This is a genomic window from Mitsuaria sp. WAJ17, assembly GCF_014174515.1.
Lineage (GTDB): Bacteria > Pseudomonadota > Gammaproteobacteria > Burkholderiales > Burkholderiaceae_C > Roseateles_B.
The window spans coordinates 55538-103916 of record NZ_JACJUG010000019.1 but is presented as its reverse complement, the minus strand read 5'-3'; the positions used below and the strand labels follow the sequence as shown (position 1 = coordinate 103916).

Annotated in this window: 43 protein-coding genes, 1 tRNA gene, 1 pseudogene and 1 riboswitch (1 of these 46 only partly in view); of the genes and pseudogenes, 26 read left to right on the top strand and 19 right to left on the bottom strand. The window is 70.0% G+C overall.

Annotation, left to right across the window (positions count from 1 at the left end; genetic code table 11):
* The 4 genes and pseudogenes from H5407_RS16120 to H5407_RS16105 form a co-directional block, all read left to right on the top strand.
* Positions 1-426: pseudogene (locus H5407_RS16120) on the top strand (apolipoprotein N-acyltransferase); the annotation flags it as partial.
* Between the two features lie 75 nt (positions 427-501).
* Entirely contained in the window at positions 502-3579 is a 3078-nt protein-coding gene (locus H5407_RS24695; RefSeq protein WP_183105486.1) for a ligand-binding sensor domain-containing diguanylate cyclase, read from the top strand.
* 68 nt (positions 3580-3647) lie between these two features.
* Positions 3648-4370, top strand: coding sequence for a GNAT family N-acetyltransferase (locus H5407_RS16110; RefSeq protein WP_183105485.1), 723 nt, complete (start codon positions 3648-3650; stop codon positions 4368-4370).
* 153 nt (positions 4371-4523) lie between these two features.
* The gene (locus tag H5407_RS16105) at positions 4524-5864 is read left to right on the top strand and encodes an NAD(P)/FAD-dependent oxidoreductase (RefSeq protein ID WP_183105484.1); all 1341 of its coding nucleotides are present in this window, start codon (positions 4524-4526) and stop codon (positions 5862-5864) included.
* Here H5407_RS16105 and H5407_RS16100 read toward each other — a convergent pair whose 3' ends face one another.
* Entirely contained in the window at positions 5865-6341 is a 477-nt protein-coding gene (locus H5407_RS16100) for an Lrp/AsnC family transcriptional regulator (RefSeq protein WP_183105483.1), read from the bottom strand.
* 305 nt (positions 6342-6646) lie between these two features.
* Between H5407_RS16100 and H5407_RS24025 the strand changes: the two genes are divergently transcribed.
* On the top strand, positions 6647-7135 hold the full coding sequence (locus tag H5407_RS24025; RefSeq protein WP_220800640.1) for a GNAT family N-acetyltransferase: 489 nt from the start codon (positions 6647-6649) through the stop codon (positions 7133-7135).
* 19 nt (positions 7136-7154) lie between these two features.
* Here the strand turns inward: H5407_RS24025 and H5407_RS16090 are convergent, their stop codons facing one another.
* The gene (locus tag H5407_RS16090) at positions 7155-8285 is read right to left on the bottom strand and encodes an ABC transporter substrate-binding protein (RefSeq protein WP_183105481.1); all 1131 of its coding nucleotides are present in this window, start codon (positions 8283-8285) and stop codon (positions 7155-7157) included.
* Positions 8286-8534: 249 nt separating this feature from the next.
* On the opposite strand from H5407_RS16090, the gene H5407_RS16085 reads away from it, so the two are divergent.
* Entirely contained in the window at positions 8535-9134 is a 600-nt protein-coding gene (locus H5407_RS16085) for a DUF2242 domain-containing protein (protein WP_183105480.1), read from the top strand.
* Positions 9135-9143: 9 nt separating this feature from the next.
* Complete coding sequence (locus H5407_RS16080; RefSeq protein ID WP_183105479.1) at positions 9144-9494, top strand: translation initiation factor Sui1; 351 nt, start codon at positions 9144-9146, stop codon at positions 9492-9494.
* 21 nt (positions 9495-9515) lie between these two features.
* Here H5407_RS16080 and H5407_RS16075 read toward each other — a convergent pair whose 3' ends face one another.
* Entirely contained in the window at positions 9516-10352 is an 837-nt protein-coding gene (locus tag H5407_RS16075) for a class I SAM-dependent methyltransferase (protein WP_255501274.1), read from the bottom strand.
* A gap of 148 nt (positions 10353-10500) precedes the next feature.
* Between H5407_RS16075 and H5407_RS16070 the strand changes: the two genes are divergently transcribed.
* Together H5407_RS16070 and H5407_RS16065 are read left to right on the top strand one after the other, a co-directional pair.
* Complete coding sequence (locus H5407_RS16070; RefSeq protein WP_183105478.1) at positions 10501-12297, top strand: M14 family metallopeptidase; 1797 nt, start codon at positions 10501-10503, stop codon at positions 12295-12297.
* Positions 12298-12425: 128 nt separating this feature from the next.
* Positions 12426-12523: riboswitch (cyclic di-GMP riboswitch) on the top strand.
* Positions 12524-12581: 58 nt separating this feature from the next.
* Complete coding sequence (locus H5407_RS16065) at positions 12582-14411, top strand: S8 family peptidase (protein WP_183105477.1); 1830 nt, start codon at positions 12582-12584, stop codon at positions 14409-14411.
* Here the strand turns inward: H5407_RS16065 and H5407_RS16060 are convergent.
* Together H5407_RS16060 and H5407_RS16055 are read right to left on the bottom strand one after the other, a co-directional pair.
* Positions 14408-14692 carry a hypothetical protein gene (locus H5407_RS16060; protein ID WP_183105476.1) on the bottom strand — a complete coding sequence of 95 codons (285 nt, stop codon included), beginning with the start codon at positions 14690-14692 and terminating at the stop codon, positions 14408-14410. The genes H5407_RS16065 and H5407_RS16060 overlap by 4 nt on opposite strands.
* Positions 14693-14847: 155 nt before the next feature.
* Entirely contained in the window at positions 14848-15084 is a 237-nt protein-coding gene (locus H5407_RS16055) for a hypothetical protein (RefSeq protein WP_183105475.1), read from the bottom strand.
* Between the two features lie 297 nt (positions 15085-15381).
* Here H5407_RS16055 and H5407_RS16050 point away from each other — a divergent pair, with 297 nt between their 5' ends.
* The 4 genes from H5407_RS16050 (at position 15382) to H5407_RS16030 (ending at position 20557) form a co-directional block, all read left to right on the top strand.
* Complete coding sequence (locus H5407_RS16050; RefSeq protein WP_183105474.1) at positions 15382-16476, top strand: S1/P1 nuclease; 1095 nt, start codon at positions 15382-15384, stop codon at positions 16474-16476.
* Between the two features lie 97 nt (positions 16477-16573).
* Entirely contained in the window at positions 16574-19147 is a 2574-nt protein-coding gene (locus tag H5407_RS16040) for a PAS domain S-box protein (RefSeq protein ID WP_183105473.1), read from the top strand.
* A 13-nt stretch (positions 19148-19160) separates the two neighbouring features.
* Positions 19161-19646 carry a hypothetical protein gene (locus H5407_RS16035; protein ID WP_183105472.1) on the top strand — a complete coding sequence of 162 codons (486 nt, stop codon included), beginning with the start codon at positions 19161-19163 and terminating at the stop codon, positions 19644-19646.
* Positions 19647-19684: 38 nt separating this feature from the next.
* On the top strand, positions 19685-20557 hold the full coding sequence (locus H5407_RS16030) for a DUF2145 domain-containing protein (protein ID WP_183105471.1): 873 nt from the start codon (positions 19685-19687) through the stop codon (positions 20555-20557).
* Here the strand turns inward: H5407_RS16030 and H5407_RS16025 are convergent.
* Positions 20554-21009, bottom strand: a complete 456-nt coding sequence (locus tag H5407_RS16025) for a hypothetical protein (RefSeq protein ID WP_183105470.1) — start codon at positions 21007-21009, stop codon at positions 20554-20556. The two genes, H5407_RS16030 and H5407_RS16025, sit on opposite strands and share 4 nt — an antisense overlap.
* A gap of 33 nt (positions 21010-21042) precedes the next feature.
* Here H5407_RS16025 and H5407_RS16020 point away from each other — a divergent pair, with 33 nt between their 5' ends.
* Positions 21043-21195: a DUF3149 domain-containing protein gene (locus tag H5407_RS16020; RefSeq protein WP_183105469.1), complete on the top strand. Its 153-nt coding sequence runs from the start codon at positions 21043-21045 to the stop codon at positions 21193-21195.
* A gap of 67 nt (positions 21196-21262) precedes the next feature.
* Here H5407_RS16020 and H5407_RS16015 read toward each other — a convergent pair whose 3' ends face one another.
* The 5 genes from H5407_RS16015 to H5407_RS15995 form a co-directional block, all read right to left on the bottom strand.
* Positions 21263-21697: a group 1 truncated hemoglobin gene (locus H5407_RS16015; RefSeq protein WP_183105468.1), complete on the bottom strand. Its 435-nt coding sequence runs from the start codon at positions 21695-21697 to the stop codon at positions 21263-21265.
* A 37-nt stretch (positions 21698-21734) separates the two neighbouring features.
* Positions 21735-22649 (bottom strand): DUF3034 family protein, encoded by a 915-nt coding sequence (locus H5407_RS16010; RefSeq protein WP_183105467.1) that lies wholly within the window; start codon positions 22647-22649, stop codon positions 21735-21737.
* 37 nt (positions 22650-22686) lie between these two features.
* On the bottom strand, positions 22687-23133 hold the full coding sequence (locus H5407_RS16005; protein ID WP_183105466.1) for a VOC family protein: 447 nt from the start codon (positions 23131-23133) through the stop codon (positions 22687-22689).
* Entirely contained in the window at positions 23130-24350 is a 1221-nt protein-coding gene (locus tag H5407_RS16000; RefSeq protein ID WP_183105465.1) for an acyltransferase, read from the bottom strand. Before H5407_RS16000 ends, H5407_RS16005 begins: the two co-directional genes overlap by 4 nt.
* A gap of 124 nt (positions 24351-24474) precedes the next feature.
* Complete coding sequence (locus tag H5407_RS15995; RefSeq protein ID WP_183105464.1) at positions 24475-27066, bottom strand: FG-GAP-like repeat-containing protein; 2592 nt, start codon at positions 27064-27066, stop codon at positions 24475-24477.
* Between the two features lie 221 nt (positions 27067-27287).
* On the opposite strand from H5407_RS15995, the gene H5407_RS15990 reads away from it, so the two are divergent.
* Positions 27288-29249: an SPFH domain-containing protein gene (locus H5407_RS15990; protein WP_183105463.1), complete on the top strand. Its 1962-nt coding sequence runs from the start codon at positions 27288-27290 to the stop codon at positions 29247-29249.
* Here the strand turns inward: H5407_RS15990 and H5407_RS15985 are convergent.
* Entirely contained in the window at positions 29234-29974 is a 741-nt protein-coding gene (locus H5407_RS15985; protein WP_183105462.1) for a LytTR family DNA-binding domain-containing protein, read from the bottom strand. The two genes, H5407_RS15990 and H5407_RS15985, sit on opposite strands and share 16 nt — an antisense overlap.
* Positions 29971-31050 (bottom strand): sensor histidine kinase, encoded by a 1080-nt coding sequence (locus H5407_RS15980; RefSeq protein WP_183105461.1) that lies wholly within the window; start codon positions 31048-31050, stop codon positions 29971-29973. The genes H5407_RS15985 and H5407_RS15980 overlap by 4 nt, the downstream gene beginning before the upstream one ends.
* 120 nt (positions 31051-31170) lie before the next feature.
* On the opposite strand from H5407_RS15980, the gene H5407_RS15975 reads away from it, so the two are divergent.
* A complete protein-coding gene (locus H5407_RS15975; protein ID WP_183105460.1) occupies positions 31171-32169 on the top strand; it encodes a 2-dehydropantoate 2-reductase in 999 nt (332 codons plus the stop codon).
* Between the two features lie 22 nt (positions 32170-32191).
* On the opposite strand, the gene H5407_RS15970 is transcribed toward H5407_RS15975, so the two are convergent.
* Positions 32192-33052: an OmpA family protein gene (locus tag H5407_RS15970; protein WP_183105459.1), complete on the bottom strand. Its 861-nt coding sequence runs from the start codon at positions 33050-33052 to the stop codon at positions 32192-32194.
* Between the two features lie 163 nt (positions 33053-33215).
* Here H5407_RS15970 and H5407_RS15965 point away from each other — a divergent pair, with 163 nt between their 5' ends.
* Positions 33216-34433 (top strand): Xaa-Pro peptidase family protein, encoded by a 1218-nt coding sequence (locus H5407_RS15965; protein WP_183105458.1) that lies wholly within the window; start codon positions 33216-33218, stop codon positions 34431-34433.
* 7 nt (positions 34434-34440) lie between these two features.
* Here H5407_RS15965 and H5407_RS15960 read toward each other — a convergent pair whose 3' ends face one another.
* From H5407_RS15960 to H5407_RS15950, 3 genes are all read right to left on the bottom strand, one after another.
* On the bottom strand, positions 34441-34611 hold the full coding sequence (locus H5407_RS15960; RefSeq protein ID WP_183105457.1) for a hypothetical protein: 171 nt from the start codon (positions 34609-34611) through the stop codon (positions 34441-34443).
* Between the two features lie 39 nt (positions 34612-34650).
* Positions 34651-34788: a hypothetical protein gene (locus H5407_RS15955; protein ID WP_183105456.1), complete on the bottom strand. Its 138-nt coding sequence runs from the start codon at positions 34786-34788 to the stop codon at positions 34651-34653.
* 81 nt (positions 34789-34869) lie between these two features.
* Positions 34870-35361 (bottom strand): Lrp/AsnC family transcriptional regulator, encoded by a 492-nt coding sequence (locus H5407_RS15950; protein WP_183105455.1) that lies wholly within the window; start codon positions 35359-35361, stop codon positions 34870-34872.
* A gap of 157 nt (positions 35362-35518) precedes the next feature.
* On the opposite strand from H5407_RS15950, the gene H5407_RS15945 reads away from it, so the two are divergent.
* The 5 genes from H5407_RS15945 to H5407_RS15925 all read left to right on the top strand — a co-directional run bounded on the left by H5407_RS15945 (position 35519) and on the right by H5407_RS15925 (position 41118).
* Positions 35519-36610 (top strand): saccharopine dehydrogenase family protein, encoded by a 1092-nt coding sequence (locus H5407_RS15945; RefSeq protein WP_183105454.1) that lies wholly within the window; start codon positions 35519-35521, stop codon positions 36608-36610.
* Positions 36611-36785: 175 nt separating this feature from the next.
* Positions 36786-38297 carry an aldehyde dehydrogenase family protein gene (locus H5407_RS15940; protein WP_183105453.1) on the top strand — a complete coding sequence of 504 codons (1512 nt, stop codon included), beginning with the start codon at positions 36786-36788 and terminating at the stop codon, positions 38295-38297.
* 187 nt (positions 38298-38484) lie between these two features.
* The gene (locus H5407_RS15935) at positions 38485-39504 is read left to right on the top strand and encodes a DUF1338 domain-containing protein (protein ID WP_183105494.1); all 1020 of its coding nucleotides are present in this window, start codon (positions 38485-38487) and stop codon (positions 39502-39504) included.
* Complete coding sequence (locus H5407_RS15930) at positions 39498-40904, top strand: FAD-binding oxidoreductase (RefSeq protein ID WP_183105452.1); 1407 nt, start codon at positions 39498-39500, stop codon at positions 40902-40904. Before H5407_RS15935 ends, H5407_RS15930 begins: the two co-directional genes overlap by 7 nt.
* A 129-nt stretch (positions 40905-41033) precedes the next feature.
* Positions 41034-41118, top strand: a tRNA-Leu gene (locus tag H5407_RS15925).
* Positions 41119-41228: 110 nt separating this feature from the next.
* Here H5407_RS15925 and H5407_RS15920 read toward each other — a convergent pair.
* The gene (locus H5407_RS15920; protein WP_255501277.1) at positions 41229-43355 is read right to left on the bottom strand and encodes a bifunctional diguanylate cyclase/phosphodiesterase; all 2127 of its coding nucleotides are present in this window, start codon (positions 43353-43355) and stop codon (positions 41229-41231) included.
* A gap of 268 nt (positions 43356-43623) precedes the next feature.
* Here H5407_RS15920 and H5407_RS15915 point away from each other — a divergent pair, with 268 nt between their 5' ends.
* The 3 genes from H5407_RS15915 to H5407_RS15905 are packed head-to-tail and all read left to right on the top strand — an operon-like array spanning position 43624 to position 46743.
* Entirely contained in the window at positions 43624-44823 is a 1200-nt protein-coding gene (locus H5407_RS15915) for an efflux RND transporter periplasmic adaptor subunit (RefSeq protein ID WP_183105450.1), read from the top strand.
* 2 nt (positions 44824-44825) lie between these two features.
* Complete coding sequence (locus tag H5407_RS15910) at positions 44826-46058, top strand: ABC transporter permease (protein WP_220800637.1); 1233 nt, start codon at positions 44826-44828, stop codon at positions 46056-46058.
* 4 nt (positions 46059-46062) lie between these two features.
* Positions 46063-46743 carry an ABC transporter ATP-binding protein gene (locus tag H5407_RS15905; protein WP_183105449.1) on the top strand — a complete coding sequence of 227 codons (681 nt, stop codon included), beginning with the start codon at positions 46063-46065 and terminating at the stop codon, positions 46741-46743.
* On the opposite strand, the gene H5407_RS15900 is transcribed toward H5407_RS15905, so the two are convergent.
* On the bottom strand, positions 46744-46944 hold the full coding sequence (locus tag H5407_RS15900) for a hypothetical protein (protein ID WP_183105448.1): 201 nt from the start codon (positions 46942-46944) through the stop codon (positions 46744-46746).
* 286 nt (positions 46945-47230) lie between these two features.
* On the opposite strand from H5407_RS15900, the gene H5407_RS15895 reads away from it, so the two are divergent.
* On the top strand, positions 47231-48379 hold the 5' portion of the coding sequence (locus tag H5407_RS15895) for a M13 family metallopeptidase (protein ID WP_183105447.1). Its footprint extends 873 nt past the window's final position; the window shows 1149 of its 2022 coding nt (coding positions 1-1149); its start codon is at positions 47231-47233; its stop codon lies beyond the right edge, outside the window.

Below are 48379 nucleotides of genomic sequence, written 5' to 3'. Positions count from 1 at the left end.
GGCGCGCCGCTGGCCGAGGCCGGCGAGGAAGGCCCGGCCGCACGCTACGCGATGGCCCGCCAGCGCCTGCGCCGCCACCGCCTGGCCCGGCCGGCCTGGAAGTATCTGGGCCTGCCCCTGCTGCTGGCCCTGCCGGCCTTTGCCCTGCACCAGCACATCGCCTACGGTGGCCTGCTGGGCGAGTACCGCAGCTACGGCCTGGCGGCCTATCTGTCCGCCTTCGGCCTGTGGTGGGCAGCCTGGGCCGTCGGCGTGCTGATGGCCTCGGCGGCCGTGCGCGCCGGCATCGAGGCCCTGGCCTGGCTGGGGCTTTTGTGGCGTCCCGCGCTGGCTCTGCCCATGCGAGAGGGCCTGGAGTCCGCCGGCCTCGCCCTGCTGTACCTCGGCTTGCCCGCCTGGCTGGCCCTGCGCCTGCTGGGAGGCTGAGCCGCGCGCATTTCTGCGCATTGCGCGTCACTCGCCTCACGGGGCTTGCACGGAGCCTGCTTATCATCCGCCTCCATGCACCGAGCTGTTCTGCGCCTGTCCGCATTGCTGTTCCTGTGGGCGGGCCTTCAGTGGGCCGGTCTGCTGGCTGCATCCGCCTTCGCGGGCGAGGTCCTCGATGCCCAGTTCCGCAGCATCGAGGTGCCGCAGAACACGGTGCCCGCGCTGGCCCAGGACCGCAGCGGCTTCATCTGGGTCGCCACCATCAAGGGCCTCACCCGCTATGACGGCTACCGGCTGCGCTCTATCGAGCAGGAGGGCCCTACCGCGGCCCGGCGCAACCTCGGCTGGGTGCGGGCCCTGGCTCCGGCCCGCGACGGGCGCATGTGGATCGGGACCGAGTTCCAGGGACTCATGGTCTACGACCCTCAGCAGGACCGCGTCCAGGCCCAGGGCAACGCCGCAGTGCATGATGCTGCGCAGATGCCCATCCGCGCCCTGGCCGAGGATGGCGACGGCAGCGTCTGGATAGGCAGCCTGGGGCAGGGCCTGCAGCGCTACCTGCCGGCCGAGCGGCGCTTCGAGCGCCACGAGTTGAGCATCAAGGGCGAGCCGGAGCAGCGGGTCACCGCCCTGCTCGTCGCCCATGACGGCGCGGTCTGGGCCGGCCACTGGCGGGGCCTTGCGCGCCGACAGGGCGGGGGCTGGACCCACGTCGCCCTGCCGGGGCCGCAGGACGAGGCCACCGTGCTGGCCATGACGGAAGACCGCGCCGGCCGCCTCTGGTTCGGCACGCAGGACGGGCGTCTGGGCGTGGTGGAGCAGGGCCAGGTGCGCTGGGTGCAGGACCTCAAGGCGCCCATCCAGGCTCTGGCCGAGGCCGAGGACGGCCGCATCTGGGTCGGGGGCAAGAAGGGCCTGCTCTGGCTGGATCCCAACCGCGGCAGCATCGAGGCCTGGTTGCGGCACGACCCGCAGCACTTGCGCGGCCTGGCGGGCAATGACATCAGCGGCCTGCTGCGCGACCGCTGGGGCGTGATGTGGGTGAGCGGCTACGGCCTGGGCCTGCAGCGTCACCAGGACCATCCCGCCCTGGCCGTGCGCGGGCCCGACAGCGATCCGCAAAGCGCCCTGCACGAGGCGGACGTGCGCTCGGTGCTGTGCCTGCGCAGCGGCGAGGTGCTGGCGCCCACGCAGGCGGGCCCGGTGGCGCGCCTGGACGGACGACCCGGCCAGGCCCTGGCGACCCTGGGCAGGTGGCCGCGCGAGCGTCGCAGCGTGGTCGATGCCCTCAACCAGGCCCCGGACGGCAGCCTCTGGTTGGCCTCGGCCGGCCGCCTGGAACACCGCAGTCTGGACGGGCGCCTGCTGCGCGACTGGCCGCTGGAGGGCGCGCGGGCCCAGCAGTTGCTGATCCGCCGCACGGGCGAGGTCCTGCTGGGCATGCAGGAGGGGCTGTACCGCCTGGCGTCGTCCGAGGCGCCGACGCTGCAACGCGTCAACCTGGCGGGCGGCGAGGCGCTGAAGGGCGGCATCTACGCGCTGCGCGAGGAGCCGGGCAGCCTCGCGCTGTGGGTGGGCGGGCAGCAGGGGCTGTTCGTCGAGGGGCCGACCGGCCTGACGCCGCTGGCGCAGTCGCCGAAGGAGGCGCTGGGCAGCCCCATCGTGATGGGCATGCTGTGGTCGCGTGACGGCACGCTGTGGGTGGACACGCCGGTCAGCGGGCTGCACCGCCGGACCGGCCTGGACGCCCAGGGCCGCTCTCGCTTCGAGCGCATCAGTGAACGCCTCGATGTGCAGGGCGTGTTCGGCGGCAACCTGCACGAGGACGCCCAGGGGCGCATCTGGAGCCAGCTCTACGTCTATGACCCGCGGGCCGACCGCATCGACGCCTTTGGTCCGGCCGAGGGCGCTTTCTTCGGCAGCTTCTGGTTCTTCGCCAGCTGCGAGCTGCAGGGGGGCGGCCTGCTGTTCGGTGGCAGCCGTGGTCTGCTGCGCGTGCAGCCGGAGGCCTACGCCGCGCCCATGGGTGAGCTGCCCATGGTGGTCAGCAGTCTGCGGCTCAATGGCCAGCCCTACCAGCCGCAGAGCCTGCAGCAAGGCCTGACCCTGCAGCCGGGCATGCGCACGCTGACCGTCGAGTTCGCGGGCCTGGACTATGCCGACCCGCAGCGCCTGCGCTACCAGTACCGCCTGCAGGGCCAGGATGCCGACTGGACCCGCGTGGACGCCAGCGCCCGCAGCCCCAGCTTCGGCCCGCTCAAGCCCGGCCGCTACGTGCTGCAGGTGCGCGCGATGCCGCAGCAGGGCGCGGGCCGCATGGCCTCGCTGGACCTTCCCATCGAGCTGCTGCCCGCCTGGTGGCAGACCTGGTGGGCGCGCTCCGGCGCGGGCGTGCTGCTGCTGCTGTCGATCTGGAGCTGGGTGCAGTGGCGCACCCGGCGCCTGCGCCGCCGCGAGGTCGAGCTGCGGGCCTTGGTGGACGCGCGCACCGTCGAGCTGCGCGAAGCCAGCCTGACCGACACGCTCACCGGCCTGCGCAACCGCCGCTACCTGGCGCTGCGCCTGGAGGACGATCTCAACCTGTGCCTGCGCCGCTTCGAGTCCGAGGGCCAGGAGCCCGCTCCCGACAGTGATCTGCTGCTGATGCTGCTGGACCTGGACCACTTCAAGCGCGTCAACGACGTCCACGGCCATGGCGCCGGCGATGCCGTGCTTGTGCAGCTGGCCGAGCGGCTGCGCAAGGTGTTTCGCGGCACGGACTCCCTCGTGCGCTGGGGCGGTGAGGAGGTCCTGGTGCTGGTGCGCGACAGCAACCGCGGCAGCGCGGCCGAGCTGGCCGAGCGGGCCTGCTTGGCGGTGCGCGAGCAGCTCTTCGACATCGGCGAGGGCCGGCAGATCCCGGTCACCGTGTCCCTGGGCTGGACCGCCTTCCCGCTGAATCCCTCGCAGCCCCGCGCCTGGGACTGGGCCGCCAGCCTGGGCCTGGCCGATGTGGCCCTCTATGCCGCCAAGGCGCAGGGCCGGGACGGCCATGTGGGCGTCGAGCGGGCGGACGGTTTGACACCCTTGCACCTGCCCAAGGACTGGTGGCTGGGCCAGCCGCCGGCCGGGCTGACGGTGCGTCGCAGCCGGGTACGCTTCGCGGGCTGAGCAGGCGCGGGCCGGAATCGTTTCTGCTAGGCTCGTCGCGCTGCCCCCGGCTCCAGGAGTTCCGCGACATGCCTCTGGCCTCTTTCCCGCCCCTCGATGCCCAGCCGGCCGCGACTCTGCTGGACCGGCCGGTGTGGCACAGCCTCACCGGTCCCCAGCGAGACCTGGCCCGGGGCGATGCGCTGGCGAGGCGCTATCACCCCGAGATCCACCTCTTCGCCTGCGCCGCGGACGACAGCCCCGGGGCATTGACCGCGCTGGCGCGGCTGCTTCCGGCCCAGGGCTCGCTGTATCTGCTGCAGGCGCCCCCGCTGTGCCTGCCGCCCGGCGTACACGTGCTCAAGGAGGCCCTGGGCGTGCAGATGCTGGCCACGCGCTCGCTGAACGATGAGCCCTCCCACCCCGATATCCAGCCCCTGGGTGATGCCGATGCGGCCGAAATGCTGGCCCTGGCCGAGCTGACGCAGCCAGGCCCCTTCCTGGCACAGACCCACCGCATGGGCCGCTTCTTGGGCGTGCGCCTGCAGGGCCGCCTGGCCGCGATGGCGGGCGAGCGCATGCATGTGGCCGGCCACACCGAGATCAGCGGCGTCTGCACCCATCCGGATTTCCGCGGCCTGGGCCTGGCCCGCCAGCTGTCCGCCGCCGTGGCCCGCCAGATCGAGGCCCGTGGCGAGCGCCCCTTCCTGCATGCCTGGCGCAGCAACGAGGCCGCCATCGCCCTCTACGAAAGCCTGGGCTTCCGCTGGCGCCGCGACATGCAGGTGGCCGTCATCGCGAGGGCTTCTTGAGCAGCGCCGCGCCGGCCCGCCCCGGCCCAGGGCTGGCCGCCCCTGGGCGCCGTGCGCCTAGCGCGCAGGCCATGCCGGCCGCCCTGCGCTCCATGCCATTGATGCATGTCTGAGTGCCAGCGGGGGCGATGGCCGCGGCGCACAATGACCGGCATGGACAGCCAGCCTCACAGCATCGCCCCGTCCACCCGCCCGCGGGTGCTCATCATCGGTTGTGGCTTCGGCGGCCTTGCCGCCACGCGCTCCCTGGCGGGCGCGGAGGTCGATATCACCCTGGTCGATCGCAGCAACCACCACCTCTTCCAGCCCCTGCTGTACCAGGTGGCGACAGCCGGGCTCTCGGCGCCCTCCATCGCGGCGCCCATCCGCCACATGCTGCGCCGCCAGCGCAATGTGACCGTGCTGATGGCGGAAGTCAGCGGCATCGACAAGGCCCACCGCTGCGTTCACCTGGCCGACGGGCAGGTGCTGGGGTACGACTTCCTCATCCTTGCGGCTGGCGCCACGCACAGCTACTTCGGCCACGACGACTGGGCCGAACATGCCCCGGGCCTCAAGACCCTGGAGGATGCCTTCCGCTTGCGCGCCCGCGTGCTCAAGGCCTTCGAGCAGGCCGAGCTGGAGCCTGATCCGGCGCGTCAGGCGGCGCACCTGAGCTTTGTGGTGATTGGCGGCGGGCCCACGGGCGTGGAGATGGCGGGCACCCTGGCCGAAATCGCCCACCACACCTTGCGCGACGAGTTCCGCCGCATCGACCCCTCCAAGGCCCGTGTGCTGCTGCTGGAGGGCTCGGAGCGCGTGCTGCAGGCGCTGCCGCCGGCGCTGTCCGCCAAGGCGGAGGCGCAGCTGCGCGGCCTGGGCGTGGAGGTGCAGACCCGCTGCCGCGTGGTGGGCATCGACGGCGAGGGCGTGAGCGTGCTGCAGGGGGAGGGGGCCGTGCCGCAGCGCATCGAGGCCCGCACCGTGGTCTGGGCAGCTGGCGTGGCCGCCTCACCGCTGGGCCGGATGCTGGACGTGCCGCTGGACCGGGCCGGCCGTGTGCAGGTCGATGGCTTTCTGCGCATTCCCGACCACCCCGAGGTCTTCGTGATCGGCGACCTGGCCGCCGCCCAGAGCGAGGAGCCGGACGGGCGCCTGCGCCCCGTGCCCGGTGTCAGTCCGGCCGCCAAGCAGATGGGCGCCCATGCGGCGCGCAGCATCCTCGCCGTCCTGCGCGAGCGCGAGGCCACGCTCAGGCCCTTCCGCTACCGCGATTACGGCGCCCTGGCCACCATCGGCCGCAAGGCGGCGGTGGCCGACCTGGGCTGGCTGCAGTTCTCGGGCTATGCGGCCTGGCTGTTCTGGCTCTTCGTCCACATCTACTTCCTGATCGGCTTCCGCAACCGTCTGGTGGTGCTGATGGACTGGGCCTGGGCCTACTGGAGCTTCCAGCGCTACGCCCGGGTGGTGGTGGAGCCCGCAACGGGCCGGCCCCAGCCTCCGGCCGCGGCCTGATCAGGCCTGCGCCGCGTCCAGCGGCAGTGCCGTGCGGCTGATCACGTGCTGGAGCACGAAGCTGGAGTGCACGCCCGTCACGCCAGCGATCCGGGTGAGCTTGCCCAGCAGCAGGTTCTGGAAATGGTCCATGTCCCGCACCCAGAGCTTGAGCTGGTAGTCCGCCGCCTGGCCGGTGATCAGCAGGCACTCCAGCACCTCGGGTAGCACGCGCACCGAGGCCTCGAAGTTGGCGAAGCGCTCCGGCGTGTGCTGGTCCATGGAGATGTGCACCAGGGCCATCAGGCTCAGGCCCAGCTTGCGAGCGTCCAGCAGCGCCCGGTAGCCGGCGATCAGGCCACTGTCCTCCAGGGCGCGAACCCGGCGCAGACAGGGCGAGGGCGAGAGCCCCACGCGGTCTGCCAGATCCTGGTTGGCGATGCGGCCTTCCTGCTGGAGGATGTCAAGAATCTGGCGGTCTATGCGGTCAAGTTCCATTTGCATTGCTCAAAATGTTATTTATGAGCAATCTAATGCTAAAAGAAAAAGAATCAAAGCCATCTTCGCAATTTTCTGCCCGCCCGCCCTTCCTACACTGGGATCACTGCAAACAGCAGCCCTCCACCGCCCGGGCAAGACCCCTGCGGAGCAGGCCAGGCCCACGACGGCCCTCCCCCTGCAGTCAAGGCCCCAGGCGTCACGAGCGTGCTGGGGCCTTGGCCATTGCGGGGTCAGGTCTTGCGACGCCCTTGCCAGAGGCGACCCATCGTCGGCAGCCCGCGGCGTGGCCCCACAATGTCGCCATGGACCTGACGCTTGAACGATTGAGCCTGGACGACTTGCGCCTGCTGGAAGCCGGGCAATGGCCCGCCGGATGGCTGGACCGTGTGGAGCCCGGCGCCCTGCCGCCCGAGCGCGTGCACCGCCGCGCCCTGGCCCTGCTGGCGGAGGGTTGCGCGCCCTGCTGGGCCGTCAGCTGCATGATGTGCCGGCCCAGCGACGGACGTTATCTGGGCAACATCAGCTTCAAGGGTGCGCCCTGCGAGGGCCGGGTGGAGATCGGCTACCAGGTTGCCCCGGGCCAACAGGGACAGGGTCTGGCCACCGCCGCCGTGCGCCTCATGCTGGAGGAGGCCTGGGCGGCGGGCGTGCGGGTCGTGCGGGCCGAGGTCATGCCCGAGAACCTGCCCTCCCAGCGCGTGCTGGCCAAGGCGGGCTTCCGCCTGGTCGGGCATCACGCCGACGAGCGCCAGGACTGGGTGGGGGTCTGGGAGGTCCAGCGGCCGGATTGAGCGGGCGCCGCGCGTCAGCTCAGCGAACCAGCACCAGCGAGCTGCCGCGGTGGGACTCTTCCTGGTAGCGCAGCCTGAAGCCGCCGAGGTCCAGCTCACCCAGACTGGCCAGGGCGTGCTGCAGGCTGTCGCGGTTGACGGGGCCCCGGATGCGGCGCAGCCCCTCGGTGAGGACGCGGGCGGCCACGTAGCCCTCCAGGCTCAGCGAGTCGAACTGGCGATCGCCCCGGGCCAGCATGGCCTTCTGGTAGGCCGCGACGACGGGCAGGCTGGTGTCGTGCGCGTCGGGCACCACCTGGGAGACGCGGATCTGGCGCATGTCGCCCATCAGCGATTCCTTCAACGGCTCCAGGCCCACGAAGGACAGCAGGTAGAAGCGGCCCTTGTAGCCGCGCTGGCGCGCCTGGCGGATGAAGGCGGCGCAGGTCTCGTAGGTGCTGATCATGAACACGGCCTCGGCGGGCTCGCGGATGATCAGTGCCTCCAGGGCCTCGTCCACCTTGGGTGAGTTGCGCCGCACCGTGGCCGAGGCCTGCAGCTGCAGCTTCTGGTGCAGGGCGGCCTCGCGTATGGCCTCCAGGCCGGCGCGGCCGAAAAGGTCGGCCTGCAGCAGCACGTTGAAGCGCTGCACGCCGTCCTGCAGCATGGCCTGGGCCAGGGCGACGGATTCGTCCATATAGCTGGCGCGCACGCTGAAGACGCGGCCCGGGCCGGGCTCGTAAAGCATGCTGGCCCCGGTATAGGCCCCGAGGAAGCTGATGCCATGGCGCTTCAGGTAGGGCAGGGCCACGCGGCTGGTGGGCGTGCCCACATAGCCGAACAGCAACAGCACGCGCGGGTCCTCGGCGAGCTGGCGGGTGTTGATCTCGGCACGATCGGGCTCGTAGCCGTCGTCGCGCAGGTCCAGATGGACCCTGCGGCCCTGCACGCCGCCCTGCTGGTTGAGCAGGTCCAGCTGCGCCCGGATGCCCGCGTGGTAGCGCAGGCCCAACTGGGCGGCCGGGCCGGTGAGTGCCGCCGAGCTGCCGATGCGCAGCTCCTCGTCGGTCGAGGCCCCGGCCCGGCGCTCGAAGCCCAGCCCCAGGCCCATGCCCATGCCCAGCAGGGCGGCCAGGCTCAGGCGTCGCGAAGGCACGGTGGCATCAGGCATGACGGCCACATTGTGCGCCTGTGGTCCGGCGACGGGCTTGAGCTGGGGCGAGGCCCTTCCATCCGCGTGCCCAAAGCGGTGCTTTGCCACGGCTGCCCCGCGCCCTGCCCACCGGGCAGTCCTTGGACGCCCGGGGGTGTCTTTCCGTGCCGTGCCGTGCGGGACCGGGATAATGCGGGGCCGGAGCCGGCGTCCAGTCGTGCTGGCTCGGTGAACCATGTGCCGAGGGCGAGTGAGGGAGAACGATCGATGAGCAGAACATGGACAGCCACCCCCCTGGCCGCCCTGGTCGGCGCTTGCCTGCTGGCCGGCTGTGCGATCTCCGTGCCGGGCCGCGAGCCGGCCAAGGTCTCGGTCTACCAGAACGAACGCTTCCAGGCCGAGGAGACCTTCTCCCGCCTCTTCGACGCCTCCATGGAGGACACCTGCGAGGCGGCGCGGCGCGCGCTGCTGAGCCAGGGCTACCTGATCAACCCCGGCAAGGCGGGGGCGGTGAGCGGCACCAAGCGCTTCCAACCCGAGGGCGAGGTGCATGTGGAGATCAACTTCAACGTGGTCTGCGTGCCTGACGGCCGCAATGCCCAGTTGGCCACGGCCTTCGTCTCGGCCCAGCAGGACCGTTACGCGATCAAGAAGAGCGCCAACTCCACCAGCATCGGCGTCAGCGCCATCGGCTCGATCTCGGTGCCCCTGGCGGCCTCGCAGGACTCCATGGTGAAGGTGGCCTCCGAGACCATTCCCGCTGGCGAGTTCTATGACCGCTTCTTTGCCCTGATGCACCGCATGCTCAGCGAGCAGACCGGCGAGGGCACGGGCGCCGGCAGCGCGGCCGTGATGCGCCAGCGCTGAGGGTTGGCGATGAAGGACAGCCGCCTGGTCTATTCCACCGAGCTGGGGCGCACCTGCCCGCAGTGCCGCGCGGCGCTAGCGGCCTGCCGCTGCGGCAAGCCCGCCGCACGTCCCTCGGGCGATGGCATCGCGCGCGTCTGGCGCGAGAGCAAGGGCCGGGGCGGCAAGACAGTCACCCTGGTCAAGGGCCTGCCTCTGGACGAGGCCGCGCTGCAGGCCCTGGGCAAGCAACTGCGCAGCGCCTGCGGCAGTGGCGGCACCTGCAAGGACGGCGTCCTGGAGATCCAGGGCGATCATGCCGAGCGCGTCACCGCCTGGCTGATCGCCCAGGGCCATCCGGCCAAGCGGGCCGGCGGCTGAGGCCGGCGCCGGATCGCTGGCTCAGGGCTTCACGAAGCGCAGGGTCATGCGGTCGCTCTCGCCGATGGCGGTGTAGCGCTCACGATCCTTGTCCTTGTTGGCGAGGGTGGGCGGCAGGGCCCATACGCCGTTCTCGTGGTCCGCGGTGTCCCTGGGATTGGCATTGACCTCGCTGCGCGCGGCCAGCTTGAAGCCCACGGCCTCGGCGACGCGGATTACGTAGGCCTCGTGCACATAGCCGCTGCTGGCCTTCTCGTCCTGGGCCTGCGAGGCCGGGCGCCGGTGCTCGACCACGCCGAAGCTGCCGCCCTTCTTGAGCGCCTCGAAGGCGCTGCGGAACACGGCCGTCACGGCGGGCTCGCCGCCGGCCTCGATCCAGTTGTGCACGTTGCGGAAGGTCAGCACCAGATCGGCCGAGCCGGGCGCGGCGTACTGCAGGCGGCCGGGCACCTCGAACACATTCATCTGCACCTTGCCATAGACCGCCGGCGTGGCGGCCAGCTTCTCCTTCAGGCGCTGGCCGCTGCGCTGGCGGTAGGCGTTGCTGGACTGCGGGTCGTCAGCGCCCAGGATCAGCTGGCCCTTGTCTCGCAGATAGGGCGCGAGAATCTCGGTGTACCAGCCGCCGCCGGGGCTCAGCTCGACCACCGTCATCCCGGGCTGGATGCCGAAGAAGCGCAGGGTCTCGTAGGGGTGGCGGGCACCGTCGCGGGTGGTGAAGGCGGGCGTGCGCTGGGCGCCGGCGATGGCGGCCTGCAGCGCGGTGTCGGGGCTGTCTGCGGCAGGGCTGCCGGCCCAGGCCGTGGCCATCATGGACAGGCAGGCGAGGGCGGCAAAGCCGCGGCGAGTCAGGCTCATGGAGTCCTCCGATCGGACGAAGTCTTGGGGCCGGCGCAGTATGCAAGGCGGCGGACAAGGGTGACGGAAGGCACCCCGGGCCATCCGCAGCAGCGTCTCTGGCCCAGGCTGGATAAAGTGCCAGGTCTTGCCTGGCCCCCCGCTGATCATGCCTCTGCCCCTGCCATCTTTCTCGACCCGGCGCCTCAACCGCGCCCTGCTTCTGGCGCTGCTGGCCCTGCCCGGCCTGTCGGGCGCCGCCCCGGACCTCGACACCGAGGCCCAACGCAGCGGCTTCCTGCGCACCGGGCGCTACGAGGAGGTGGGTCGCCTGTGCCAGGCCTTCCAGCAGCGCTTTCCCCGCATGGTTCGCTGCACGCGCTTCGGCAGCACGCCGCAGGGGCGGCCCATGTGGGCGCTGGTCGCCAGTCAGCAGGGTGTGTTCAGCCCGGCCGAGGCGCGCCGCCGCGGCCTGCCGGTGACGCTGATCCAGGGCGGCATCCACGCCGGCGAGATCGATGGCAAGGACGCCGGCTTCCTCGCCCTGCGCCAGGTGTTGCAAGGGCAGGCGGCCGCCGGCGCGCTGAAGCGGCAGGTGCTGGTCTTCGTCCCCGTCTTCAATGTCGATGGCCATGAGCGCTTTGGCGCCTGGAACCGCCCCAACCAGCGCGGCCCCGAGGCCATGGGCTGGCGGACCACGGCGCAGAACTACAACCTCAACCGCGACTATGCCAAGGCCGACGCGCCCGAGATGCAGGCCATGCTGCGCCTGGTCCAGGCCTGGGACCCGCTGGCCACCATCGACCTGCACGTGACCGACGGCGCGCAGTTCCAGCACGATGTGTCCATCCAGGTCGAACCCGTGCATGCGGGCGACGAGGTCCTGCGCGCCAGCGGTCAGCGCCTGCGCGACGGCGTCATCGAGGCCCTGGCCGCGCAGGGCTCGCTGCCGCAGCCCTTCTACATGGCCTTCGAGAAGATGGACAACCCCGCCTCCGGCTTTGCCGATGGCGTGCCGCCGCCGCGTTTCTCCACCGGCTACTTCTGGCTGCGCAACCGTTTCGGCATGCTGGTGGAGACGCATTCGTGGAAGGACTACCCGACCCGCGTGCGCATCACCCGCAACACCGTGGTCGCCGTGATGGCACTGATGGCCCGCCATGGCCAGGACTGGCTGGCGCAGGCCAGGGCGGCGGACCTGCGTGCAATGCGCCTGGCCGGCAGCGAGCAGCCGCTCGCCTTCGAGGCCAGCCCGAAGCAGCGCATGATCGATTTCCGCGGCTATGCCTACACCCGCACACCCTCGGAGATCTCCGGGGCCTTGATGACCCGCTACGACGAGAGCCGCCCCGAGATCTGGCATGTGCCCTTGCGCGACGAGATCGTTCCTGCCCTGAGCCTGCCGGTGCCTGGCGCCGGCTACCTGGTGCCGGCCGCGCATGCCGAGGTGGTGGCGGCGAAGCTGCGCCTGCATGGCCTGCGCTTCGAGCGCCTGGCCGTGGCGCGTCAGGCACTGCCCGTGCAGGTCTTTCGGGCCGAGCAGGCGCGCTTTGGCGCGCAGTCGGTGGAGGGCCATCAGCGCCTGGAGGTCAAAGGCCAGTGGCGCCCCGAGCCGCGCGAGCTGCCCGCCGGCAGCCTGTTCGTGCCCGCGGCCCAGCCCGGCGTGCGCCTGCTGATGGCCCTGCTGGAGCCGCAGGCGCCGGACTCCTTCCTGGCCTGGGGCTTCTTCAACAACGCCTTCGAGACCAAGGAATACATGGAGGACTACGTGGCGGAGGAGGTGGCCCGGGCCCAACTGGCAGCCGATCCGCAGCTGGCCGCCGAGTTCCAGCGCCGTCTGGCCGAGGACGCCGCCTTCGCCGCCGACCCGCGTGCCCGCCTCGCCTTCTTCGCCCGCCGGCATGCTTCGTGGGATGAACGTTACCGGCTGTATCCGGTGATGCGCCTGGACCAGCCCTTGCGCTGAGTCCCCGGACGCCGTTTCGCCGCGCCCAAGGGCAGCGGGCGCGCACAAAGTCGCAGGAAGCCCCGCGACCTGCGTGGCAGCGCTTTTAAGCGGTGGCGCCAGCGCCTACTGTTGCGCCTACGGGATTCCCCCGTGATCGGCAAACCGCGCGAAAGCGCGGGACGCAAAGCCTCCGGCCTACAGCCGACGCCCCTCAGGCGCCGGCCAGGGTAGCGGGGTTGCCAGCTGCCCCGCCGCCCCGGCAGGGAACTGGCCTCGATGGATGCACTCCGAGGCGAAACCACATGAAGTCACCCCTGTCCTCCGCCCTGGTCCTGGCCCTGCTGGCCGGCGCCGGTTCTTCCCAGGCCGCGCTCCAGGCCGCCCAGATCGGCCCTGACGGCCTCATCGTCCAGGCCGCCCAGACGGACCGCCTGATCGTCAAGTACAAGTCCGGCAAGGGCGCCTTCCCTACCGAGAACGCCCGGTTGGCCGCCCAGGTCGCCGCCAACCGCCATGGCGTGCAGCTGACGCACCTGCGCCAGATGGCCAGCGGCGCCCAGGTCTTCAAGCTCAGCCGGCGCCTGGCCAAGGGTGACATCGAGGCCCTGGCCGCCAGCTTCCGCAGCGGTGACGCCAATATCGAGTACGTCGAGCCCGACCGCCTGCTGCAGCCGCAGCTGACGCCCACCGACCCGATGTACGCCCAGCAATGGAGCCTCTTCGACAGCGTGGGCGGCGTCCGTGCCCCCGATGCCTGGAACAAGGCCACGGGCGATGGTGTGACCGTGGCCGTGATTGACACCGGCGTGCGACCCCATGCCGACTTCGCGCCGCGCCTGCTGCCCGGCTACGACTTCATCCGCAACACTACGGTGGCCGGTGACGGCGGCGGGCGCGATGCGGACGCCAGCGACCCCGGCGACTTCGTCGCTGCCGGCGCCTGCGGCTCAGGCAGCGCCGCGCGCAACAGCTCCTGGCACGGCACGCACGTCAGCGGCATCGTCGGCGCCACGGCCAGCAACGGCATCGGTGTGAGCGGCGTCGCCTTCAAGGCCCGCCTGCTGCCGGTGCGCGCCCTGGGCAAGTGCGGCGGCTACACCTCGGACATCGCCGACGCCATGGTCTGGGCCGTCGGGGGCTCAGTCAGCGGCGTACCGGTCAACGCCAACCCGGCGCGGGTGATCAACCTTTCGCTGGGCGGTTCCGGTGCCTGCGACATCACCACCCAAAACGCCATCAACACGGCCCGCGCCAAGGGCGCCGTGGTGGTGGTGGCGGCGGGCAACAGCGGCCAGGATGCGGCCGGCTTCTCGCCGGCCAGCTGCAGCGGCGTGATCACCGTGGCCGCCACCGGCAGGACCGGCGCGCGCACCCCCTACTCGAACTTTGGCAGCAAGGTGACACTGGCCGCACCGGGCGGCGACAGCAACGGTGCCATCCTCTCCACCTACAACACCGGCGCCACCACGCCGGGCAGCGACAGCTATGCCGGCATGATGGGCACCTCCATGGCCACACCGGTGGTCAGCGGGGTGGTGGCCCTGATGCTGCAGGCCAACAAGAACCTCACGCCAGACCAGGTGGGCAGCCTGCTCAAGAGCAGCGCCCGCGCCTTTCCGGCGGCCTGCTCGGGCTGCGGCGCCGGGCTGCTTGACGCGAACGCGGCGGTGAATGCGGCCCTGGCCGTGGCGAGCGCCCCGGCCCCCGTGCCCACGCCCGCGCCCGCGCCCGCTCCGGCCCCCACGCCCGCGCCGACCCCGAGCCCTGCGCCTGCCCCGGTCTCCATCAAGGAAGCCGAACCCAATGACAGCCTCAGCGCCGCCCAGGTGATCAGTGCCAGCAGTGCGGCCATCAGCGGCAGCATTGCCAGCAACAGCGACAACGACTACTACCGCTACAACGTCCCCGCCGGCAGGACCCTCAAGGTCGTGCTGAGCGCCGGCAGCGCTTCGGGCTTCGGCCTGGGGGCCTACACGGCCGGTGGCACGCAGCTGGTGCTATCCAATGGCGTGCTGGGCGTCTCCCAGATGCTGCAGATCACGAATTCGGGCAGCAAGGATGTGAACGTGTACCTGCGCGTGCTGCGCAGCACCGGCGCCACGGGCGGCTATGCCCTCAGCCTGAGCCTCTAGAGACGTGGCCGGCCCCGAGCCGGCGCACCGGTTTCCTCGTCCTTGCTTCTCGCTTCGAGCGCGCGCTGCGTCAGCAGGGCGTGCTCTCTTTCATTGAGGCTCAACGCTGCGGCCTGCTCCAAGGCCAGGGCGGCTTCGGGGCCGCGGTGCTGCCGCTCCAGCAGGTCGCCGCGCACGCTGTGCCGCCAGGGGGCGCGCTGCACGGCGGCCTGCGCGCCCAGGGCGTCCACCCGGACCTGCGCCTCGGCCGCGCCGCCCTCGGGCGCCTGGCTCAGCGCCACGGCGCGGTTGAGGGCGACGACGAGTGAGGGCCAGCCCTCCAGCAGGCGTGTGTAGAGGACCAGGATGAGGGATCAGTCCGTGTCTTCGGCCTGTGTTGCGCGGGCATGGCAGGCCGCGATGCCCGCCTGCGGCAGGTCGTGGCCAGGCGCCTTTCCTAGGGGCGCGCAGGCCGCCTCGCCCGCCGAAAGGGGCCATTGATGATGCTCAGGCTGCCGTCGCGCTTTTGCACGCGGCTGCTGCGCACGGCCAGGGAGTTGCTGGCCAGCAGCTGGCCCCGGGACTGCAGCTCGGCACCGAACTGCAGCATGCGCTCGTAGACCTGCTCGCCAGCGTCCCGGCCGCGGTCGGCGCGCTGGCCGTGGGCTTCGAGGATCAGCAGCCTGCAGCTCATGGGCGCGCCCGCGGGATGCCATTGCAATGGCGCGTTGTGCGTCCTGCGCCACGGTATCGCCCGCCCCGGGCATCCACCCCTGGCAGGGCCATGGACTTGATCGAGAATCGGCGCTCTCAAGGAAACGCTGGGCCGCCCCAAGTTTCCTTGCCCCCTCGGGGGGCCTGGCACGGAGTGACAGGTTTGGGGGCGGTCTGAAGGAAACGCTGGGCCGCCCCAAGTTTCCTTGCCCCCTCGGGGGGCCTGGCACGGAGTGACAGGTTTTTTGGGGCGGTCAGCAGTCAAGGAAGTCCCGTCATGCCGTACGCACCGTCCCGTCACCAACCCGCCCCGTCCCCCCTGGCGAGCGCGCTCGCGGCCCTCGCACTGGCACTGGCACTGGCACTGGCACTGGCGCCCCATCAGGCCGCTCACGCCTGGGGCGCCACGGGCCACACCGCAGTCGGTGACGTCGCCGCCCAACTGATCAAGGGCACGCGGGCCGAGCGCGAGGTCGCGCGCATCCTGGGCGGGGTGAGCCTGCATGACATCGCCGTGTGGCCCGATTGCGTCAAGGGCATCGACCCCGCCAAGGACTTCCGCTACACCGTCACCGGCCGCTACCCCGAGTGCGCTCCTTTCGAGAACAAGCCGGAGGAAGAGGCCCTCATGCGCGACTACGTCAAGCGCAACAACGACGGCTGCGAGCCCAAGCCCGGCGAGGAGAGCTGCCACAAGCAGTACCACTACACCAACCCCGCCCTGGAGCGGGGCCGCTATCAGCCGGGCTCGGTGGGCACGAGCGACCACGACATCGTCTTCGCCATCGAGGCGGCCCGCCAGCGCCTGGCCGGCGGCACCGTGCCGGGCCCCTTCGCCCTGCAGACCGAGCGCGAGGCCCTGGCCCTGCTGGTCCATGACCTGGGCGATGTGCACCAGCCGCTGCACGTGGGCTCGGTCTACCTGGACGAAAAGGGCCAGCGTCGCGACCCCGACGTCCAGGGCGACGACCCGCTGGCCCGTACCGTGGGCGGCAATGCCCTGGCCGTCATGGGCGCCACCGGCCCGGGTGGCAATCTGCATGCCTACTGGGACAACGCGCCGGGCAAGCTGAGCCCCGAGCAACTGGCAGCCCTGCCGGCCACCGCCCGCCAGGTGCCGGCCATGGCGGCCCACCCGGCCCAGTGGCCCGCCCTGTGGGCCAGCGAGACCATGAACGAGGCCGAGGGTGCCTTTGCTGGCCTGCAATTCGGTGAGCGCCAGTCCAGCCTGCGCGGTTCGCGCTGGGTCGTGACCCTGCCGGCCGACTACGAGGCGCGCAGCCAGGTCCTGGTCCGTCAGCAGCTGGCGCGAGCCGGCGCTCGCCTGGCCCAGTTGCTGCAGGCGATCTGGCCCGAAGCCGCCAAGCCCTGAAGCAGTCGGCTCGGCCGTGAACCCTGCACGCCCCTGGCCACTGGGGATGGCCGGGCGGCTCTTCCAAGCCCGTCGCGGCATGACCGATGATGGAGCCATGATGCCCGCCCCCCTTCGAGCGAACGAGGACCGCGCCCTGGCCGCTCTGCGCGCCCTGCAGGTGCTGGACAGTCCGCCCGAGCCGGAGTTCGATGCCCTGGTCCGCATCGCCTCCCTGGTCTGCGGCGTGCCGGTGTCGCTGATCAGCCTGGTGGACGAGAGGCGCCAGTGGTTCAAGGCCCAGGTCGGCCTGCCCGGCACCAGTGAAACCCCCCGCGAGATGGCTTTCTGCGCCCATGCCGTGCTGGGCGATGCGGTCTTCGAGGTGCCTGATGCGCGCCTGGATTCGCGCTTCGCCGACAACCCGCTGGTGCTGGCCTCGCCCCACGTCCGCTTCTATGCCGGCGCGCCGCTGCAGCTCAGCGGCGGCGAGCATGTGGGTACGCTGTGCGTGATCGACCGCGAGCCGCGGCACCTGGATGCGCGGCAGCGCGAGATCCTGCAGCAGCTCGCGCGGGCTGCCAGCCAGCTGCTGGAAGGACGCCGAGCCCTGCGCATCGAGCGCCATGCCCTGGCCGAGGCGGCCCGCGCTGGCGCGCTGCTGCAGCACAGCGCCGACGCCATCCTCAGCATCGACGCCCAGGGCGTCATCCGGCGCGCCAATGCCGCGGCCGAGCGGCTGTTCGGCGCGGCACCCCTGCAGCTGCTGGGGCGCCTGCACCGGACCCTGGTGCCCGAGAACCTGCGGGCTCGCGAAGCCAACAACCGCCACGCACTGGCAGCCGGTGAGGCTCTGAGCCATGAGAGCGAGCGGCTGCGCCTGGACGGGCAGCGCCTGCTGGTGTCCGTCACCCTGGTGGCCGAGGCTGGCCAGTCCGGTGAGGAGGCCGGCGTCACCGAGTTCATCCGGGACATCACGGCGCGCGAGGAGGCGGCCCAGGCCCTGGCACTCAGTGCCGAGCGGTTCCGCAGCCTCAGCGACTGCGTGCCCGTGGGCGTCTTCCAGGTAGACCGCGGCGGGCAGTCGGGCTACACCAACGAGCAGTGGCGCCAGATCTACCAGATCGCCCCGTCCCAGGTGAGCCATGAGACCTGGCTGTCGCGCATCCATCCGGAAGACCGGGAGCGTGTGCGCCAGGCCTCGCATCGCAGCCAGGGCGGCAACACCCCGTTTGACGAGACCTACCGCGTGGTCTGGCCCGGTGGGGCGATCCGCCAGGTGCGCAGCCGCGCCCAGGAACTGCACAGCCTGCGGGGCGAACCCCTGGGCTTCGTGGGCATGGTGGAGGACATCACCGAGCGGCTGGCCTTTGAGGCCCAGCTGGTGCAGGCCCGTGACCAGGCCCGCGCCGCGGCGCAGGAAGCGCTGGAGAACGCCCGACTGCTGCGAAATATCGCCGACGCCATGCCAGGCCTGGTCGCCTACTGGCGCAGGGATCTCAGCTGCCGTTTCGCCAGCCGCTCCTTCGAGGACTGGTACGGGCGCAGCCGCGAGGACATGCTGCGGCTGAGCATGCCCGAGGTGCTGGGCGCCGAGGGCTTCGAGCGTTCCAAGCCCTACATCGAGGGCGTGCTCGCTGGCCAGACCCAGACCTTCGAGCGCAGCATCCGCCGGCCCGACGGACGGCTGGGCCACACCCTGGTCCACTACGTGCCCGACACCGATGCCCGGGGCGAGGTGCGCGGCATCTTCGCGGTGGGCAGCGACGTCAGCAGCCTCAAGACTGCGCAGCGTGAGCTGCAGCTGGCAGCCTCGGTCTTCAGTGCCACGGTCGATGCCGTCATGGTGACGGATGCCCAGGACCTGATCCTCTCGGTCAACCCGGCCTTCACGGCGATCACCGGCTTCGAGCCTGCCGACGTGCTGGGCCGCTCCGCCGACGTGCTGGGGCGGGACGATCCCGCACTGGAGTCGCAGGCCCGCGAGGCCGTGCGGGCGCAGGGCCACTGGCAGGGCGAGCTGTGGCGGCGCCGCAAGAACGGCGAGGCCTTCCTGCAATGGCTGGACCTGGGTCTGATCCCTGGCGACGAGGCCACGGGCGCGCAGGAACGCCTGCTGCATGTGTTCAGCGACGGCACCGAGCGCCGCCGCCACGACGAGCGCCTGCAGCACCTGGCCTTCCATGACGCGCTGACCGGACTGGCCAATCGCAGCCTGCTGATGGAGCGCCTGGGCCGCCTGCTGGGCCAGACCCATCGCGAGCGCCGCGAGCTGGCCCTCATGTACATGGACCTGGACGGCTTCAAGGCCGTCAACGACAGCGTGGGCCACGCCCAGGGCGATGCCCTGCTGCGCCAGGTGGCCGTGCGCATGGGCACGCTGGTGCGTGACACCGACACCCTGGCCCGCCTGGGCGGCGATGAATTCGTGCTGCTGCTGGACCAGCCGGCCGGGCCGCAGGAGCTGGAGCTGGTGGCGGCCCGCCTGATCGATGCAGTCAGCCAGCCCCTGGTGCTGGCGGGGCAGAGCGTGGTGGTGGGCGTGTCCGTGGGCATTGCCCGCTTTCCGCAGCACGGCCGGACAGTGGAGGGCCTCATGCGGGCGGCGGACCTGGCCATGTATGCCGCCAAGGCGGCCGGGCGCAACCGCTGGCAGTTCGCTACGGACGAGGCGCCGCTCGCGGCGTCCTGAGTGCGCAGGCGCTATGCTGGCCCACCACTCCTTCCTGCGTCGCCTCATGTCCAAGCCGCGTTCATTCCTTGCCGCCCTGACCCTCGCCTGCCTCGCGGCCCAGCCCCTGGGCGCCTGGGCGGACAGCAGCTCGGTGTCCTCAGCTCTGGACAGCGGCTCGCGGTCGGTGGGCAGCGTGTCCGATTCGATCCAGGGTTCCAGCAACAGCTCTACCGGCCAGCGCGTGGCCGCCGGTGAATACCGCGTGGTGGAGATCGCGGCCGCGGACGACAGACCCGGCCTGGAGCGCCTCCAGCTGGAGGGTGAGGGAGGCCGCTTCACCCTGCTGCTGCCGGCCGCCGTGCGCGAGTCGGTGGCCCTGCGCAGCGGGGACCGCATCGCGGTGAGCACGCCTGCCTACGGCCTGGCCTTTGCCCTCGCGGGTGCCGGAGAGCCCTTCTTCCTGGCCCTGAACGAGGGCTGGCGCCATGAGTTCCAGCGACGGGCCGTGACCCTGTGAGGTCCGGCCGGCACCGCCGGCTGCCAGCCCTGGCGCTCGTGCTGGGACTGCTGGCGCCGCTGGCGAGCCAGGCTGGCACTGAGCTGCTGTGCTCGCGCGAGCGAGAGGCCACCGTGGCCGAGCAGGCGCGGGCCCTGCGCTTCAGCGCCGCTCTGCGCGAACTGATGGAGGGGGGAGGGCAAGACCTGGCCCTCATCGCCCGCGACGGCCTGGACCTGCGCCGCTGGGGCCAGCGCTACTCCCACGCCGGCCTGGCCCTGCGCGACAACCCCGCCGGCCCCTGGGCCGTGCGCCAGCTCTACTTCGACTGCGACAGCGGCCGCCCCCGCCTGTTCGACCAAGGCCTGGCCGCCTTCGTGCGGGGTAGCCAGCGACCCGAGCAGGGCTTCATGGCCCTGCTGCTGCTGCCGCCCGAGGCCAGTGCCGCCCTGCATGCGCTAGCCCTGGACAATGCCCGCGCCCTGGGCCTGCTGCACCCCGACTACAGCGCCAATGCCTATGTCTTCGGCCTGCGCTACCAGAACTGCAACCAGTGGCTGGCCGAGCTGGCGGCTGCCGCCTGGGGCGAGGCCGGCGACCGCGCCCAGGCCCAGGCCTGGCTGCGCGAGCAGGGCTATGCCGGCACGGTGCTGCAGCTGCCCGGGCGGCCCTGGCTGTGGTTGGCGGCTCTCAGCCCCTGGCTCCACCTGGCCGAGCATCCCGACGAGGACCTGGCCGCCGCGCGCCAGCGCATCAGCCTGCCGCAGGGCCTCATGGACTGGCTGCAGCAACGCTTCCCCTCGGCACGCCGTGTGGATGTCTGCGAGTCGCCCGATGGTCTGATCCAGCGCGAGGGCGGCTTTGCGCCTCAGGCGGCCTGCGAGCTGCAGCCCGGGGATCGGCTGCTCGTCGCGAGCGATCGACGCGGCTAGCGCGGGCGGCGCAGCAGGCGCAGCTTCCAGCCCTCGCCCTCGTCCGGCGTCATCAGGGCGTCGCCGGCCCGGCGCGGGCTGATGCGGCCATCGACCTCGATGGTGACGAGGATGCGGCAGAGATGGCTGCGGCCCGAATGGAATTCGCAGCGCACCGCTTCAAGGTCCATGATGCGTACCAGGTGCGGCCGCGCCTGCCTCGCGCCCAGTTCCTCGACGATGGCGGCATTGCTCGTCGCCACATGGCGCCGGTAGGCCTGCTCGACCTCGGTCAGGCTGGGCACCGGCACCGGGCGGCGCTCCCAGGGCTCGGCCGACGCCGACAGCAGGACGCCCGCGAGCAGCAGGCCGGCGCTCCAATTGAGCCAGCGCAGAGCCTGACTGGCCGCCCCGTCCGGGGGCGCCTTGCGTTTGCGCCAGGGCAAGGACAGGCCCGCAGCCCAGGTCTTCAATGAGGGTTCCGACAACGAATTCCGGACGCCACCATGAAAGCATTCGAGCTGCTCTTCACCAGCGACGTGGGCCTGATGAGCCTGGCCGTGCTGACCATCACCCTGGGCATGGGCGCCTTCTACCTGCGCTATTTCCTCAAGCACATCAAGGACGACGGCGCCGCCGCCGCCAGGCAAGCCCGCTGAGGTGTCGGGCACGCCCGTGGTTCTCAAGAAGAAAGCACCGTGCATGCGGTGACAGGACCGGGGGCACTCACCGGGTGACGATGTCCCGGTGCATGGGCGCCAGCAGGGCCAGCAGACGGCCCTGCGTGGCGAAGGGCAGGCCGGCGGCATCCATCGCGTCCTGCAGGTCTTCGACCAGGGCGTTGAAATGGGCCTGGCTGAGGCCCATGGCCGCGTGCGCGTTCGCCATGGTCTCGCCCTCGTAGCGGCAGGGGCCGCCCGTCACTGCGCACAGCTGGTCCACCAGCTGGGTGCGCAGGTACTTGAGGTTGGTCTCCTTGAAGAAGTCCTTGATGCGGGCATCCTGCGTGGCGCGCTGAAGCAGGCCGTCCACCACGAGCTCCAGCGCGGGCTTGCCGCCCAGCTGGGAGTAGAGGCTGTCGTCGGCATGGGCGGAGCGAGCGCCACCGAGGGCGCACAGCAGGGCCACGGCGAGGGGGGCAAGGAGGGCAGGGGCTTTCATCGGCAGCATCCTTGTTGGGGCTGGCTCAGGCGCTGAGCTAGTAGGCGATCTGGGCCGAGAGGTAGAGCCCAGTCTGCCGGCGCGGCACCACGCCGGGCACGATGGCTCCCAGGTCCACATAGGCGGCGGTGAGCGAGAACTGCTTGCTCGGCGCCCAGGCGATGAACAGATCCTTCCAGTCCTGTTCGGCCAGGCCCTGACCCAGGGCGGAGGGGTTGAGCTTGTCCGGCTTGGCACGGTACTCCACGCCCACGGCCAGGCGGCGGTTGATCAGGTAGGCCATGGACAGCTCGGGTCTTAGGCTGAAGCGGCTGCTGGCCGTGCCGCCGAAGCCCAGCAGGCCGTTCTGGTTGGACCGGGTGGCCCGCAGCGTCAGGTTCAGCAGGGTGCTCTGGCGCAGCAGCAATTTGGTGGCGCTGAGGTAGAGCTCGGTGTCGTTGGCACGGGCGCCCAGGCTGGTCAGCGTGGGCGCGAGGTCGCCGGCATGGCTGCGCTTGTGCTCCAGGCCCAGGCTCAGCTGGGGCATCCAGCGGTCACTGTCCAGGATGGCGTCGCCGGCGATGCGCCATTTGGCGCCGAAGATGTCCTGCTTCAGGTGCAGCCCCGGCAGTCCCAGGGCCGCGCCGGTGGGACCGGTGCTGAAATCCTGGCGGGCGAGGGACAGCTCGAAGCGGTCGTGCAGTCCCAGGGCCGCGCCGTAGACCGTCAGGCCGTAATCCTGCGTGTGGACCCGCGTGGCGAAGGCCGTGGCCCCGACCTCCCCCGGTGCGGCATAGCTGCCAATGAGGGCCCAGGGTGTCAGGCCTCCACCCGCGGCGCCGTCGATGCTGCTGACGCCGCCCGTGAGGAGCAGCTTGCCCTGGGCCTGTGCCGATCCGGCGGCCAGCAGGGCCAGCAGGGTGCTGGCGGCGAGGGAGGCAAGGGAGAAGGGGCGGTGGTGGCGGGCCGGCATGACACTCCTTCGAAGCTGCTGCGCCGGCACCGGTGGATCACCAGCTGCCGGTGTTGGGCATGGACGCCCAGGGCTCGGCGGGAGCCAGGGCGGGTCCATTCTGCAGCAACTCGACGGAGATGTTGTCGGGCGATCGCACGAAGGCCATGCGACCGTCCCGGGGCGGGCGGGAAATCGTCACGCCGTGGTCGGCCAGGCGCTGGCAGGCAGCGTAGATGTCATCTACGGCAAAGGCCAGGTGGCCGAAATTGCGGCCGCCGGTGTAGGTCTCGGCCGTGCCGTCGGGGGCCGGCCAGTTGTAGGTCAATTCGACCTGGGGCTGGAAGGGGCCGTCGGCGTCGCCCGGGGCGGCCAGGTAGACCAGGGTGAAGCGGCCGGCCTCGTGCTCGGTGCGGCGCACCTCGCGCAGGCCGAGGGCGTCGCGGAAGAACTTCAGGGACTGGTCCAGGTCAGTGACGCGGACCATGGTGTGCAGGTACTTCATGGCTGCTGAGCGGTGGAGGCTTGGGAGAGCGCCATTGTGGCCCCGCGCCCGGCCGTCTGCTGGCCAGGGGTCTTGGGCGCGGCGATGCCCAGCAGGCGGCGCAGGCCGGGGACAGGTCTTGCCAGGCGATAGACCGCGGCGCAGGCAAGGAAGGTCAGGCCAAGCAGGAGCAGGGCCTCCAGGCTGTCCGGCAGCTGCAGCGGCTCCAGCAGGGGCGTGAGGCCCACGATGGCGCTCTGGTGCAGCACATAGGCGCAGAACACGGCGGCACCCAGGCTGGCGCGCCAGCGGTGGTCGCGGTCCAGGTGGTGCTTGCCGAAGCCCAGGACGGCGAGCAGGGCGGCGCCTTGCTTCAGTCCGTAGAGCAGGCGCTGGGCGTAGAGCACGAAGGCCGAGGGGTCGTGGTCGGCGTAGTGGCGTATGTAGAGACCGAATGCCAGCCAGCCCGCCAGGAAGACCGCCAGGGCCGGCCAGCGCAGGCGCTCGGCCCAGGTCCACAGCGCTGGGGCCTGGCTGGCCGCCATCCAGCCGACCAGGAAGAGCCACAGCGAGACCATGTGGTTGTACCAGTCCCAGGTGAAGTTGTGAGTGACGGGGAACAGGCCGTAGAAGCAGCGGGCCACCATCAGGGGCAGGCACAGGCCGGCCAGCCACAGCCCGCCGCGCGGGCCCTGCAGGCCGCTCTGCAAGACCTGACCCCAGCGGGCCAGCGGCCTGGCCAGCCACGCGCCCAGCAGGCAGTAGATCCACAGATAGGGCAGGAACCAGAGGTGGTTCCAGGTGGGCAGGTCCAGGCAGTTGCCCCGCTCGCAGAAGCCGTGGTAGGCCTGAAAGTAGAGCCGCAGGAAGTCCAGGTAGCTGCCCGTGTAGCCCAGCTTCTGCACCACCTCCAGATATGGCTGGATGGGCACGACCACGGCCATGCCAAAGAGCAGGGGCCACAGCAGGCGGCTGCTTCGTTCCCGCACGAAGCGCCAGCGGTCCTGCAGCTTGCCCATCAGCTGGCTGGCGGCCACGCCGCCGATGAGGAAGAGCAGGCCCATGCGCCAGGGGTTGCTCAGCAGCATGAGGGGCTCGATCGATTCGTGGATCACGGGGTTCTTCACGTGCCAGCCCCAGCTCACGTAGTACATGCCCACGTGGTAGGGGATCAGCAGCGCGAAGGCGGCTATGCGCAGCCAGTCGATGAAGAGGAGGCGGGGTGCGGCGGTGTTCATGCCGAGATGGTGAAGGCGCTGGCGCTTCGCCGCGGTCCCGCCGGGGCGAAGCGCCCCGGCGCTGGGGCGAAATGCCGGGTGGGCGCGCGCGCCCTGCCTCGTGTGACCCGGGCGGCAGCGCGAGTCAGGGGCGCATGCCCGAGGGCCTCTTGGGCAGTCGGAACCACCAGGTGGTGCCCAGCGGCAGGCTGCTCGCCGGTGCGGCCATTGCATGGCTGCGCGGGGCCGGGCGGCCCTGCTGCCACGCATCCGGGCCGCGGCTGCCCAGCAGCACCCGACCGGCTGCGATGAGGTCAATGGCGCCGTCGCCATTCCAGTCCAGGGCCTGCAGGCCCGTGCAAGGCTGGTCGAGCTGGAAGCTCTGGCGGCCCTGCCAGCCACCACCGGCACTGCGAAGGAGGACATCGACGGTATAGGGCTGGCAAAGGAGCAGGTCCTGCCGGCCGTCGAGATTCATGTCGGCGAAGCGGGCCACCTCGTAAGCCATGTCGATCGAAGGCGTCGCGGCCGGCTCGAAGCCGCCGGCGGCCGTTTGGCTCCAGAGCTGGAGCTGCTGGCTCGCCCCGGCGCCGCTGCTCATGATCGCCAGGTCGGGTCGCCCGTCACTGTTGAAGTCAGCGACGGTGATCCGCCGTGTCTGCCACACCTCCGGCAAGGTGAGCTTGCGCTCGGCGCCGAACGCCACCCCGTCCCGCAGAGCCCACACCAGCTCCTGCCTGGCCGACCCGTCGCCGGCATCGCGGATCCAGACCCAGTCCGGCAGACCGTCGCCGTTGAGGTCGGCCATCGTGGCGTCACGGGCGAAGGTGTCCGGCGGGCCGCCCACGGGCAAGGTCACGTTCGCCACCCAGGACTGCGGCCCCAGGCGGCGCCACAAGGTCATCTGGGTGCTTGCCAGGGCGACCCAGGCGCGGCCGTCCGGGTCGGTGCCGCTGGCAAGCATGGGAGGGCCGTAGACGAGTCCGGGCTCGGTCACATTCTCCGGCACGAAGGTGCCGTCGGCCTGCTGGAGCAGCAGGGTATAGGCCCCGAACGAGGAGCTCACCAGCAGGTCCGTGCGGCCGTCGCCGTTGAAGTCGGCCGCCATGAGCGGGCCCTCATGGCTGGCATGGTCCTGCGTGAATTCGTGACGCCTGAGGGGCGTGGCCCATCGCCCGTCCGCCTGCTGCGCACGGGTGAAAAGGCTCATCCGGTTGCTGCCGTCGAGAGCCAGGAAGACCAGGTCTCGGCTGCCTGGCCCGCTGAGGTTCAGCTCGCGGACGGTGCCCACCCGCCAGCCGTCCATCATGGACTGCGGCTGCCGCAGGGCGCCGTTGCTCGTGGTGAAGGTGACGCGGTGAAAGGCGGGGGGCTGGCCCAGGCGGTCCACGACATTGCCGGCTTCCAGCGAATAGGTGGTGTTCGTGCGCAGCGGTGCCGGCAGCGTGGCAAGCAGGTCCTTGCCCTCGATGCGGGCCGGCAGGTTCTGGGTTGTCGAGGTGCGGCTGTCCCACACGGCGAGGTACGCTTCGGTGCCTGGCCTGGCGGCCAGTTCCATGCTGAAGCTCAGGCGCACCGTGCCGGTGAGGGCGATATCGACTGCCCTGTCTGCGGGCTGGGAGCTGAGCAGCGTGGGACCATGCTCGTCCACGGTGACGGTCGCCACGGGGCTGCTCAGCGGCAGGCCGCTGATGTCCGTCGCCTTGCCCCCATTGCGCAGGACGTAGCTGCCATCGGTCAGCGGGGTCAGTGGCATGAAGCGGACCTCGGTCAGCGAGGGATCCGGATAGTAAGGCGCAACGGACACGGCCTTGCCGCTGGCGTCCACCAGAACCAGGCCGCCGTCGCCCCACAGCGTGAGGGGATCCACGGGGCGGTCGAAGGTCAGGGTGACCTCGCCCTGCGGCGCCAGCCGCTCGGTGGCCGCGGGCGTTACGCGCAGCAGCCGGGCCGCCGTGGCGGGCTGGTGGACGCTGCCAACGCCGTAGGCCACCACCTCTTCATCACTGCTGGCCGTGCGCGTGCCGTTGTGCTCGGTGGTGGACCGCGCACGGACGGGGCCGATGCCCGGTGCGTACCAGCGGTCCTCCGTGAAGACCACCGCCGCGCTGGTCGAGCTGCCGGCTGCCCGGATCACGCTGCGGGCCACCGTGCGGACATGGGCGGTGCTGGAGAAGCTGCCCAGTCGCGTCGTCAGGTCCTCGCGGGCGACGAAGGTGGTCTGCGCATGCATCTCGACGGTGTCCGCCCGGCCGTCGCCATTGACGTCGGCGCTGAGGGTCTGGTCGATCAGCACCGCGGTCTGTCCCAGGCCCAGTCCCGCGCGGAAGACCTGCACGCTGCCTGCGGCCGCGGTGAGTGGATCGCTGCCGGGCCCCGCGACGCTGTAGACACCGCCGCTGCGGACCTGCAGGTACTCCACGGCCACGTGGGCGCCCTGGTCTGCCGTGCTCTTGATGGCGAAGGCCTGGCCGCCAGGCACGGTCTGCACGCCGTCCACCCGTTCAATGCGAAGCCGCCGGCCCTGCGCGTCATCGACGGAGCGCCAGGCACGGACATCCCCGGTGTTCAGCGGGTGGAGGGTGGCGTCCAGTGCGTCCGCGGGCTGGCCGGGACCACCGGGAGGCGTGACGTTGCCGGGGCCGCCGGGGCTGCCTCCGCCGCCTCCGCAGCCCGACAGGGCAAGCAGGATCAGCAGGGCGCAGATCGGTGCTAGGCGCAGGTGGGGTGTTCTCATCTAACGTTCTCCTCGCGCGGCCATCGGCCGCCTCCCTTTGTTGTTCGGGGGCGAGCTTAGTGAGCAGCCTGGCCGCCGTCCATAGGGGGGACCATCAGGTTTGCGGCGAGCCGCGCCCGGGCCTGGTTCCATATGCGTTCCTGATGCCGGGCAAGGGACAAACGAGCCCTGGCGCCGCGGTCCGAGGGGCTGCCGCCAGGGAAGAGAAAGAGGAGGAATCCATGTCCTGGTTTGATCTGTCCGGCTCCGTGCTGCTGTCCTTGCTCCTGGGCTTCGGCGGCATCGGCGTCGCTGTGCTGCTGCTTTATGCGGCCGGCGTCGTGCGCTACATCCCCAATGACCGCGTCGGCGTGGTCGAGAAGCTCTGGAGTGCCAAGGGCTCGGTGCAGTCCGGCCTGCTGGCGCTGCAGGGCGAGGCGGGCCTGCAGCCCGAACTGCGCCGCGGCGGCTTCCACTTCTTCACGCCCTTCCAGTACCGGGTGCACATCCATCCCATGGTCTCGGTGACGCAGGGCAAGATCGGCTACGTCTTCGCCCGCGACGGCCTGGACCTGCCGGCCGGTCAGACCCTGGCAAGCAATGCCGCGGTCAGCGACTTCCTGGACGTGCGCGGCTTCCTGAAGCTGGGCGGCCAGAAGGGGCCGCAGCGCAAAGTGCTGCGCGAGGGCACGCATGTGATCAACCCAGCCCTCTTTGTCGTGATGACGGAAGAGGCCACCTATGCGCTCAACATGGACGCGCATGAACGCAGCTACTACGAGCGCATGCGCGGCCTGCTGGAGGAGCGCAACGCCTTCTCGCCCGTGGTGATCAAGGAGAAGAGCGGCAGCCATGACTACGACCAACTGGCCGTGGTGACCGTGCAGGACGGCCCCGCGCTCTCGCGCGACGAGCTGCTGGCGCCCGACGTGGGCGATGCCCACAACAGCTTCCAGGAGCCCGAGCGCTTCCTGGCCGCCGGTGGCCGGCGTGGCCGCCAGGAGCGGGTGCTGGTGGAAGGCACCTACTACGTCAACCGCCTCTTCGCGACGGTCGAGTTCATCAACAAGACCATCATCCCGGTGGGCTTTGTGGGTGTGGTCGTGTCCTACACCGGTGCACGCGGTGAGGACGTCTCGGGCAGCGAGTACAGCCATGGCGAACTGGTCAACGCCGGCTGCCGCGGCGTCTGGCGCGAGCCGCTGATGCCGGGCAAGTACGCCTTCAACACCTACGCCGGCAAGATCGAGCTGGTGCCCACCACCAACTTCGTGCTGATGTGGAAGAGCGGCGAGAGCGGCTCCAGCTTCGACTCCAACCTGCGCGAGATCACGCTGATCACCAAGGATGCCTTCGAGCCGCAGCTGCCGTTGTCCGTCGTCGTGCACATCGACTACCGCAAGGCGCCCATGGTGGTGCAGCGCTTTGGCAACGTGAAGCAGCTGGTAGAGCAGACGCTGGATCCTATGGTGTCCAGCTACTTCAAGAACGTCTCGCAGACCCACACCTTCATCGAGCTGATCCAGTCGCGCTCCGAACTGCAGACCAATGCTTCGCGGGACATGCGCGAGCGCTTCCTGGCCTATTCGCTGGAGTTCCAGGAGGTGCTGATCGGCACGCCGCGCCCGCAGCCCGGTGACCACAAGATCGAGGCCATCATGGCCCAGCTGCGCGATCGTCAGATTGCCCGCGAGCAGGTTGAGACCTTTGCGCAGAAGGAGATCGCGGCCAACAAGCAGCGCGAGCTCAACGAGGCCGAGAAGCGCGCGGAGAAGCAGGGCGAATTGACGGGCTCGCTGGTGGACATCTCCATCAAGGAGAACCAGGGCGCCGCCTCGGTGAAGGCGGCCGAGAAGCGTCGTCAGGAGATCGAGGCCCTGGCGCAGGGCGAGCGCTACCGCCAGGAGGCCGAGGGCCAGGGCCGCGCCGCGGCCATCCGCAGCGTGGGCGAGGCGGAAGGTGCCGCCATCCGCGCCCGCTCCGAGGCGCTGGAAGGCGAGGGCGCCGACAAGCAGCTGATGCAGACCGTGATGCTGCGCCTGGCCGAGGCCTTCGAGACCGCGCGCGTGCCCCTGGTGCCGCAGATCCAGCTGGGCGGCGGGGCCGAAGGTGGCAATGCCTTCTCCACCCTGCTGGGGCTGATGACCGCGCTCAAGGCGCGCGAGCTGGAAGGCGCCGCCGCCCCCGCTCAGCCGCGCAGCTGATCGCGGTAGTTGCGAGAGACTCGAAGCTGCTGGCCCCCGCGCAGGGTCAGCAGCGCCTCCCCATGCGGCAGGGCCTCGAGGCTGTCGATGTGAGCGGAGTTGACCGCATGGCTGCGGTGGATGCGCAGGAACTGGCCCGCCACCGCCGGATGCTCCAGGAAGGCGCTGAGTGTGCGCCGCTCCAGGTAGCTGTGGGGCGGGGCGTGCAGCTCGATGTAGTTGTCCGCCGCGCACACCCACTGCAGCTCGGCCAGGGGCAGCTTGATCAGGCGACCCTGGCGCTGCACCAGCCAGTGGCCGGTGGCCGGTTGCAGCTGCTGAAGGGCCGCGATCAGGCCGCCGCGCGCGCTGGCCGCCGCAGGCTGGGCCGGGTGGAGCCGACCCTGCAGGCGATGCAGGGCCGTGGCCAGGCGCTCCGGGCTGCAGGGCTTGAGCAGGTAGTCCACCGCATGCAGCTCGAAGGCCTGCACGGCGTGCTGGTCGAAGGCGGTGCAGAAGATCACCGGCAGCTGCTCCGGCAACTGCAGGGCCAGGTCCAGGCCGCTCTGGCCCGGCATCTGGATGTCCAGGATCAGTGCCTGAACGTCCGGATGGCGGCGCAACTGCTCCAGGGCCTCCTCGCCATCACCGGCCTCGCCCACCCACTGCACCTGGGGGTGCTCGGCTAGCAGGCGGCGCAGGCGGGCGCGGGCCGGCGGCTCGTCATCAACGATCAGCAGCTTCATGCCAGCACCTCCCGCCGGGGCAGCCGCAGGCGCAGCAGGGTGCCGCCCTGGTCTGGCCCTATCCAGAGTTGGGCCGCCTCGCCATAGGCCATGCGCAGTCGCTCGCGCAGATTGCTCAGGCCCAGACCGCCGGCGCGCTCCACTTGTTCGGCGCTGACGCCGCTGTTGCGGATCTCGACCTCCATGCCCCCGTCCAAGGCCTGGGTGCGCAGCGAGACCTCGACGGCGCCGCGGCTCAGGGCCACGTCGTGCTTGATGGCGTTCTCCACCGGATTCAGCAGCAGCAGGGCCGGCAGCTCCCAGGACTCGGTGCCGGGCGCCAGCTCGATGTGCACCTGCAGGCGCTCGCCGAAGCGGGCCTGCATCAGCGCCAGATAGGGCTGGATCAGGGCCATCTCCTCGGCCAGGGTCTGCCAGCCGCGCTGCTGGGCCGACAGCGAGGCGCGCAGCAGGTCCGAGAGCTGGCACAGCAGGCGGTCGGCGCGGCCCACGTCCTCGTACATCACCGAGGCGATCAGGTTGAGGCTGTTGAAGAGGAAATGCGGCTGCAGCTGCTCGGCCAGGCGGGCCAGCTGGGCCTGGGCCAGCTCGGTACGCATGCGGGCCATCTCCAGGGCCGTTCGCTGGCCGCGCAGGTGCACCCACAGGGCCTGGCACAGCAGCACCTGGGTGACGTAGAAGACCAGGTCCTTGGCCGCCTCGTAGCCCAGCACCTGCCAGGCATTGCCGGGCTCGTAGCTCACCGACGTCAACGCATAGACGGCGAAGCGCAGGCCGAACATGCCTACGACGTGCAGCACGGTGTAGGCCGCGTAGCCCAGCGCGTGCCGGGCGAGCAGCACGCCCATGCCCCGGCCCAGGCTGGCCCGGTGCCAGCGGAAGATGGGCGGCAGCAGAACCGCCACGATCAGCACCGAGCTGAACTCCCACAGGAAGGGCTCCCAGGGATGCTGCCCGCCGTTGCGCAGGTAGTGCTGCAGCTCGGCCAGCGCGAAGAAGGTGGCGACGCCCGCCAGCAGGCCGGCGTAGATCCACCAGAAGCGGCGGGGCAGCAGAAGGGCATCGGGATCCGTCATGGGCGGCCACGATAGCAGCGTGCCGGGTCTTGCCAAGGCGGTTCATCCCGTGGGGCGGCCGTCTCGTCCCCCCGGGGCCGCGCGTAGACTGCGCGCAGCAATCCGGAACCAGGACGAGAGATGAAGAAGATCTGCATTGTGGGCATGGGCGCCATCGGCGGCTGGGTGGCGGGGCATCTGGGCCATCGCCTGGGGGGTGAGGTGGCGATCAGCGCCGTGGCCCGGGGCGCCACGCTGGCCGCTCTGCGCGCGCACGGCCTGCGCATGGACACCGTGATCGATGGCAATCCGCAGCGCCTCACGGTGCCGGTGAACGCCGTCGAGCGCCCGGAAGACCTGGGCCCGCAGGATCTGGTCGTGCTGGCCGTCAAGGGCCCGGCGCTGGGCGAGGTCGCGCCTCTGGTGCAGCGTTTGCTGGGTCCCGAGACCCGCGTGCTGGTGGCCATGAACGGCGTGCCCTGGTGGTTCTTCCAGCAACTGGACGGCCCTTGCAAGGGCCTGCAGCTGCAGGCCGTGGACCCGAGCGGCCGCGTCGCGGCCCTGATCCCCGCAGACCGCGTGATCGGCTCTGTCGTGCATGCCAGCTGTGCCACGCCCGAACCGGGGCTCGTGAAGCACGTGATGGGCATGGGCCTGATCCTGGGCGACCCGGCTGGTGGCGAGCCGGCGCACATCGCTGAGTGGGCGGCACTCTTCCAGCGGGCCGGCTTCAACGCTACGGTGTCCCCGCGCATCCAGAAGGACATCTGGTACAAGCTCTGGGGCAATATGACCATGAACCCCATCTCGGCGCTGACCGGCGCGACCTGTGACCGCATCCTCGATGACGAGCTGGTGCGGGGATTCGTGAGCGCCGTGATGCGCGAGGCCTCGGCCATCGGCGATGCCATCGGCTGCCCCGTGGGCCAGACACCCGAGCAGCGCCACGAAGTGACGCGCAAGCTGGGCGCCTTCAAGACCTCCATGCTGCAGGACATGGAGGCGGGCCGCAGGATCGAGCTCGACGCCCTGGTCACGGTGGTCCGCGAGATTGGCCAGCACATGGGCCAGGCCACGCCCAGCATCGATGCCATGCTGGGTCTCACCCGGCTGATGGCCCAGACGCGCGGCCTGCTCTGAGTGGCTGCGCGCGGGCCCGGCCTCAGCTCTTCCTGACGAGCTCCACGCGGCGGTTCTTCGCGCGGCCGGCCTCCTTGCGGTTGTCGGCCAGGGGATAGACCTGGCCATGGCCCAAGGCGCTGAGGCGCTTGGCGTCGATGCCCTGGGCGACCACGGACTTCATCACGGCCTCGGCGCGGGCCTGGGACAGGCGCTGGTTCTCGGCGGCGTTGCCGGTGTTGTCGGTGTGGCCCTCGATGGAGAGCTTCAGCTGTGGCTCGTTGCGCAGCAGGGTGACGATCTCCTTCACCACGGACTGGCCGGCAGGGAGGATCTCGGCCCGGGCGGTCTCGAACTCGATGTAGAGCGCGATGTCGCCTTCGGCCTTCAGCGCGTTGGCCATGTCCTTGGCTGAAATGGTGACGGTGTTCTCGCGCTCGGCTTCCTCCACCACGACCACCGTGTAGTAGCCCTCGAAGTTGTCCTTCAGCACGAGCCAGTCGGCGCCGCCGTCGGCCCGGGCGAAGCGGTAGATGAAGGGGCCGTTCGACCCCTTGGGCTGATTGATGAGCTGGCCGCCCCGGCGCTTGGCCACCTCGGCGTACTCGCGGGCCACGATCTCGGAGCCCACGGCCTGTGCCTTGTCATTGGCGAAGATGTTGAGTTCGCGGACACGTCCGGTGAGTTCGATGTCCGCATACTTGCCGGCCGGCGTCGATCCGCAATAGCTGTTGCCGCAGGCGGCCCAAACCTTGTGCACTTCCATGGCCCTGGTCTTGTCGAACTTGACTTGGTAGCCCTTGACGGGCGAGACCTCGAGCGCCCGGCTCGGCATCGAGCTCAGCAGGAGGGCCAGGGGCAGCAGGCAGGCGGTCAGGGCACGACGCATGGTCAGGGGGCTCATGAAAACGGCGCCGGATTGGCGCGCACGCACGATAGGGCTGAGCGCAAGAGCGGGGCCATCCCCCGTGCGGAGGGAAATTGCAAGCGGCGGTGTCAGGTCTGGCTGCGATCCCCTCTTGAAGATGGTATTCTGTAAATATATTTAATGAGTGGCAGGTGAACCCATGAAGGCAATCGGTGTTGGCGGTCAATCTCAGGCGCAGGCCCTGGCGGGTTTGAGCCGCATGACGGAAGGCGTCCAGCCCATTGCGGCCGAGGAATACCAGGTCCGCCTGCGCAAGCTGCAGGACCTGATGCGTGAGGCGGGCGTGGCGGCGGTCTACCTGCATGCTGGCACCAACCTGCGCTACTTCAGCGGCCTGGTCTGGCCGCCCAGCGAGCGCCTGGTGGGCGCCTTGGTGCTGGCCCAGGGCCCGCTGCAGTACCTGGCGCCCGCCTTCGAGGAAGGCACGCTGCGCGACTACTGGCTGCTGCCCGGCGAGATGCACCTGTGGCAGGAGCACGAGAGCCCCTATGCGCTGCTGGCACGGGTGCTGCGCGAAGCTGGCGTGAAGGGCAGCGAGCAGGTGGGACTGTCCGAGGACTGCCCCTTCTTCGTGTCCGACGGACTGCGCCAAGCGGCGCCGGAACTGCAGTGGATCAATGCCCGCCCGCTGACGGCGGCTTGCCGCATGCGCAAGTCCGCGGCCGAGCTGGCCCTGATGCAGCGGGCCCATGACATGACCTTGGCAGTGCAGCGGGCCGCGGCCAGCATCCTGCACGAGGGCATCTCCACCACGGAGGTGGCGGCATTCATCGACGAGGCGCATCGCCGCGTCGGCGCCAATGGCTCCTATTTCAAGATCGTGCTCTTCGGCGTGGCCTCCTCCTTCCCGCATGGGGTGAAGGAACCGCAGCAGCTGCGCGAGGGTGACATGGTGCTGATCGACACCGGCTGCCTGGTCGAGGGCTATATGTCCGACATCACCCGCAGCTATGTCTTCGGCACGCCCTCGGCACGCCAGCGCGAGATCTGGAACCTGGAGCAGGCGGCACAGGCCGCGGCCTTCGAGGCCGCCCAACTGGGCCGGCCGTGCCAGGAGGTGGACCGCGCCGCGCGCCGCGTGCTGGAGGCTGCGGGCCTGGGTCCCGGCTACCGCCTGCCCGGCCTGCCGCACCGCACCGGCCACGGCTGCGGTCTGGACATCCACGAGTGGCCCTACATGGTCGAGGGCGAGCTGACGCCGCTGGACGTGGGCATGTGCTTCAGCAACGAGCCCATGATCGTCTGCCCCGGCGAGTTCGGCGTGCGCCACGAGGACCACATGTTCATGTCGGCCCAGGGCCCGCGCTGGTTCACGCCGCCGATGAAATCCCTGGACGATCCCTTCGGTCTGGCCTGAGTCAGGCTCAGGCCTGCCGCTGGGCGGCCGGGGCACGGACGATGTTCGCATCCCCCTCCAGCTGCCTCAGCATGGAGAAACCGGCGATGGCCAGCGCGGTCAGAAGGACCCACAGCAGCAGCGAACGCCAGGCGGCGGGGCGGTGCTGGGCGGCGATGGGAAGTGGGCGGTAGGGCATCGCGGAACTCCTGGGCAATGGAGGTGTCGGGCCGGATCCTCAGGCCACAGGCAGCGCGCGCTGCAGGCCCCACAGCAGGGCCGGGTAGGCCACGCCCCAGACCAGGGCGACGAGGGCCACGGCCTTGAGCGCGGTGCTCAGGCGGTGTCCGCGATGGGGCGTGATCTGCAGCTTCATGGTGCGCTCCGCAAAAATGAGGGCTGATGCTGCGAAGAACGTGCAAGCTGCGTGCCAGGTTGACGCCGCACGCCGCGGCGCTCAGCCCCCGGCGCTGCGGTCCACGCGCAGGGCCAGCACCACCGAGGTGGTCGTCTTGATCACGCCTTCGGTTTCGCCGATCTCGTCCAGCAGGGCGTCCAGGCGCATGGTGGTGTCGGCGCGCAGGAGGGCCATGTAGTCGAACTCGCCGCTGACCGAGGCCAACTGGCGCAGCTCCGGCAAGCGGGTCAGGCGCTTGATCACCTCGCGCTGCGCCTTGGCCTGCACGCTGATGCCCACAAAGGCCTGCACGCCGCGGTCTGCGGCCTCCGAGCCCAGCTTGACGGTGTAGCCCACCACCACGCCCTCGGACTCCAGCCGCGCCAGCCTCGCCACCACCGTCGTGCGGGCGATGCCCAGCTTGCGCGCGAGGTTGGCCGTGCTCTCTCGGGCATTGGCCTGCAGCAGGGTGATGAGCTCGCGGTCCAGCTGATCCCGCGGGACGGCGAACGTGCTGGCAGCAGCGGTGGCAGGCGGCTTGCGAGTGCTCATGGCGCGACTCCTGGGAAACCCTAGATTATTGCTTTTCGTCAATGCGTCATGACGAATCGTCGAAAGCATAGCTGTTTATGACGATCTCATGCTTTCTTTCGTCAGTTGCTCTTCCTAGACTGCGGCCCATCGCACCTGATTCCAAGAGGAGACCTCCATGAAGATCGCATTGCTCGGCGCCGGCCACATCGGCGAAACCATTGCCCGCCTGCTGCGCAACTCCGGCCACTACGACGTGACCGTCTTCGACAAGAACGAGAAGGCCTTGGCCGCACTGTCCGAAGAGGGCATCAAGGTCCAGGCCGTGCAGGAGATTGGCCCGAGTGCTGCCGCCATGGTGCGCGGCTTTGATGCCATCGTGAACGCGCTGCCCTACCACCTGGCCATCCCTGCTGCCCACATGGCCCTGGAAGCCGGCTGCCACTACTTCGACCTGACCGAGGACGTGGCCGCCACCAAGGAGATCATGCGCATCGCCGAAGGCTCGCGCACCGCCTTCATGCCGCAGTGCGGCCTGGCGCCCGGCTTCATCGGTATCGTGGCCCATCACCTGGCCAAGGGCTTCGACACCCTGCAGGACGTGAAGATGCGCGTCGGCGCGCTGCCCGCCTTCCCGACCAATGCCTTGAAGTACAACCTGACCTGGTCGGTGGACGGCCTGATCAACGAGTACTGCCATCCCTGCGAGTGCATCCACGACGGCGCCAAGATCGACGCCCTGCCGCTGGAAGGCCTGGAGCACTTCTCGCTGGACGGCACCGAGTACGAGGCCTTCAACACCTCGGGTGGCCTGGGCACCTTGTGCGAGACCCTGGCCGGCAAGGTCCAGAACCTCGACTACAAGACTGTTCGCTACCCTGGCCACCGCGACCTGATGCAATTCCTGCTGGATGACCTGCAGCTGAAGAACGACCAGGAAAAGCTCAAGGACATCATGCGCAAGAGCATGCCCGCCACCATGCAGGACGTGGTGCTGGTCTTCGTGACCGTCTCGGGCATGAAGCAGGGTCGCCTGGTGCAGGAAGTCTTCGCCCGCAAGATTTTCGCCGAGCGCGATGGCGCCCGCCCGCTGTCCGCCATCCAGATCACGACCGCCGCTGGCATCTGCGCCGCCGTGGACCTGTTCCGCCAGGGCAAGCTGCCCCAGCAGGGCTTCGTGCCGCAGGAGGCCGTCGAGCTGCCCGCCTTCCTGGCCAACGAGTTCGGCAAGGCCTACCAGCAGTCTCGCCAGGTCGAGAGCATTGGTTGATGGACCTCCCCGTACTGGCTTCGCCAGCCCCTCAAGGGGGCGCGCCCGACCGCCCGGCAGAGCCGGATCTGCAGGCGCCGCGCGGCTTGGTAGGGGCATGCTAGAAACCATGAATTGACACAGAGCCCCGGCCACATTCGCTTGTCGCCGGGGCCTTGCATTGGAGAATGACGCAATGAATATCACCGATCTGCTGAACGCCTGTGGCGTCCCCGCCGCTGCCTATACAGGCGGCACCCTGTCTGTCCGTTCGCCCATCGATGGCGCATCGCTCGGCGCTGTGCATGAGGCCTCCGCCGAGGACATGCGCGCGGCAGTCGATCGCGCGCATGCGGCCTTCCTGGAATGGCGCACGGTGCCGGCGCCCAAGCGTGGCGAGCTGGTGCGCTTCTTCGGCGAGGAGCTGCGCACGCACAAGATCGACCTGGCCCGCCTGGTGTCCATCGAGGCCGGTAAGGTGGCCAGCGAAGGCGAGGGCGAAGTCCAGGAAATGATCGACATCTGCGACTTCGCCGTCGGCCTCTCACGCCAGCTGCATGGCCTGACCATCGCCAGCGAGCGCCCCGGGCACCGCATGATGGAGCAGTACATGCCCCTGGGCGTGGTGGGCATCATCTCTGCCTTCAACTTCCCTGTGGCCGTGTGGGCCTGGAACTCGGCCCTGGCCCTGGTCTGCGGTGACACCTGCCTGTGGAAGCCCTCCGAGAAGACCCCGCTGACGGCCCTGGCCACGCAGGCGCTCTTCGAGAAGGCCCTGGCCCGTTACGTGGCCGCCGGCCACAAGGCGCCGGCGAATCTGTCGCAGCTGCTCAACGGCGGTGCAGCCGTTGGCGAGGCCATGGTGGACCACCCCAAGGTGGCCCTGGTGTCCGCCACTGGCTCCACCCGCATGGGTCGTGCCGTGGGCCCGCGCGTGGCAGCACGCTTCGGCCGCTGCCTGCTGGAGCTGGGGGGCAACAACGCCATCATCGTGACCCCCAGCGCCGACCTGGAACTGGCCGTGCGCGGCATCCTCTTCGGCGCCTACGGCACGGCCGGCCAGCGCTGCACCACCACCCGCCGAGTGATCGCCCATGAAAGCATCCATGACGAGCTGGTGGCCCGCCTGGACAAGGCCCGCGCCCAGCTGCGCATCGGCAACCCCCTGGAAGCCGGCACCCTGATCGGCCCGCTGATCGACAAGGCCAGCTTCGACGGCATGCAGGCGGCCCTGGCCGCGGCCCGCGAGCAGGGTGGCCAGGTCAGCGGCGGCGAGCGCGCCCTGGCCGATCAACTGCCCAAGGCCTGGTACGCCGTGCCGGCCCTGGTCCGCATGCCGGCCCAGACTGACATCGTGCGCCACGAGACCTTCGCGCCCATCCTGTACACCCTGAAGTACAAGACCCTGGACGAGGCCATCGCGCTGCAGAACGACGTGCCGCAAGGCCTGTCCTCGGCCATCTTCACGAATGACATCCGTGAAGCCGAGCTGTTCGTCTCGGCCTCGGGCTCGGACTGCGGCATCGCCAACGTCAACATCGGCACCTCGGGCGCAGAGATCGGCGGCGCCTTCGGCGGCGAGAAGGAAACCGGCGGCGGCCGCGAGTCGGGCTCCGATGCGTGGAAGGCCTATATGCGCCGCACTACCAACACGGTGAACTACTCGCGCGAGCTGCCCCTGGCCCAGGGCGTAAGGTTTGACGTTTAACCCCCTACCGGCTTCGCCGGCCCCCCAAGGGGGGCGCACCCGTAGGCCCGGCAGAGCCGGATCCTCGGGTGCCGTTGGGGGCGGTGGGCTTCGCCACCGCGCTGAATCCTTTTGAGCTTTGCCGGCCTGCTGCAAGCAGGCTGGGCGGAGCCTTGCCGGAATCGATTGTTTTGGAGTGCTGGAGATGATGGACACGGCCCTGTTTCGCCTGCTGGCGAGCGCGTTGGGGGAGAACGCTGCGCGGGAGACCTTTGCGCAGCTGGAGGTGGCACCGGCCCTGCTGAAGCCTGCTGGCGAGACGGTGTCGCGGGCCGAGATGGCGCAGGCACTGAACATGGCGCTGTTCCGTGACGTGACGATGCGCGTGCCGGCTGCGGCGGCCTATGTGGCGGACCAGCAGCGGGCCGGCCAGAAGCTGGTCTTCGACCACGGCGCCCTACGCACAGTGGCCTGGCCCTGCGGCGCGCTGCCACCTGGCGAAGCAGCCATCACCCGCGTCCTGCGGCCCCTGGGCTTCGAGCTGGCCGCGCCCTATCCGCTGCCCAAGCTGAAGATGACCGGCCGCGCCTGGTGCCATGTGGACCACCCGGAGGATATCGCCCAATTCTTCGTCTCCGAGCTGCATCCCGAGCGCTTCTCCAAGGGCTTCCAGGCGGCGGTGACCCGCGTGCTGTCGACTTCGCGCGATCCGCTGCAGCCCTCGGACATGGCCCTGCTGGAGCAGCTGGCGCGCGACCGCTGTTTGCCCTGGCCCGCCGCGCTGCAGCTGCTGCCGGCCATGATCCGCTGCTTCGATCGCCAGCACGGCCTCTTCCCGCTGGAGGACTACCAGGCCCTGCTGCTGGAGTCCGCCGAGATGGCCTGGATCGCCACCGAGGGCAATGCCTTCAACCACGCTACCGACCGCGTGCCCGACCTCAACGCCCTGGCCGCGACGCAGAAGGCCCTGGGCCGGCCCATCAAGGACCGCATCGAAGTCTCGGCCTCGGGACGTGTGCTGCAGACGGCCTTTCGCGCTGCCCAGGTGCGCCGCGAATTCCTCAGCGAAGGCCATGTGGTGGGTCTGGAGGTGCCGGGCTCCTTCTATGAGTTCATCCAACGCGGCCTGGACGGTGACAGGCTGGACCTGCGCTTCGATGCGGCCAACGCCACCGGCATCTTCAAGATGACGGCAGGCGCAGCCCCGGAAGAGGCCGTGGCGTGCTGAATGCAGAATTCCTGCAGGCCGCTGCGGCGATCTGCGGCGAGGGTCAGGTCGTGCCTGGCTCATCCATTGAGCCACGCTATCTCGAGCCCGCGCGCTATGCGCCAGGTCGGGCGGCCGCCCTATTGCGCCCGGGCAGTGCCGCCGAGGCCGCGCAGTTGCTGCCCCTGTGCGCCGCCCATGGCCTGCGCGTGGTGCCACAGGGCGCGCACACGGGCCTGGTGCGTGCGGGCACGCCGGACGATGCGCAGCGCGAGGTGCTGCTATCGACCGAGCGCCTGCGCGAGGTTTTCGAGTTCGAAGCCTGGGATCGCACCCTGCGCGTCTCGGCCGGCTTTCGCCTGTCCGAGGTCAATGAGCGCCTGGCCCCGCATGGCCTGATGCTGCCCATCGATCTCAGTGCCGACCCCAGTGTGGGCGGCCTGGTCTCGCACAACACCGGCGGCACTCGCATGCTGCGGTACGGAGACGTCCGCGCCAACACGCTGGCCCTGCGCGTCGCCTTGGCCGACGGGCGGGTCCTCCAGCTTGGGCAGGGCTTGCAGAAGGACAATGCCCAGTTGGCCCTGCACCAGCTCTTCATCGGCGCCTCCGGCGCCCTGGGGCTGGTGCTGGAGGCCACGTTCCGACTGGCTGCCGTGCCGCGCCAGCAGGCCGTCGCAATGATCGCGCCGCGCAGCCTGGACGATGTCTTCCCCTTCTACCAGCGGGTCATGGCGCGCTACCCGGGCCTGGTCTCGGCCTTCGAGGCCATCTCGCGCGAGGCTTTCTCTGCGGCAATGGCCGGCCCGGACGAGACGCCGCGCTGGTTCGGCGGCCAGCTGCCGGACTACGCCCTGCTGCTTGAGCTTTCCAGCGAGCTGGGCACCGAGCAGCTGGACCTCCAGACCCTGCTGCAGCAGTTGCTGGAGGATGAGTTCGGCGAGGCCGTCATCGATGCGGTGCTAGGCGCTGATGCCGACTGCTGGCATCTGCGGCACCACATCAGCGAAGGACTGCGCCGGCAGGGCAAGGTGCTCGGCTTCGACCTGTCTTTCCCGCGCCGTCAGTTCATGGCCTTCCGCGAGGCCGGCAAGACCTGGCTCGCCACGCACTTCCCGGCGGCCCGCCTGGCCGACTTCGGCCACCTGGGCGATGGCGGCCTGCACTTCAACATGGTCTGGCCCAGGCACCTGCCGCTGGACGAGCCGGCGCTGCGCGATGGCCTCTATGCCCTGGTGCGTGCGCACGGCGGCAGCATCAGTGCCGAGCATGGGGTGGGGCCGCAGCTGCAGCAGGCCTACTGGCGGCACACTGATCCGGCGCTGCAGTCCATCAGCGGGCAGCTGCAATCCGCGCTGGATCCGCAGAGCCTGCTCGCGCACACGCACTGGGGGCGCGAGGGCGGCGGCCAGAGGGCTTGAGATAGCGGCAAGGGCGCGGCCGGCGGGCGCCTCCCCGACGTTTCCAAAAAATTTTCGGAAATTGACTGGTAATCCAGAAAGTAGGTGCTATAGTAGCGGTCTTCGCTGCTTAGACAGCAACGAAGCAAAGCCCAGGTGGCGGAATTGGTAGACGCACTAGTTTCAGGTACTAGCGGGTAACTCCGTGGAGGTTCGAGTCCTCTCCTGGGCACCAAACAAAAAGGCCAGCACGCAAGTGCTGGCCTTTGCGTTTTGTGGGTCCGGTTTTCTGTGGGCCCGGCCCTGTGTGGGTCCGGCTTTGTGGGTGGCAGGCGCCGCGGCGCCTCACTCCGGGGTCAGGTCTTGCGCCCCCCGCTGCAGTCTCAGCAGCTCTTCCAGTGCCTGGGCCGGCATGGGTCGCGCAAAGAAGAAGCCCTGCCCCAGGTCGCAATCGATGCCGACCAGCAGGTCCCGCTGGAGGGCCGTCTCCACGCCTTCCGCCACCACGCTCATGCCCAGCTCGTGGGCCATGGTGATGATGGCCTTGCACAGAGCCAGGGCCTTGCTGCCGGGCTCCAGCTCGTGCACGAAGGCCCGATCGATCTTGATGCAGTCGATCTCGTAGTGCTGCAGGTAGGACAGCGAGGAATAGCCTGTCCCGAAATCATCCAGCGCGACGCTGAAACCCGCGCGCCGCAGCGCCATCAGCTGCTGGCTGGCACTGTCTCCCCCCTTCAGCAGCAGGCCTTCGGTGATCTCCAGGGACACCGCATCCCCCGGCAGTCCTGCCTCCACGACCTGGCGCAGCCATCGCGTATGCATGCCGGATTCGCTGTGGAACTGCACCGGCGACTTGTTGACGCTGACCTGGAACTGCTCATCGATCTCGGCCCGCCAGCGCTGCACGTCGCGCACGGCTTGGCGGAACACCCACTCGCCGATCTCCAGGATCAGCCCGCTGCTCTCGGCGATGGGGATGAATTCGGCCGGCGACACGGTCCCGCGCTCCGGATGGTGCCAGCGCACCAGGGCCTCGGCCTTGCAGACATGGCCGCGGCGCAGGTCCACGATGGGCTGGTAGACCACCTGCAGGTGCTCGGCCGCCAGCGCGTCGCGCAGGTCGTTGCCCAGGCGCATACGGTTCAGGGCCGCGCGCTGCAAGGCGGGGGTGAAGTAGGCGTAGCGGTTGCGGCCGGCGTCCTTGGCCACGTACAGCGCCTGGTCGGCATGCTTGAACAGGGCCTCGATGTGCTCGCCGTCGTCCGGGAACAGGCTGATGCCCACGCTGGCCGAGACGAAGGCTCGCTCGCCCTCGAGCCGGAAGGGGCTGGCCACGCGCTCGATCAGCAGCTGCACGATGGACTCAATCTCCTCGTGTCCCGAGACGGGGCTCAGCAGCACGGTGAACTCGTCGCCACCCATGCGGGCGACCACGTCGGCGGGCCGCACGCTGTCGCGTATGCGCTGCGCGGCCTGCTGCAGCAGCTGGTCGCCCTTGCCATGGCCCAGGGTGTCGTTGACCTCCTTGAAGTGATCCAGATCGATGAACAGCACGGCCAGCTGCGTGCCCTGTTCGCGGGCGCGGCGGATGGCGCGCTCCAGGCGGTCGCGCAGCATGCGTCGGTTGGGCAGGCCGGTGAGCGGGTCGAAGTTGGCCTGCTGCCAGATCAGCACCTCGGCTTCCTTGCGGGCCGTGATGTCGGTGTGCGTGCCCACCATGCGCAGCGGGCGGCCGAGGTCGTCGCGGGCGATGACCATGCCGCGGCTCAGCACCCATTTCCAGCTGCCGTCCTTGCAGCGCACGCGGTGCTCGTTGACGTAGGCCGGCGTGCGGCCCTCGAAATGCTCCAGGCGGTCGCGCTCCATGCCGGGCACGTCGTCGGGATGGGTCAGGTTGTCGAAGGACTCGGGCCGCTCGGCGATCTCCTCGGGGTCGTAGCCGTACATCTGCAGGTAGCGCGGCGAGAAGGTCTCGATGCCTTCGTCGATGCGCCAGTCCCAGACGCCGTCCCCTGTGCTCTCCAGGGCCAGCTTCCAGACGGCGTCGGTCTCGCGCAGCTGGGTCTCGCTGCGCTTGCGGGCGTCAATGTCGATGAAGGAGCCCATCCAACCCTGCAGGCTGCCGTCGGCGTCCAGCAGGGGGCGGGCCAGACACAGGTGCCAGCGCAGCTCACCCTGGGCGTTGCGAAGACGCAGATCGACGTTGAGCGCTGAGCGCGTCGGCCAGGCCTGGGCCAGGGTGGCCAGCTCCTCGGCCGGCATGAAGCAGCGCCAGCCCTGGGCGACCAGCTCGGGTTCAGGCCGCCCCACGTAGGCGAGAAGGGGCGCGCCGCAGGCGCTGAGCTGACCTTGGGCATTGGCCAGCCAGACCAGCTCTGGCAGCTGGTCCAGCCATTGCCGGGCGAGGGCGGGCAGCTTGAGGCTCGCGGTCCCCGGCGCTGGTCCTGCCGCAGGGCTTGATGGCTCGCGCATGCTATGCAAGTGTGACCCTCCTCAACAGCTCGGGGCGTCTAGCCGCCACCGCAAGTCTGGCCCATATCGGGCTGCCAACTGTAAGCGCTGGTTCAAGCCGCGCGGGCAGCGGCCTGCCGCGCGATCGGGCCATGATGCCGCAAGCCTTGGCGGGATGGCCGCATTTCTTTACGTTGGCACGGGGCGGGGCTTGAGCTCTATCAAGCCTTGAGCCGCCTGCTCGTTTCGACAATGTCCGCATCACCGTTTCGAACGGAAGTGGCCTCACATGCGCTGGAGTTGGAAAGTCACGCTGCCCACGGCTGCCCTGGCCCTGCTGTCGCTGGCCTGGGCTTGGCGCAGCTGGGAAGGCCCGGCCGCGCGATGGCAGCAGCTGCAGCCACGCGATCTGGTGCGCACGGTGGTGGCCAGTGCGCGGGTGCAGGCACCGCATCGCGTGGAGCTGGGAGCCCAGCTGACCGGCACGGTGCGCCAGGTCCTGGTCGAGGAAGGGCAGAGGGTGCAGGCTGGGCAGCTGCTGCTGAGCTTGGAGTCCAGCGAGGCGCAGGCCAACTGGCAGGCGGCGGAACTGGCCGTGCAGCAGGCTGAGGCCCGGCTGCGTCAGTTGCAGGAGGTGCAGGCGCCTGCGGCCCGCGAGGCCGAACGCCAGGCGCAGGCCAACCTGGCCCAGATCCGGGCCCAGCATGCGCGCCAGATGGATCTGTTCCGCCAGGGCTTCATCGGCCAGGCGGCCCTGGACGAGGCCAGTCGCGCCCTGCAGGTGGCCGAGGCACAAGGCCGCGCGGCCACGCTGCAGCGCCAGTCCGGCGATCCGCAAGGTGCGGACCTGGCCTTGGCGCGCAGCACGTTGGCGCAGGCCCGCGCCAGTGCCCTCGCGGCCCGGGCGCGGCTGGACTACATGAGCCTCAAGGCGCCGGTGGCCGGCGTCATCGTCAACCGCAGCGTGGAGCCGGGCCAGGTGGTGCAAGCGGGCAAGGTACTGCTGCTGCTGGCGCCCAGCGGTGCCAGCGAACTCGTCGCCCAGATCGATGAACGCAACCTGGGTCTGCTGCAGCCGGGCCAGCCGGCCCTGGCCTCGGCAGACGCATACGCGGAGCAGCGCTTCGAGGCCAAGGTCAGCGAGATCAGTCCGGGCGTGGACGCGCAGCGCGGCTCGGTGGAGGTCAAGCTGGCGGTCCCGAAGCCGCCGGCCTATCTGCGCCAGGACATGACGGTCTCGGTGGAGATCGAGGTGGCGCGCCGTTCCCAGGCCCTGAGCCTGCCCATGGAGGCCGTGCTGCAGGCCGATTCGCCGCAGCCCTGGGTCTGGATCCTGGATGCTGACGACCGGCTGCAGCGGCGTGAGCTGCGCCTGGGCCTGCGGGCCGGCGGCGTGGCAGAGGTGCAGCAGGGGCTCAAGGCCGGCGAGCGCGTGCTGCTGGCGCCGGACCCACGCTGGAAGCCTGGCCAACACTTGCGCGGGGTCTGAACATGGCCCTGGCGCGCTGGCAGCCCTTCGAGTGGATCGTCGCGGCCCGCTTTCTGCGTGAGGGGCGCATGCAGAGCCTCTTCATCATTGTGGGCGTATCCATCGGCGTGGCGGTGATCGTCTTCATGTCGGCCCTGCTGGCCGGGCTGCAGGCCAATCTCGTGCGCCGGGTACTGACGGCCCAGCCCCATGTGCAGTTGCTGCCGCCCAAGGAGCAAGTCCGCGTGCTGCATCCGGACGGCGATGCGGCCTTCGCCACCACCACGCAGGCGCCGCTGCAGCGGCTCAAGTCCATCGACCAGTGGCAAACCCTGCTGGTGCAGTTGCGGGCCATGGCGGAGGTGAAGGTGGTGTCGCCGACGGTCAGCGGCTCGACCCTGATACAGCGCGGCGACACCAGCCGCGCCCTGAGCCTCAACGGCGTGGAGCTGGAGCACTACGACCGCATCGTGAGCCTCAGCGACAAGATCGCGAAGGGCCAGGCCCGCCTGGGCGCCACGGACATTCTCATTGGCATCGAGCTGGCCAACGACCTCGGCCTGGCCGTGGGCGACAAGCTGCGGGTCAGTGCCGCCAGCGGTGCGGCCAACACCTTCGAGATCGCCGGCATCCTGGACCTGGGCAACAAGGGCGCCAACCAGCGCAGCGGCTTCGTCTCCCTGCACAGTGCGCAGAGCCTGCTGGGCTACGCCGGCGGCGTGACCAGCATCGACCTCACGGTGCACGATGTCTATGCGGCCGAGCGCGTGGCGCAGCACATCGCCGCCCTTGCCCCAGTGCAGGCGGACAGCTGGATCAAGTCCAATGCGCAGTTCTTCAGCGCCGTGCAGTCGCAGAGCACGGCCAATACGGCGATCCGCTTCTTCGTGGGCCTGTCGGTGGCCTTCGGGATCGCGAGCGTGCTGGTGGTTTCGGTGGTGCAGAGGTCCAAGGAGATCGGCATCCTGCGCGCCATGGGCATCTCGCGGGGTCAGGTCATGCGGGTCTTCCTGCTGCAGGGCGGCCTGCTGGGCCTGGGCGGAGCCTTGATCGGATGCGTCGTCGGCTCGGGCGCGCTGAAACTGTGGCTGGGCTACGCCAAGACGCCGGACGGCAGCCCCATGTTCACCATCAGCTTCGACCCCAGCCTCTACCTGACAGCCCTGGGCCTGGCCACGCTGACCGGCTTGCTGGCCGCCCTGGCGCCGGCCCTGCGCGCGGCGCGCCTCGACCCCGTGGTGGCCATCCGTGGATGACTCGATGACCCCTGTCGTGGAGCTGCGCCAGGTGCGCAAGTCCTTCAATGTGGGCCAGCCGACCGAGGTGGAGGTGCTGCACGGCATCGATCTGCGCCTGATGCCCGGCCAGTTCTCAGCTGTCATGGGCCCGTCAGGCTCGGGCAAGAGCACGCTGCTCAATATCGTGGGCCTGCTGGACCGGCCGACGCAGGGGCAGCTGCTGATCCAGGGCCGGGAGACCACGGCCATGGACGACGCCGCGCTGACCCGGCTGCGCGGGCACACCATCGGCTTCGTCTTCCAGTACCACCACCTGATCGGTGCCTTCAGCGCGCTGGAGAACGTGATGCTGCCCATGGTCGGCCTCAAGGGCTTCCCGGACGCCTCGATCGAGCAGCGCGCCCTGAGCCTGCTGGACAGCGTGGGCCTGAGCCGCTGGAAGGACACGCCGGCGGCGCGCCTGTCCGGCGGCCAGCAGCAGCGCGTGGCGGTGGCGCGCGCCCTGGCCATGCAGCCCGCGCTGTTGCTGGCCGACGAGCCCACGGGCAACCTGGACAGCAAGAGCGCCGACGCCGTCTTCGAGCTGCTGCGCCAGGTCAATCGGGACCACGGCACGGCCGTGCTCTTCGTGACCCACAATCCCGACCTCGCCCGCCGCTGCGACACCACGTTGATGGTGGTGGATGGCCAGGTGCCCGCCTGATCAGCCGCGCCAGCCCAGCAGCCGCGCCGGCAGGTAGAACAGGGCCTGTATCAGGGCCAGGCCGCCCCCGACGGCGAAGCCCAGGATGCGAAACGGCAGCAACAGCAGCCAGACCACGGGCCACAGCAGCAGCGCCAGCAGGGCCAGCGGCCAGCAGACCAGGGCCAGCAGCAGCCATAGCAGCAGGGTGGGGAAGGACATGGCCGGCGCCTTGTTCAGATGAAGAGTCGTTCAGATGAAGAGTCGTGTGCCGCATGGTGCGGCCGGCGCCCGGCCCCGCACAGTGTCGAAGGCCATGCCGGACCGCCCATGTCCGGGCTGACCCGGCCCGTGCCTGCGGGGTTCAGGGCCCTTGGCTAGGGCTTTCACGGGTGACTGACTTTTAGGCGGGCGCAGCGGAGCACGTATGCTTTCGCCCTTTCGTCCATTCCCAAGATCTACAACGGGCCTCGAGCGTCAGGAGCGCGAAGGGGCTGAGAGAGAGTCCATGAAGTCGACCTTCAAACTGGGCGCCCTGGCGCTGATGATCCAGCTGGCCGGTGCCGTCTTTGCCGCTCCCCACAACCACGGGCTCGACCTGCCCAACTACGACCCTGCCGTGCGAGCCCAGGACGACCTGTTCCTGGCCGCCAATGGCGGCTGGCTCGGCCGCACCGAGATCCCGGCGGACAAGTCCTCCTTCGGCACCTTCGTCCAACTGCGCGACATGTCGGACGCCCGCGTGCGGACCATCGTCGAGGAGCTGGCCAAGGGCAAGCAGGCCGCCGGCAGCAATGAATTCAAGATCGGCACCTACTACGCCGCCTTCATCGATACCGCTGCCATCGACCGCGCCGGGTTCAAGCCCGTGCAGCCACAGCTGAAGGCCATCGACGGCCTGAAGTCTGTCGCTGAGCTGACCCGCTGGATCGGCCAGGTGCAAGGCGAGGTGGCCACGCCCTTCGCCATGTACGTCGATGCCGACGCCAAGAAGCCCCAGGAGAACCGCCTGACCCTGTTCCAGGCCGGCCTGGGCCTGCCCGACCGCGACTACTACCTGCTGAAGGACGATGCCCGCATGGGCGAGGCCCGCAAGGCCTACCTGGTCTATCTGCAGCAGCTGGCCGGCTTCGCGGGCGAGAAGAACGCCGCCACCGCCGCCCAGCGCATCTACGCCCTGGAAGAGAAGATTGCCCAGCTGCACTGGAGCAATGTCGAGAACCGCGACCCGGTCAAGACCTACAACCCGCTCAGCGTGACCGAGCTGGCCAGCCAGGCGCCGCAGCTGGACTGGGCCGCCCTGTTCCAGGCCGCCGGCCTGCCCAAGCTGGACACCGTGTCCCTCATGCAGCCCAGCGCCGTGCAAGGCATCGCCAAGTTGCTGGCCGAGGCGCCGCTGGCCGACTGGAAGCTCTATCTGAAGGCCCGCACCCTGGACAGCTACGCCGGCGTGCTGCCCAAGGCCCTGCGTGACGCCTCCTTCGCCTTCCATGGCCGGGCCCTGTCCGGCCAGAAGGCTGAGCTGCCGCGCTGGCAGAAGGGCGTGGCCGAGGTCAATGGCGCCCTGGGCGAGGCCATCGGCCAGATCTATGTGGCGCGCCACTTCCCGCCCGAGGCCAAGGCCCGCATGGAGAAGCTGGTGGCCAACCTGCTGGCG

Bases quoted from the DNA above. Each gene is read 5' to 3' on its own strand.
- H5407_RS16100 (WP_183105483.1), bottom strand. From the start codon at position 6,341: ATGGAACTTGACCGCATAGACCGCCAGATTCTTGACATCCTCCAGCAG.
- H5407_RS16015 (WP_183105468.1), bottom strand. From the start codon at position 21,697: ATGAAAGCCCCTGCCCTCCTTGCCCCCCTCGCCGTGGCCCTGCTGTGC.
- H5407_RS16080 (WP_183105479.1), top strand. From the start codon at position 9,144: ATGAAGGACAGCCGCCTGGTCTATTCCACCGAGCTGGGGCGCACCTGC.
- H5407_RS15920 (WP_255501277.1), bottom strand. From the start codon at position 43,355: ATGCGCGAGCCATCAAGCCCTGCGGCAGGACCAGCGCCGGGGACCGCG.
- H5407_RS16050 (WP_183105474.1), top strand. From the start codon at position 15,382: ATGCCGTACGCACCGTCCCGTCACCAACCCGCCCCGTCCCCCCTGGCG.
- H5407_RS15995 (WP_183105464.1), bottom strand. From the start codon at position 27,066: ATGAGAACACCCCACCTGCGCCTAGCACCGATCTGCGCCCTGCTGATC.
- H5407_RS15905 (WP_183105449.1), top strand. From the start codon at position 46,063: ATGACCCCTGTCGTGGAGCTGCGCCAGGTGCGCAAGTCCTTCAATGTG.
- H5407_RS15935 (WP_183105494.1), top strand. From the start codon at position 38,485: ATGGACACGGCCCTGTTTCGCCTGCTGGCGAGCGCGTTGGGGGAGAAC.
- H5407_RS15980 (WP_183105461.1), bottom strand. From the start codon at position 31,050: ATGACGGATCCCGATGCCCTTCTGCTGCCCCGCCGCTTCTGGTGGATC.
- H5407_RS15955 (WP_183105456.1), bottom strand. From the start codon at position 34,788: ATGAAGCTGCAGATCACGCCCCATCGCGGACACCGCCTGAGCACCGCG.
- H5407_RS15975 (WP_183105460.1), top strand. From the start codon at position 31,171: ATGAAGAAGATCTGCATTGTGGGCATGGGCGCCATCGGCGGCTGGGTG.
- H5407_RS15900 (WP_183105448.1), bottom strand. From the start codon at position 46,944: ATGTCCTTCCCCACCCTGCTGCTATGGCTGCTGCTGGCCCTGGTCTGC.
- H5407_RS16090 (WP_183105481.1), bottom strand. From the start codon at position 8,285: ATGCCTGATGCCACCGTGCCTTCGCGACGCCTGAGCCTGGCCGCCCTG.
- H5407_RS16000 (WP_183105465.1), bottom strand. From the start codon at position 24,350: ATGAACACCGCCGCACCCCGCCTCCTCTTCATCGACTGGCTGCGCATA.
- H5407_RS15945 (WP_183105454.1), top strand. From the start codon at position 35,519: ATGAAGATCGCATTGCTCGGCGCCGGCCACATCGGCGAAACCATTGCC.
- H5407_RS15915 (WP_183105450.1), top strand. From the start codon at position 43,624: ATGCGCTGGAGTTGGAAAGTCACGCTGCCCACGGCTGCCCTGGCCCTG.
- H5407_RS16110 (WP_183105485.1), top strand. From the start codon at position 3,648: ATGCCTCTGGCCTCTTTCCCGCCCCTCGATGCCCAGCCGGCCGCGACT.
- H5407_RS16010 (WP_183105467.1), bottom strand. From the start codon at position 22,649: ATGCCGGCCCGCCACCACCGCCCCTTCTCCCTTGCCTCCCTCGCCGCC.
- H5407_RS24695 (WP_183105486.1), top strand. From the start codon at position 502: ATGCACCGAGCTGTTCTGCGCCTGTCCGCATTGCTGTTCCTGTGGGCG.
- H5407_RS15940 (WP_183105453.1), top strand. From the start codon at position 36,786: ATGAATATCACCGATCTGCTGAACGCCTGTGGCGTCCCCGCCGCTGCC.
- H5407_RS15965 (WP_183105458.1), top strand. From the start codon at position 33,216: ATGAAGGCAATCGGTGTTGGCGGTCAATCTCAGGCGCAGGCCCTGGCG.
- H5407_RS15960 (WP_183105457.1), bottom strand. From the start codon at position 34,611: ATGCCCTACCGCCCACTTCCCATCGCCGCCCAGCACCGCCCCGCCGCC.
- H5407_RS15910 (WP_220800637.1), top strand. From the start codon at position 44,826: ATGGCCCTGGCGCGCTGGCAGCCCTTCGAGTGGATCGTCGCGGCCCGC.
- H5407_RS16055 (WP_183105475.1), bottom strand. From the start codon at position 15,084: ATGAGCTGCAGGCTGCTGATCCTCGAAGCCCACGGCCAGCGCGCCGAC.
- H5407_RS16020 (WP_183105469.1), top strand. From the start codon at position 21,043: ATGAAAGCATTCGAGCTGCTCTTCACCAGCGACGTGGGCCTGATGAGC.
- H5407_RS16065 (WP_183105477.1), top strand. From the start codon at position 12,582: ATGAAGTCACCCCTGTCCTCCGCCCTGGTCCTGGCCCTGCTGGCCGGC.
- H5407_RS24025 (WP_220800640.1), top strand. From the start codon at position 6,647: ATGGACCTGACGCTTGAACGATTGAGCCTGGACGACTTGCGCCTGCTG.
- H5407_RS16035 (WP_183105472.1), top strand. From the start codon at position 19,161: ATGCTGGCCCACCACTCCTTCCTGCGTCGCCTCATGTCCAAGCCGCGT.
- H5407_RS16070 (WP_183105478.1), top strand. From the start codon at position 10,501: ATGCCTCTGCCCCTGCCATCTTTCTCGACCCGGCGCCTCAACCGCGCC.
- H5407_RS16005 (WP_183105466.1), bottom strand. From the start codon at position 23,133: ATGAAGTACCTGCACACCATGGTCCGCGTCACTGACCTGGACCAGTCC.
- H5407_RS15985 (WP_183105462.1), bottom strand. From the start codon at position 29,974: ATGAAGCTGCTGATCGTTGATGACGAGCCGCCGGCCCGCGCCCGCCTG.
- H5407_RS16105 (WP_183105484.1), top strand. From the start codon at position 4,524: ATGGACAGCCAGCCTCACAGCATCGCCCCGTCCACCCGCCCGCGGGTG.
- H5407_RS16085 (WP_183105480.1), top strand. From the start codon at position 8,535: ATGAGCAGAACATGGACAGCCACCCCCCTGGCCGCCCTGGTCGGCGCT.
- H5407_RS15950 (WP_183105455.1), bottom strand. From the start codon at position 35,361: ATGAGCACTCGCAAGCCGCCTGCCACCGCTGCTGCCAGCACGTTCGCC.
- H5407_RS16040 (WP_183105473.1), top strand. From the start codon at position 16,574: ATGATGCCCGCCCCCCTTCGAGCGAACGAGGACCGCGCCCTGGCCGCT.
- H5407_RS16075 (WP_255501274.1), bottom strand. From the start codon at position 10,352: ATGAGCCTGACTCGCCGCGGCTTTGCCGCCCTCGCCTGCCTGTCCATG.
- H5407_RS15970 (WP_183105459.1), bottom strand. From the start codon at position 33,052: ATGAGCCCCCTGACCATGCGTCGTGCCCTGACCGCCTGCCTGCTGCCC.
- H5407_RS15990 (WP_183105463.1), top strand. From the start codon at position 27,288: ATGTCCTGGTTTGATCTGTCCGGCTCCGTGCTGCTGTCCTTGCTCCTG.